At 31.0% G+C, this 57,671-nt stretch carries 49 protein-coding genes and 2 riboswitches (1 of these 51 running past the window's edge); of the genes, 25 read left to right on the top strand and 24 right to left on the bottom strand.

What is annotated here, in order from left to right; translation table 11 throughout:
- The 7 genes from B4J88_RS10900 to rpoN all read left to right on the top strand — a co-directional run.
- Positions 1–575, top strand: partial view of a TatD family hydrolase gene (locus tag B4J88_RS10900; RefSeq protein ID WP_038335906.1) — the 3' portion only. The gene continues 193 nt to the left of window position 1, outside the view; only the last 575 of its 768 coding nucleotides appear in the window; the start codon falls outside the window, past its left edge; the stop codon is at positions 573–575.
- Positions 576–625: 50 nt separating this feature from the next.
- The gene (gene pyrH, locus B4J88_RS10895; RefSeq protein WP_115000992.1) at positions 626–1,336 is read left to right on the top strand and encodes a UMP kinase; all 711 of its coding nucleotides are present in this window, start codon (positions 626–628) and stop codon (positions 1,334–1,336) included.
- Between the two features lie 8 nt (positions 1,337–1,344).
- A complete protein-coding gene (gene frr, locus B4J88_RS10890; protein WP_115000990.1) occupies positions 1,345–1,899 on the top strand; it encodes a ribosome recycling factor in 555 nt (184 codons plus the stop codon).
- Positions 1,900–1,975: 76 nt separating this feature from the next.
- A complete protein-coding gene (locus B4J88_RS10885; protein ID WP_291067662.1) occupies positions 1,976–4,387 on the top strand; it encodes a DUF5686 family protein in 2,412 nt (803 codons plus the stop codon).
- 58 nt (positions 4,388–4,445) lie between these two features.
- Positions 4,446–4,889 (top strand): hypothetical protein, encoded by a 444-nt coding sequence (locus B4J88_RS10880; RefSeq protein WP_038335898.1) that lies wholly within the window; start codon positions 4,446–4,448, stop codon positions 4,887–4,889.
- Between the two features lie 158 nt (positions 4,890–5,047).
- Positions 5,048–6,496 (top strand): asparagine--tRNA ligase, encoded by a 1,449-nt coding sequence (gene asnS / locus B4J88_RS10875; RefSeq protein WP_219034349.1) that lies wholly within the window; start codon positions 5,048–5,050, stop codon positions 6,494–6,496.
- An 82-nt stretch (positions 6,497–6,578) separates the two neighbouring features.
- Positions 6,579–8,051, top strand: a complete 1,473-nt coding sequence (rpoN, locus tag B4J88_RS10870; protein WP_135835164.1) for an RNA polymerase factor sigma-54 — start codon at positions 6,579–6,581, stop codon at positions 8,049–8,051.
- A 38-nt stretch (positions 8,052–8,089) separates the two neighbouring features.
- Here the strand turns inward: rpoN and B4J88_RS10865 are convergent, their stop codons facing one another.
- Positions 8,090–8,644 carry a DUF4303 domain-containing protein gene (locus tag B4J88_RS10865; RefSeq protein WP_084106915.1) on the bottom strand — a complete coding sequence of 185 codons (555 nt, stop codon included), beginning with the start codon at positions 8,642–8,644 and terminating at the stop codon, positions 8,090–8,092.
- Between the two features lie 165 nt (positions 8,645–8,809).
- On the opposite strand from B4J88_RS10865, the gene B4J88_RS10860 reads away from it, so the two are divergent.
- Positions 8,810–11,194 carry an outer membrane beta-barrel family protein gene (locus B4J88_RS10860; protein ID WP_291067658.1) on the top strand — a complete coding sequence of 795 codons (2,385 nt, stop codon included), beginning with the start codon at positions 8,810–8,812 and terminating at the stop codon, positions 11,192–11,194.
- Positions 11,195–11,315: 121 nt separating this feature from the next.
- The gene (dcm, locus tag B4J88_RS10855) at positions 11,316–12,554 is read left to right on the top strand and encodes a DNA (cytosine-5-)-methyltransferase (RefSeq protein ID WP_115002090.1); all 1,239 of its coding nucleotides are present in this window, start codon (positions 11,316–11,318) and stop codon (positions 12,552–12,554) included.
- Here dcm and B4J88_RS10850 read toward each other — a convergent pair.
- From B4J88_RS10850 to B4J88_RS10820, 7 genes are all read right to left on the bottom strand, one after another.
- Positions 12,530–13,294 carry an Eco47II family restriction endonuclease gene (locus B4J88_RS10850; RefSeq protein WP_280051168.1) on the bottom strand — a complete coding sequence of 255 codons (765 nt, stop codon included), beginning with the start codon at positions 13,292–13,294 and terminating at the stop codon, positions 12,530–12,532. The two genes, dcm and B4J88_RS10850, sit on opposite strands and share 25 nt — an antisense overlap.
- 66 nt (positions 13,295–13,360) lie before the next feature.
- Complete coding sequence (locus B4J88_RS10845) at positions 13,361–14,644, bottom strand: MFS transporter (RefSeq protein ID WP_291067656.1); 1,284 nt, start codon at positions 14,642–14,644, stop codon at positions 13,361–13,363.
- 81 nt (positions 14,645–14,725) lie between these two features.
- On the bottom strand, positions 14,726–15,763 hold the full coding sequence (locus tag B4J88_RS10840) for a sulfite exporter TauE/SafE family protein (RefSeq protein WP_291067654.1): 1,038 nt from the start codon (positions 15,761–15,763) through the stop codon (positions 14,726–14,728).
- A gap of 79 nt (positions 15,764–15,842) precedes the next feature.
- The gene (locus B4J88_RS10835; RefSeq protein ID WP_260392513.1) at positions 15,843–16,265 is read right to left on the bottom strand and encodes a GNAT family N-acetyltransferase; all 423 of its coding nucleotides are present in this window, start codon (positions 16,263–16,265) and stop codon (positions 15,843–15,845) included.
- A 74-nt stretch (positions 16,266–16,339) separates the two neighbouring features.
- Entirely contained in the window at positions 16,340–17,053 is a 714-nt protein-coding gene (locus B4J88_RS10830; RefSeq protein WP_115000956.1) for an AAA family ATPase, read from the bottom strand.
- Positions 17,054–17,146: 93 nt separating this feature from the next.
- Positions 17,147–17,581: a carboxymuconolactone decarboxylase family protein gene (locus B4J88_RS10825; RefSeq protein WP_291067652.1), complete on the bottom strand. Its 435-nt coding sequence runs from the start codon at positions 17,579–17,581 to the stop codon at positions 17,147–17,149.
- Between the two features lie 54 nt (positions 17,582–17,635).
- The gene (locus tag B4J88_RS10820) at positions 17,636–18,220 is read right to left on the bottom strand and encodes a Crp/Fnr family transcriptional regulator (protein WP_291067650.1); all 585 of its coding nucleotides are present in this window, start codon (positions 18,218–18,220) and stop codon (positions 17,636–17,638) included.
- 197 nt (positions 18,221–18,417) lie between these two features.
- Here B4J88_RS10820 and B4J88_RS10815 point away from each other — a divergent pair, with 197 nt between their 5' ends.
- Positions 18,418–19,293 carry a DUF808 family protein gene (locus B4J88_RS10815; RefSeq protein ID WP_291067648.1) on the top strand — a complete coding sequence of 292 codons (876 nt, stop codon included), beginning with the start codon at positions 18,418–18,420 and terminating at the stop codon, positions 19,291–19,293.
- 63 nt (positions 19,294–19,356) lie between these two features.
- Complete coding sequence (locus tag B4J88_RS10810) at positions 19,357–19,977, top strand: L-threonylcarbamoyladenylate synthase (RefSeq protein ID WP_219034359.1); 621 nt, start codon at positions 19,357–19,359, stop codon at positions 19,975–19,977.
- 76 nt (positions 19,978–20,053) lie between these two features.
- Here the strand turns inward: B4J88_RS10810 and B4J88_RS10805 are convergent, their stop codons facing one another.
- From B4J88_RS10805 to B4J88_RS10780, 6 genes are all read right to left on the bottom strand, one after another.
- Positions 20,054–20,305: a DUF6952 family protein gene (locus tag B4J88_RS10805; protein WP_038336694.1), complete on the bottom strand. Its 252-nt coding sequence runs from the start codon at positions 20,303–20,305 to the stop codon at positions 20,054–20,056.
- Positions 20,286–20,603, bottom strand: a complete 318-nt coding sequence (locus B4J88_RS10800; RefSeq protein ID WP_291067646.1) for a thioredoxin family protein — start codon at positions 20,601–20,603, stop codon at positions 20,286–20,288. The genes B4J88_RS10805 and B4J88_RS10800 overlap by 20 nt, the downstream gene beginning before the upstream one ends.
- A 159-nt stretch (positions 20,604–20,762) precedes the next feature.
- Positions 20,763–21,389 carry a peroxiredoxin gene (locus B4J88_RS10795; RefSeq protein ID WP_038336698.1) on the bottom strand — a complete coding sequence of 209 codons (627 nt, stop codon included), beginning with the start codon at positions 21,387–21,389 and terminating at the stop codon, positions 20,763–20,765.
- A gap of 417 nt (positions 21,390–21,806) precedes the next feature.
- On the bottom strand, positions 21,807–22,082 hold the full coding sequence (locus B4J88_RS10790; RefSeq protein ID WP_291061361.1) for a hypothetical protein: 276 nt from the start codon (positions 22,080–22,082) through the stop codon (positions 21,807–21,809).
- A 560-nt stretch (positions 22,083–22,642) separates the two neighbouring features.
- Positions 22,643–24,790 (bottom strand): endonuclease MutS2, encoded by a 2,148-nt coding sequence (locus tag B4J88_RS10785; protein WP_291067644.1) that lies wholly within the window; start codon positions 24,788–24,790, stop codon positions 22,643–22,645.
- A 69-nt stretch (positions 24,791–24,859) separates the two neighbouring features.
- Positions 24,860–25,243: a hypothetical protein gene (locus B4J88_RS10780; RefSeq protein WP_291061364.1), complete on the bottom strand. Its 384-nt coding sequence runs from the start codon at positions 25,241–25,243 to the stop codon at positions 24,860–24,862.
- A 46-nt stretch (positions 25,244–25,289) separates the two neighbouring features.
- Here B4J88_RS10780 and B4J88_RS10775 point away from each other — a divergent pair, with 46 nt between their 5' ends.
- From B4J88_RS10775 to B4J88_RS10760, 4 genes are all read left to right on the top strand, one after another.
- Positions 25,290–25,967: a uracil-DNA glycosylase gene (locus B4J88_RS10775; RefSeq protein WP_291067642.1), complete on the top strand. Its 678-nt coding sequence runs from the start codon at positions 25,290–25,292 to the stop codon at positions 25,965–25,967.
- 1,085 nt (positions 25,968–27,052) lie between these two features.
- Complete coding sequence (locus B4J88_RS10770; protein WP_291067640.1) at positions 27,053–30,514, top strand: methylmalonyl-CoA mutase family protein; 3,462 nt, start codon at positions 27,053–27,055, stop codon at positions 30,512–30,514.
- A 76-nt stretch (positions 30,515–30,590) separates the two neighbouring features.
- Positions 30,591–32,006, top strand: a complete 1,416-nt coding sequence (locus B4J88_RS10765; protein WP_125350330.1) for a DUF4932 domain-containing protein — start codon at positions 30,591–30,593, stop codon at positions 32,004–32,006.
- A 37-nt stretch (positions 32,007–32,043) separates the two neighbouring features.
- Positions 32,044–33,060, top strand: coding sequence for a PTS transporter subunit IIC (locus tag B4J88_RS10760; RefSeq protein WP_125350329.1), 1,017 nt, complete (start codon positions 32,044–32,046; stop codon positions 33,058–33,060).
- A gap of 57 nt (positions 33,061–33,117) precedes the next feature.
- Here the strand turns inward: B4J88_RS10760 and B4J88_RS10755 are convergent, their stop codons facing one another.
- A complete protein-coding gene (locus B4J88_RS10755) occupies positions 33,118–34,380 on the bottom strand; it encodes a DUF3472 domain-containing protein (protein WP_125350328.1) in 1,263 nt (420 codons plus the stop codon).
- A gap of 21 nt (positions 34,381–34,401) precedes the next feature.
- The gene (locus B4J88_RS10750) at positions 34,402–36,810 is read right to left on the bottom strand and encodes a tetratricopeptide repeat protein (protein ID WP_291067637.1); all 2,409 of its coding nucleotides are present in this window, start codon (positions 36,808–36,810) and stop codon (positions 34,402–34,404) included.
- A gap of 271 nt (positions 36,811–37,081) precedes the next feature.
- Between B4J88_RS10750 and B4J88_RS10745 the strand changes: the two genes are divergently transcribed.
- From B4J88_RS10745 to B4J88_RS10720, 6 genes are all read left to right on the top strand, one after another.
- Positions 37,082–38,584: a GH3 family domain-containing protein gene (locus tag B4J88_RS10745; protein WP_291067635.1), complete on the top strand. Its 1,503-nt coding sequence runs from the start codon at positions 37,082–37,084 to the stop codon at positions 38,582–38,584.
- 23 nt (positions 38,585–38,607) lie between these two features.
- Entirely contained in the window at positions 38,608–39,156 is a 549-nt protein-coding gene (locus B4J88_RS10740) for an acyl-CoA thioesterase (protein ID WP_181816338.1), read from the top strand.
- A gap of 237 nt (positions 39,157–39,393) precedes the next feature.
- Positions 39,394–39,600: a hypothetical protein gene (locus tag B4J88_RS10735; RefSeq protein ID WP_291067633.1), complete on the top strand. Its 207-nt coding sequence runs from the start codon at positions 39,394–39,396 to the stop codon at positions 39,598–39,600.
- A gap of 58 nt (positions 39,601–39,658) precedes the next feature.
- A complete protein-coding gene (locus tag B4J88_RS10730; protein ID WP_291067631.1) occupies positions 39,659–40,210 on the top strand; it encodes a hypothetical protein in 552 nt (183 codons plus the stop codon).
- A 56-nt stretch (positions 40,211–40,266) separates the two neighbouring features.
- Complete coding sequence (locus B4J88_RS10725) at positions 40,267–41,094, top strand: 5'-nucleotidase, lipoprotein e(P4) family (protein WP_125350322.1); 828 nt, start codon at positions 40,267–40,269, stop codon at positions 41,092–41,094.
- A 297-nt stretch (positions 41,095–41,391) separates the two neighbouring features.
- Entirely contained in the window at positions 41,392–42,831 is a 1,440-nt protein-coding gene (locus tag B4J88_RS10720; RefSeq protein WP_125350321.1) for an MFS transporter, read from the top strand.
- 297 nt (positions 42,832–43,128) lie between these two features.
- Here the strand turns inward: B4J88_RS10720 and B4J88_RS10715 are convergent, their stop codons facing one another.
- The gene (locus B4J88_RS10715; protein WP_291067629.1) at positions 43,129–44,403 is read right to left on the bottom strand and encodes a hemolysin family protein; all 1,275 of its coding nucleotides are present in this window, start codon (positions 44,401–44,403) and stop codon (positions 43,129–43,131) included.
- A gap of 69 nt (positions 44,404–44,472) precedes the next feature.
- On the opposite strand from B4J88_RS10715, the gene B4J88_RS10710 reads away from it, so the two are divergent.
- Both B4J88_RS10710 and B4J88_RS10705 read left to right on the top strand, forming a co-directional pair.
- Complete coding sequence (locus B4J88_RS10710; RefSeq protein ID WP_280037621.1) at positions 44,473–45,219, top strand: M15 family metallopeptidase; 747 nt, start codon at positions 44,473–44,475, stop codon at positions 45,217–45,219.
- A 103-nt stretch (positions 45,220–45,322) separates the two neighbouring features.
- Positions 45,323–45,859: a hypothetical protein gene (locus tag B4J88_RS10705; protein ID WP_219035070.1), complete on the top strand. Its 537-nt coding sequence runs from the start codon at positions 45,323–45,325 to the stop codon at positions 45,857–45,859.
- On the opposite strand, the gene B4J88_RS10700 is transcribed toward B4J88_RS10705, so the two are convergent.
- From B4J88_RS10700 to B4J88_RS10685, 4 genes are all read right to left on the bottom strand, one after another.
- On the bottom strand, positions 45,860–46,474 hold the full coding sequence (locus B4J88_RS10700) for an alpha-ketoglutarate-dependent dioxygenase AlkB family protein (protein WP_219035071.1): 615 nt from the start codon (positions 46,472–46,474) through the stop codon (positions 45,860–45,862). It abuts the gene before it with no gap.
- A 456-nt stretch (positions 46,475–46,930) separates the two neighbouring features.
- Entirely contained in the window at positions 46,931–47,887 is a 957-nt protein-coding gene (metF, locus tag B4J88_RS10695) for a methylenetetrahydrofolate reductase [NAD(P)H] (protein WP_125350316.1), read from the bottom strand.
- Between the two features lie 274 nt (positions 47,888–48,161).
- The gene (gene metH, locus B4J88_RS10690) at positions 48,162–50,825 is read right to left on the bottom strand and encodes a methionine synthase (protein ID WP_291067627.1); all 2,664 of its coding nucleotides are present in this window, start codon (positions 50,823–50,825) and stop codon (positions 48,162–48,164) included.
- Entirely contained in the window at positions 50,813–51,811 is a 999-nt protein-coding gene (locus B4J88_RS10685) for a homocysteine S-methyltransferase family protein (RefSeq protein WP_291067625.1), read from the bottom strand. Before B4J88_RS10685 ends, metH begins: the two co-directional genes overlap by 13 nt.
- 45 nt (positions 51,812–51,856) lie before the next feature.
- Positions 51,857–51,955: riboswitch (SAM riboswitch) on the bottom strand.
- A gap of 444 nt (positions 51,956–52,399) precedes the next feature.
- Positions 52,400–52,498, top strand: a riboswitch (SAM riboswitch).
- A gap of 124 nt (positions 52,499–52,622) precedes the next feature.
- Between B4J88_RS10685 and B4J88_RS10680 the strand changes: the two genes are divergently transcribed.
- The gene (locus tag B4J88_RS10680) at positions 52,623–53,804 is read left to right on the top strand and encodes a homoserine dehydrogenase (protein ID WP_291067624.1); all 1,182 of its coding nucleotides are present in this window, start codon (positions 52,623–52,625) and stop codon (positions 53,802–53,804) included.
- A 56-nt stretch (positions 53,805–53,860) separates the two neighbouring features.
- On the opposite strand, the gene B4J88_RS10675 is transcribed toward B4J88_RS10680, so the two are convergent.
- Both B4J88_RS10675 and B4J88_RS10670 read right to left on the bottom strand, forming a co-directional pair.
- Positions 53,861–54,307: a thioredoxin fold domain-containing protein gene (locus tag B4J88_RS10675; protein ID WP_084106839.1), complete on the bottom strand. Its 447-nt coding sequence runs from the start codon at positions 54,305–54,307 to the stop codon at positions 53,861–53,863.
- Positions 54,307–56,361: a TonB-dependent receptor plug domain-containing protein gene (locus B4J88_RS10670; RefSeq protein WP_291067622.1), complete on the bottom strand. Its 2,055-nt coding sequence runs from the start codon at positions 56,359–56,361 to the stop codon at positions 54,307–54,309. The genes B4J88_RS10675 and B4J88_RS10670 overlap by 1 nt, the downstream gene beginning before the upstream one ends.
- Before the next feature lie 106 nt (positions 56,362–56,467).
- Between B4J88_RS10670 and B4J88_RS10665 the strand changes: the two genes are divergently transcribed.
- Complete coding sequence (locus B4J88_RS10665) at positions 56,468–57,124, top strand: metal-dependent transcriptional regulator (RefSeq protein WP_286496173.1); 657 nt, start codon at positions 56,468–56,470, stop codon at positions 57,122–57,124.
- A gap of 74 nt (positions 57,125–57,198) precedes the next feature.
- Here the strand turns inward: B4J88_RS10665 and B4J88_RS10660 are convergent, their stop codons facing one another.
- Positions 57,199–57,564 (bottom strand): DUF1573 domain-containing protein, encoded by a 366-nt coding sequence (locus tag B4J88_RS10660; RefSeq protein ID WP_038334454.1) that lies wholly within the window; start codon positions 57,562–57,564, stop codon positions 57,199–57,201.
- Between the last annotated feature and the right edge of the window lie 107 nt (positions 57,565–57,671).

The following is a 57,671-nucleotide window of genomic DNA, read 5'->3' as shown; positions in this document are numbered from 1 at the left end:
CGTGTTCGGTTCATCCAGATACAATAGAAGACGAATTGACTCATGTGCGCGAATGGATTGATAAACGACCATTTAAAGCAATTGGCGAAATCGGAATTGATTTGTATTGGGAAAAAGAATTTTTACAAACGCAACAAGATGCTTTCAAAATGCAAATTGAATGGGCAAAAGAAAAGAATTTACCAATTGTCATTCATTGTCGAGATGCTTTCAACGAAGTTTTTGAAGTGTTAGAAGAAGTAAAAGATGAAAAATTATTCGGAATTTTTCATTGTTTTTCAGGAACAAAAGAAGATGCACAACGCGCAATTGATTTCAATCTGAAATTAGGAATTGGTGGAGTTGTAACCTTCAAAAATGGTAAAATAGATCAATTTTTAGGTGATTTTGATATCAAACATATCGTTCTCGAAACAGATTCACCTTATTTAGCTCCAGTTCCGTTTCGCGGAAAACGAAATGAAAGTAGTTATTTGACACATGTTTGCGATAAGTTGGTTGATATTTACCATCAAACACCAGCTGAAATTGCAGCAATTACAACAAAAAATGCGTTTGACATTTTCGAACGTTAGGATAAATCAGAATAGAAAAATTATATTTGCAAAAGAAAACCTTTGACAAGATGAAATACAAAAGAATATTACTTAAATTGAGTGGTGAAGCATTAATGGGAGATTTACAATATGGTATCGATCCAAATATGCTGAAACAATATGCGCAACAAATTAGAGAAGTTGCAGAACTTGGTTGCGAAGTGGCAATCGTAATCGGAGGTGGTAATATTTTTAGAGGTGTACAAGGTGTTGCTTCTGGTATGGATCGTGTACAAGGAGATTATATGGGAATGTTAGCAACTGTGATTAACAGTATGGCATTGCAAGGAGCTTTGGAAGATGCTGGCGTTAATACGCGTTTACAAACGGCTATCCGTATGGAGCAAATCGCAGAACCATTTATCAAAAGAAGAGCAACACGTCATTTAGAAAAAGGTCGTGTCGTAATTTTTGGTGCAGGAACAGGAAATCCATATTTTACAACAGATACAGCAGCGGTTTTGAGAGCAATTGAAACACAAGCTGATGTTATTTTGAAAGGAACTCGTGTTGATGGAATCTATACTGCAGATCCAGAAAAAGATCCAACAGCAGAGAAATTCGAAACAATTTCTTATCAAGAAGTTTACGATAAAAACTTAAAAGTAATGGATATGACAGCTTTTACTTTGAGTGAGGAAAATAATTTACCTATTATTGTATTTGATATGAATACAGATGGTAACTTGAAAAAATTAATTTTAGGAGATAACGTAGGTACTCTAGTAACAAATAAATAAATCCCGAAATGGAAGAATTAGATATTATTTTAGAAACGGCTAAGGAGCAAATGCAGGGAACTGTAAGTCACTTAGAGGTTGCATTCGACAAATTAAGAGCAGGTAAAGCTACTCCTGCAATGTTAAGTTCAGTTCGTGTTGATTACTACGGAAGTTTATCTCCGTTAACTCAAATTGCAAATGTAAATACACCAGATGCAATGACATTGAGCATTCAACCATACGAGAGAAATTTAATTCACGAAATCGAAAAAGCAATCATCAATGCTAATTTAGGTTTTGCACCTTCTAACAATGGAGATACAATTATTATCAGTATTCCTCCAGTAACAGAAGAACGTCGTAAAGAGTTAGTGAAAATGGCCAAATCGGACATGGAAACTGCTAAAATTTCACTTCGTAATGCACGCCAAGATGCCAATAAAGCATTGAAAGCTGTAAAAGAAGCTTCTGAAGACATGGTAAAAGATTACGAAACACGTGTACAAGGATTAACAGACAAGTTTTCTAAGAAATTAGAAGAAGCTTTAACGAAAAAAGAAGCTGAAATCATGAAAGTTTAATCTTTCTTGAAAAAAAAATATTTTAAGGCAGCGTTTCGCTGCTTTTTTTATTTATTTGCATAATCAATTTCAAACGATGAAGAATTATATATTCCTGCTAAATTTCTGTATCTCAATTGCCACATTTGCTCAAATTAAAGTAAGAGTATTCGATGCTCAAGACGAATTTCGTTTAACAGGTGCCAATGTTTACAGCGATACCAAACAATTCCTTGGTCAAACCGACGAATTAGGAGAATTGAATATCAATGATTCTGTTCATTTTATTGATGTAATCAAGAATGGATATTTCTCGGAAAGTATTCAGACTGATGGTAAAAAGTTGGTCGAAATTATGATGAAACCTTCTTTCATTAGTTTGGATGAGGTTAGTTTTACGACAAATGATTCTGTTGGTCGTAATTTGATTATCAAAGCAATTCGCAATCAATCCAAAAATACAATCAGAAATGGCGGAAATATTTTCCTAAAATCATACACAAAATTTTGGAGTACAGTAAATAACGATTCGATTCCGTTTATCATTCAACCTCAAAATCACAAAGATTCTGTCAATAATCAATGGAAAAAATTGTTAGACAATAGTCATTTATTTTTAGGAGAACGTGCAATGGATCATAAAGTTTCGAAGCGTTTTGGACTAAAAAATATTGTACAATCTTCTCGTATTTCTGGAATGCGTTCGCCTTTGTACGAATATTTAGCGATGCAACCAATTGCGTTCAATTTTGATCAAGATAAAATCAATTTTTTCTTCAAAGGAATTATCAATCCAGTAAGTCGCGAAGGTCTTTCGCATTACCGTTATGGTTTCAAAGAAGATATTTTTATTGATGGACGAAAAACGGCTGTTATTAGCTTTTTTCCATCGATTAAAACGGACAAAAGACAAATTAAAGGAACACTTTGGATTGATGATAGAACATATGCATTAATTAAAATTGAAGCAGAAAATACAATTTCAAATTATGTTGCAGAATTAGAAGCAGATTGGAAATTGAATAATGGAACTTGGATTCCAAATCAACAAAAATATCGCATGGAAGCTGGTAATTTCAAGATTACTGAGAAATTAGCCGACGATGATTTTATTGATAAAAAAGAAAAAATTTGGATTAATCTCGAAACTACTTTCAAGGATATTCAGAATCCAGCTCATTTCAAACGCAACGAATTTTTAGGTTACGAAGACGAAATTTCTTTTCAAAATATGAATGAAAAGAAATGGGACAATGTGATGGAAGATTATCGCGATTCATCATTATCGAACAAAGAGCGAAATACATACACGACAATCGATAGTATTGGCGATAAATATAAGTTAGAACGTCAAATGAAATTGACGCGAATCATCAATTCTGGTGGAAAATTATCGTTAGGAAAAGTTGATTTAGACTTGACGAAAATTTTAGCTTTCAATGATTACGAGGGTTTCAGACTTGGTGCTGCGTTTAATACAAATGAAAATTGGAGCGATAAATATTCATTGAATGCTTATTCAGCTTATGGTTTCAAAGATGAAACATTTAAGTTTGGATTTGGTGGAGATTATTATGTAAACAAACCTTATTCGGGTCGAATTTTTGCAAAATACTCGCAAGATGTTTCGGCTTCTGGGAAAACGCCAATTTTATTACAATCGAATTATACACGTCTAATTTCTGGAGCTTTTAGTAATATTTATAATCACGAATATTTTTCGTATAAACATTATTCTTTTGGATATGAGCAAGATATTTTTAAGAATGTAACCTTCAATATTTCGGCAAATTATGAAAAACAACAAGCAGAATTTGATTATTCTTTCCTGAATAATATAGGTTGGTACGATTTGTATAATACGCAATTAGCGATCCGTTTTGCACCAAAAGACAAGTTTATCCGCACGCCTTACGGAAAAGTGACGGTGAATAGCGGGAAATCTGTTTTCTATGCAATGTTGACGAAATATTGGGATATTTTCAATTCTGATTATGATCCACTTCGTTTCAATATTTCTTATTTTGATGTGTTCGATACGCGAGTTGGTAAAACAAATTTCAATGTAAATGCGGGTTGGGTTGAAGGAAAAATGCCGTTGATGAACTTGTTCGAAGGACAAGGAAACGCAAAACGCAATGATTTTGCAAACTTTGGAGTAGGAGGTTTAACAAATTTCGAAACAATGCGTCCTGGAGAATTTTATTCGGATCGATTTGTATCCTTTCAATTGAAACATATTTTTGCTGGCGTTAAAGTCGGAAACAAAATTATTTTCCCACAATTCGTTTACCGTGGAGTTTTAGGTGATATGAAAGATAAAACAGATCATCAAAATTTAGATTTCAAAACATTGAATCATTATTACCACGAAACAGGAGTTGAAGTAAATAATTTAATTTTCAAAACATTTGGATTGGGAGCATTTTACCGTTTAGGTGCTTATTCAGAAGAAAAATTCCAAGATAATTTCTATTTAAAATTAACTGTAAATTTGAATTTTTTGTAGGTATTTAGATTTTGTCATTCTGGACTCGTTTCAGAATCGTATATATTGATTTAAATTTATGAATAAAGAGTTTGAACTTAAAAAATATAGAGATTTAGTACTTGCGACTTTAGATTATTATATTGTTCATCTTGCGTTTAATAATGAAATGAAAGATGAATTTATTCGTTTAAAAATTCAAACAGAGGAGTATTATTCAAAAAGAAAATTAACTATTTTAAAAAACTGGTTTAAAGATTTAACGTCTGATTTTATAGAAGATAGAGATTTTGGTTTTAATAAATATTTAAAGCAAACAACACATTATGAAATTGATATTTTTGAATCATATTTCAAAAGAATTAAAAAATTAGTTGAAAAAGGTTTTATCAAAACAGAGAGTCAATTCCATGAATTAAAAAATTATGTAGATTATTTAGTTCAAGATAATAATTCTGATAAAGATCTTATTCAAAGAATAAATGAAATTCTTTTGCGTTTTGAATCTAGAAAAATAGAATAATTTTACTTCAAAAAATAAACTAAAATCAAAAATCCTTTACATTTTCATTGAAATTGTAAAGGATTTTTAGGTTGGTTGAAAAATATTCGCAAAAATTATGCCTATAATTTTTATAACTTTAAATAATAACTAAATTTGTAAGGATAAATTAAAAAATTATGCAATCGTACGGAATTAAAGCCTTATTAGAAAAAGGCAAGGATTTGTTGCTACAGGAAGTAGTTGTAAATGGATGGGTAAGATCGTTCAGAAGTAATCGTTTCATCGCGTTGAATGACGGTTCTACAATTAATAATATTCAAGTAGTAGTAGATTTCGAAAATTTTGACGAATCAATTATAAAACAAATTTCTACAGCAGCTTCTTTACAAGTAAAAGGAGAAGTGGTAGAAAGTGAAGGAGCTGGTCAAGAGATTGAAATTGTTGCGAAAGAAATCAAAATTTTAGGAACTGCGCCATCTGATGATTTAAAAGGAACAATTTTACAACCAAAACAACACAGTTTAGAGATTTTGCGTGAGCAAGCACATTTACGTTTCAGAACAAATGTTTTTGCTGCAACTATGCGTGTTCGTAACGCGTTAATGTTCGGGATTCACAAGTATTTCAACGAAAATGGATTCGTTTACATCAACACGCCAATTATTACAGGATCTGATGCTGAAGGAGCAGGAGAGATGTTTCATATCACAAACTTGGATATGGAAAACTTACCTAAAAATGAAGAAGGTAAAGTAGATTATACACAAGATTTCTTTGGTAAATCGACTAACTTAACGGTTTCTGGACAGTTAGAAGGAGAAACTGCAGCAATGGGATTAGGAAAAATTTATACATTTGGACCTACTTTCCGCGCAGAAAACTCGAATACTTCTCGTCACTTAGCTGAATTCTGGATGATTGAGCCAGAAGTTGCGTTTTTCCGTTTAGATCAAAATATGGATTTGGCTGAAGATTTCATGAAATCTGTTATCACTTATGCAATGGAAACTTGTAAAGATGATTTGAAATTCTTAGCTGAACGTTTTGACAAAGAACAAAAACAAAAACCAGAAGCTGAACGTTCTGAATTAGGATTAATAGAGCGTTTAGAATATGTTTTAAATAACAAATTCATTCGTTTAACTTATACAGAAGCAATTGATATTTTAAAAGAATCTAAACCAAATAAAAAAGGTAAATTCAAATATCCAATTGAAGGTTGGGGAGCAGATTTACAATCTGAACATGAACGTTATTTAGTTGAAAAACACTTCAAAACACCAGTTATTTTATTTGATTATCCAGCAGAAATCAAAGCATTCTACATGCGTATGAATGACGATGGAAAAACAGTTCGCGCAATGGACGTTTTATTCCCTGGAATCGGAGAAATTATCGGAGGCTCTGAGCGTGAAGAACGTTTAGAAGTTTTAGACGAAAAAATGGAAAAATTCGGAATCGATAAAGAAGAATTATGGTGGTACCGCGACACAAGACGTTTCGGTTCTGTGCCACATTCTGGTTTCGGTTTAGGTTTAGAGCGTTTGGTATTATTCGTTACTGGAATGGGTAACATTCGTGACGTGATTCCTTTCCCTAGAACACCGAATAACGCTGAATTTTAATCAAAATATTTTTACGGATTTATGCTTAAAAATTGTAACTTTAAGCTAAATCCGTTTTTTTATATAAGCCAAAACCCAAAATATGTTAAAGCAGGAATTAAATTTAAAATTACAACAAAAACTATCGCCACAACAAATCCAATTAATGAAGTTGGTTCAACTTCCTACGGTTGCTTTTGAACAACGCGTAAAGGAAGAGTTGGAAGAAAACCCTGCTTTGGATGATCAATCTTCTGAATATGACGAAGATTACGGAGGAGAGCAGGAAGAATGGGATAATCAGAGTGATGACTTTGGCGACGAACAAGTGATTGATACAAGTGATATCAATATTGATGATTATTTGAGCGATGACGACATCCCAAATTATAAAACATATACCAATAATTATAGCGATGATGACGAAGATAAATCTGTTCCTTACGCACAAGGAGAGAGTTTTATCGAGTTTTTGACATCGCAATTATACACGTATCGATTAACTTCGGAACAATTTCAAATTGCTGAATTTATTTTAGGAAATATTGATGATGACGGTTATATGCGTCGTGATATTAAATCGTTGGTTGACGATTTAGCATTCTCGCAAAATATTTACACTTCGCCAGAAGAGGTTGAAAATTTGTTGATTAATTATATTCAACGAATGGATCCAGTTGGAGTAGGTGCGCGTGATTTGCAAGAATGTTTATTGATTCAATTAGAAAATAAAAATCAAACTGAAGCAGTAGAATTAGCCGAAAAATTAATTTCAGAATCGTTTGATGCATTTACGAAAAAGCATTATTCTAAATTGATGGCAAAATATGATGCGGATGATGACGAGTTGCGTGATGCAATTTCGGAGATTGAACGTTTGAATCCAAAACCAGGAAAATCATTTTCGAGTAGTAGTAAAATTGTAGAGCAAATAACGCCAGATTTTACAATTCATATCAACGATGGCGATTTAGAATTGTCGTTAAATGGACGTAATGTACCAGAATTGAAAATTTCGAGTGCGTTTGCAGAAATGTTAGATACATACAAAAAAACCGAAAATAAATCGAATCAACAGAAAGAAGCTGTGATGTTTGTCAAACAAAAGTTAGATTCTGCGAAATGGTTTATTGATGCGGTTCAGCAACGTCGTAATACGCTTTTGTACACGATGGAAGCGATTATGAAATTTCAAAAAGAGTATTTTTTAACAGGAGACGAAACGAAAATCAAACCGATGATTTTGAAAGATATTTCAGACAGAATTGGAATGGATATTTCGACAGTTTCTCGTGTTGCGAATTCAAAATATGTCACAACGCCTTACGGAACATTTTTGATAAAAGATTTGTTCTCAGAATCGTTAACAAATGATGAAGGTGAAGAAGTTTCGACGCGCGAAATCAAACGAATTTTACAAGATGTAATTGCAGATGAAGACAAACGTAAACCTTTGACAGACGAAAAATTAACTGAAATTTTAAAAGAAAAAGGTTATCCAATTGCTCGTCGTACAATTGCAAAATATCGTGAACAACTAAATATTCCGGTTGCACGATTGAGAAAAGAAATCTAAAAATTTTTAGACATATTATCAAACAAAAAAAGAGCTTTTTATAAAGCTCTTTTTTTGTTTTTACCCCAAGTTGTCATCCATTCAAAATAATCTTCTTTGTATGAATTATCATTCAATTGCGTAATAATTTTTTGTTGTTTTTCTTTGTTCAAATCATCATCAATCACAGAAAAATTTAAGAAAATATCTTTACCGATTAATTTTGAAAAGAAATTTTCATTCTTTAATTCTTCTAAAACTTCAATACATTTTTCATTAATTTTATTCTGAAATTGATAAAACCAATCTTCGTCATCATCGTGTTCATCAACTATTTCTTTGCACATTTGATTGATTTCTTGGAAAGAATTTTCAGCTCCTAAATAATCATATTTCCATTCAGAAGGCTCGTATTTGTAGTAACAAAAATCGTCTTCATCCGAAACTTTTTCCAAATGTTCTACAGAATTTGCAGAAGGATGAATAGCTATTTTAGAGTCGTTATTGCACAAGGCAAAAGCGTAAAGGTCTTGTGAAGGATTTTCGTTATAAATTTTCAAAAAGGCTTGTTTGGTTGATTGCACTAATTTGTTTTTTAATTCGTTAAAATCCATTCATTTATATTTTTTTAATCAGTTGTAATTATTTTTTGAAATGTAGTAAAATTCTTTAAATATTAAATCATTGTTAATTTATTTTTTAAAGACAACTTCAATTATTATTCATTTTCTATGTAACTTTTCTACAATTCACACGTCATTATAGTAAACAAACCTAATATGTCTAAATTATATATACCAATTTTATTATTTGCCTCGACCTCGATTTTTGCGCAACAACAATATAAAGGAAGCTTGCAATATGCGAATCAAACGTCTGTTAGTTTGGCTGATGTGATTATTCTGAAAGATGATCAAATTATTGATGAAATTTCAACAGATGATAAAGGAAATTTTACAGTTGATTTAGCCGAAGGAAATTATACGTTTCGAATAGAAGAAGCTGGAGTTTTGCTTCATACACAAACGATTTTATGTGGACAAAATCAAGATTTAGGCGTAATAATTGTTCCAAAAACTGAAAACATTACATTAAATGAAACAGTTGTAAAAAGTCAGAAAAAATTAATTGAAAAGAAAGTTGATCGACTTGTTTTTAATGCAGATTTAGCGGAAGGAGCGAAAGGTGGAGATGCGTTAGATTTGCTAAAATTGGCGCCTCGTGTGAAGGTTGATAATGATGTAGTTTCGATAATTGGTAAAAGTACTTTGCGTGTGATGGTGGACGATCGTTTGTTGGAAATGTCTGGCGATCAATTGACAAATTATCTTAAAACACTTCGTGCAGATGATATCGAGAAAATAGAAGTAATTACAAATCCGCCAGCGAAATATCAAGCGATAGGAAATAGTGGAATTCTAAATATTGTATTAAAATCTGGTAAAAAAGACTCGTGGAATGGGAGTTTGTCGTCATCATTGCAACATTATAACAAACCATATTGGAACAATAGTGCATCGTTTAATTACCGAAAAAATAAATGGACATTAGTTTCGAATATTTTTGGTGGTTTTGGAGAATATGACGGAATTGGACAATCTGATATTTATTTCACAAAGACTAATGAAGTTTGGACAGAAAAGGAAAAAAATAGTGGTAAAAATAGAAATATTGGCGGAAAATTAGGTTTAGATTATAAAATTTCGGAGAAGTTGACGACTGGTTTTACAGTTGATTTATATGCCGGAAATAGAAAAGGAACTGGTGGTACGAAAACAACGATAAATAGTTTGGATAAAAATGAATTGTTGAGTTATATTTTGAATGATCGAAATGGGAGCAAAGGAAACACGAAATACAATACACTGAATTATCATGTCATTTATAAAATGGATACAATCGGAAAAAAATTAACCTTTGATTTTGATTGGGTTAATTTTAATAACAATAATACAAGTGTAGCTTCTAACCGATTTTTTGATTCAAATGATCTTGAAAATACAGCAGAATATCAAGGAAATAAAAGTTTGTCTGATCAAAAAGCAAATAATTATAGTTTGAATATTGATATGGAACACCCCGTTAATACTTGGAAACTAAATTATGGTGGACGTTATAGTTGGACGAAAAATAATAGCGATAATTTATTTTACAACACATCTTCTGGAACGCCTGTTTATGATAAAAAGTTGAGTAATGGTTTTTATTATGACGAAAATATTTTAGCTTTTTATGCGAGTATCGAAAAAGATATTTCAGAAAAATGGTCTGCAAAAATTGGTTTGAGATACGAAAATACTGATGCAAAAGGTTTTTCTCCGCAAGAAAATCAACATGATACCTATAAATATGATGGGCTATTCCCAACGGCTTATTTGATGTATAAACCAGCTGAAAATCATTCGTTAAGTATAAATGTGGGACGCCGTATTGAGCGACCTTATATGGGACAATTGAATCCGTTTCGTACCATTTATTCGCCTTATTCTTTTGCCGAAGGAAATCCGAAGTTAAAACCGTCTTATTCGTACAATTATGAGTTAGAATATGCATACAAAGATTTGGCAGTTACAACATTATATTACAGAAATTCTACGGATGAAATCAATCAAATTGTAGTTGTAAATCCGAGCGAAAATACGCAAAACTGGATTCCATACAATTATGCTGATTCGGAGAGTTTTGGGATTAGTGAAAATGTAAATTTTAAGCTTGTAAAATGGTGGAAAGTCAATGGAGCGATTGATTTGTATTACAAAAAAACGAAAGGAATTATTCCAGAATATAATTATGTATTGGATGGATTTAATGGAGAATTTCGTTTGACAAATAATTTGGAATTGAATAAATCGAAAACATTATTATTTAATCATACCACAAATTATACAACAAAAACGATTGATGCTATGTCAAGAAGTCGCGCTAATTGGAGTACAGCTTTTGGTTTGAGAGCGTTATTTTTGGATAAAAAATTCGAAGTTTCGTTTAATGTAAACAATGTATTTAAAGATAGAGCTTGGCAAGATCAAAGTTTTAGTAACGATACAAAATTTGTTTATACAGGACAATCCGCTCGTTATTATCGTGTTGGAATTCGATACAATTTCGGAAAATCATTCACAATAGAACAATCAAAAAGTAGTTCGGAAAAAGGAAGGTTATAATTTTTAAAACTAAACCCTAATATTCGATGATATTGGGGTTGTTTTTTTATAATTTTTTCTTTGAAATTCTATTTTTTTTCTTTTATTTTGTAACCAATGTCTAATGTTGTATAATTTGGTTATGAGTGAATATTTAACTATTTCAGAAACAGCGAAATTACTTAATAAAAGTACAAAAACACTTCGTCGTTGGGATGAAGAAGGGAAGTTATCGGCTGTTCGAGAACCTATAAGTAATTATAGAGTTTATAGGAGAAGAGATGTAGAGACGTTGTTTGCTGAATTTTTGCAGACAGATATTGAAGAAACTGTTTCAAATTTTGTAAAGCCAACGCAAGATTTTCATGTCTTAGAATTATTTGCTGGAGCTGGAGGTTTGGCAATTGGTATGGAAAAAGCAGGGTTGAAATGTGTTGCATTAAATGAAATTGATAAACACGCTTGTGAAACTTTAAGAAAAAATAGACCAAATTGGAATGTCTTAGAAGGTGATATTAAGAATTTTAATTTTTCTGAATATTATAATAAAGTTGATGTTGTAACAGGAGGATTTCCTTGTCAAGCTTTTAGTTACGCAGGAAAAAGACTTGGTTTAGAAGATGCAAGAGGAACTTTATTTTATGAATTTGCAAGAGCTGTAAAAGAAGTTAATCCACCTATTTGTATTGGAGAAAATGTAAAAGGTTTATTGAATCATGATAATGGTAATACTTTACGTGGAATGATTTCAATTTTAGATGAAATTGGGTATAAAGTAGTTCCAGTAGAGGTTTTGAAAGCAATTAATTATAATGTTCCACAAAAAAGAGAACGATTAATTTTAGTAGGAATTCGTAAAGATATTCCAATAGATTATCACTATCCAACGCCGTACAAAAAAATATATAATCTTTCTGATGCATTGAAAAAAGGAGAATTGTTCGATTGTAATGTTCCAAAATCTACTGGAGCTAAATATCCTGAAAGCAAGAAAAGTGTATTAGATTTAGTTCCTCCAAAAGGCTATTGGAGAGATTTACCTCTTGAAATTCAGAAAGAATTTATGGGAGCAAGTTTTTATTTAGGTGGAGGAAAAACAGGAATGGCAAGAAGAATAGGCTGGGACGAACCTTGTTTAACCTTAACATGTAGCCCTGCCCAAAAACAAACAGAGCGTTGTCATCCAGATGAAACTCGCCCTTTTACAGTAAGAGAATATGCTCGTATTCAGACTTTTCCTGATGAATGGGAATTTTCAGGGCCTATGGCACAACAATATAAGCAAATTGGTAATGCAGTTCCCGTTAATTTAGGAAAAGAGGTTGGTTATTCAATAATTAATTTTCTTAACCAATATTATAGTTTATTAAAACCTGAATAATAAGAATAATTATCAAAGGAAATTTGATCAAGAATAGAACGTTTTGAATTTTCGGTTTCTGAAGTAATTTCTTCTAAAGCCGAATTTTCATTTTCGTTTTGTTCTTTTTTTGTGGTTTCTAAAAAATCATTTATTGCAATAGGAAGCGCTTTATAAAGTTGATAGAAAGCATCTTCTTCTCCAGTTAGTAAAGCATAAAATTGATCTCCAGAGATTTTAAAAACTCTTGAATGACTATATTCTTTGCCATTAATTTCGCCTTTCCAATTTTCGTTAAAACTATTTTTCGCTAAAATCTGAACCCAATAACATTTAGCTTTCTTGTAATCATCTGCATATCGAGCCAATTTTTGAAAAAGAGCTTCCGAAGAACTGCTATTCATTGTATTATGTTTGTTTTTGATATCTGCAAATAACGTGTCATCATTTGCTTTTATATCAAATCCACTTAAATTTCCAATTTCATAACCTTTTATTCCACCTAAAATTTGTTCATGAAAAGTTCCGATAGAATTATTAATAGACTTATCTATTTGTCTAAGAATTTCTGATTGAATTAAATCTTCTTCATCAATGTTATTGAATTTAGAATCAAAGGTTAGTTTAATTGTATCAACTTTATTTGTATAAAAACTTTTTTTAGAAATTTTGCTTTTAGCCTTTTGATAAGATTTATATAAATTTTCAATGCAATTTAATAAATGCTCATCTGAAATAAAGTTTACATATTTATTTTTCATTACCAGTATTGTATAATATTGCTAAGTTAGAATAATTATTCGATTATATAAAAATGTAATTATGCTTTACTTCTTTTCCATTTTATAGAACAATAAAATCACAAAACTAATTGCAAACGAAACGCCCATTGCAAGCGCCGAAGCTTTCATTCCGCCAGAATATTCAATTAATAATCCATAAATAACTAAACCTAAAAATAAAGCAAATTTTTCGAAAACATCGTAAAAGCTAAAATAGGTTGTTGTGTCTTCTGTTTCTGGTAATAATTTGGCGTATGTAGAACGTGATAAAGCTTGCAAACCTCCCATTACAAGACCAACCATTGCAGCCATTACATAAAATTGAATTTTTACATTTGGATCATTTTTATTAATTAAATAACCAATAATACATGTAATAATCCAGATAAAAATACCGATTAGTAAAGTTTTCTTATTTCCTATTTTTCCTGATAGAAAAGAGAATAACCATGCACCTAAAACAGCTTCAATTTGAATTAATAAAATGGTCATAATCAATTCTGAAGATTCCATTCCTATTTCTGAACTTCCAAACATTGCTGCCATCAAAAAGATAGTTTGCATTGCTAAACTGTAGAAGAAAAATCCAGCCAAAAAAACACGAATATTTTTGTATTGATTCAGATCTTTGAAGGTATGTTTTAAATTTCTAAAACTCGATTTGATAATATCTTTCGGAATTTCGCGATCATATTTGTGATTTGGTAATTTACTTAATGCAATTTGTCCAAATCCTAACCACCAAATTCCTGTTAATAAGAAACTTATTCGAGTAAACATTGCTTGTTGTTCTTCTGGGGCGAATTGTATCATTGCCAAACAAATCGTCAATAAAATGACAGAACCAATATAACCAAACATATAACCTTGAGCGGAAACTTTGTCCATTTTTTCGTCTGAGACAATTTCTGGTAAATAGGCGTTGTAAAAAACTAAACTTCCCCAAAAACCTATGCTTGCGGTGATATTGAGTAATAAAGCTAACCAAACTAAATCGCTTGATGTAAAGAAAAACATTCCGATGCATGAGAAAGATCCTAAATAACAAAAAAAGCGAAGAAATTTGATTTTATTTCCGATTAAATCTGCAATTGAAGACAAAACTGGCGACAAAACAATCACAAAAAAGAAAGCAATTGCCAATGAAAAATTGAATGCGGACTCTGGTAATAATCCTAAAAATTTAATTGGGTGATCGTTCGCATCATAGGTCATTAAAGTATAATAAACCGGAAAAATAGCAGAGGCAATAACTAAAGAATGAACAGAATTTGCCCAGTCGTAAGAAATCCAAGCTCGTATTAGTTTGGGATTATCTTTTGTATTCATAAATTTTTTATAGTAATGTTGGCTAAACTTAAGAATAATTTATCAAAAATAATGTTTCGTAAAAATTAATTGTTCAATCTTCTATTCTTTCAGTTCAAATTTGGTTAGTTTATTGCCTTTGTAACAATAAAATTCATAACTATCTTCTCCAATTTTGAATACTTTTTCGAGATGGATTTTATCGTAATTAGGTAAAATTTCATTGTATTTTTTCAATAATTTTTCAGGTAATTCATTCGGTTGAATTGGACGTTCAATCTCAAATTCCCCATCTAATGAATATTCCATCACAAAATCACTGTTTCGCCATTTCAAAGTTGTTTCATTTTCGTCACCTTTACTTGTTGTTGTAAGTTGAACTTTATCTTCTTGAATGATTTTTTGAGAACTTGTATAAAAAAGTGTAATTCCAGAAATAACCATTGCCGCATAGCCAACTTTTCTGAAAATAAAATCGCTAAAATAAGGTAAAATATATTTGACTGTATAAGAAGAAATAATTGAAGCAACTGCAATCGTCAATCCAAGTAATAACGCGTTTTTTGAATATAAACCAAGAACAATATAAATGATTAATTTTATGATATGAAGTATAATTTCGTTGGCAGCTCGCGTTGCAATAATTTCTTCTTTTGTTAATCCATATTTTAAATAAAATCTATTGAATAATAAACCTATTGCTCCTGTTATTCCAGAAACTAATCCAGCTAAAAAACCAACAATGGCCAAAATATATTTTGATGAAGGTTTTTCTTCATTGTCTTGTTGTTTTTTGTTTAGAAATAATTGTGGAACATTTGAAATCAATAATACAGCTACAATAATTTGTAAATAAATTGGGTTGATAAATTTGATTAAATAAGCGCCCATTAAAACTGCTGGAATCGAAAATGGCACGAACCAAAAGAAGATTTTCCAATGTACAGATTTTCTGAAAGCCGCTATTCGAGAGGCAGAACTTGTAAATGTTCCGATTGTTAACGAAAAAGGGACTAACGAAGTTGGAATAATAAGATTGAGGATTGGAATTAAGATTAAACTTGCGCCACCGCCACAAATTGCACTTATCCAAAATGCTAAAATTGCTCCAATAAATAGGAGAAAAATAGTAAAAATCATGATCAGAAATTTTATTCTGTTACAAAATTAGGACGATGATTTTAGAAATAAATGTCTAAAGACTTATCTTAAGTAAAACTTAAGAATAAGTAAATCTTAATTGAAAAAGATGATTTTTCGGATAAATTGTTTGCGAAATTTGCTGAAAATTATTTTTTAATAAGGCTTTAGACGAGGCGATATTTTCTTTTTTCACCCAAGCTTCAATCAGCATATATTTTCTCAATTTCAACTCTTTCGAAATCAGATTGATGATTCGTGTTGCGTAACCTCTGTTCCAAAATTGTTCATCAATGGAATAGCCAATAATCGCTTTGTCATGAACAGGTTGAAACATTACAGTACCAATCAAGGTTTCAGAAGATTTTTCGATAACAGCAAAGCGAAATTCATATCCAGAATTCTTTTTTTCTTTATCTCTTTCTAGCATTTTGTACGAATCTTTGATCGTTTTCATTGATGCGGTTTCGCGGTATTTCATGGCTTTTGCATTCGAATAAATTTCGAAAAGCCGTGTGCTACATCAGTGTCCAAAAGTTCTCTGAAATAAATTAATTCGTCTTCCATATTTTGGTTTTAAGAATTTGCTTGACGTTCTAATTTTTCAATCAATAATGCTTTTGCATTTGTAAGCGCATAATCTTTAGCTTCTGCAAATGAAACGTTGTATTTTCGTTTAAGAGATTGAATATCTTTTGGTAAATCGTTTAAAAGTTTATCGTAATAAACATCTAACATTTCAGATGTTGGCATTTTGAAATCAATTTTTAACTGAAATCTTCTCAATAATGCAACATCAATAATATGTGGATGATTTGTTGCGGCTATCAACAACGAATTTTGTGGCAAATAATCAATTAATTGAATTACCGTGTTTACCAAACGACGCATTTCGCCAACATCTTTGTCGTCATTTCCACGCGCTTTTCCAATTTGGTCAAACTCATCCAAAAATAGAATCGCTTTTTCACGCGCAGCTTTATCAAAAAGCATTCGAATATTTTGTGAAGTTTCACCAATTCTTGATGAAACAATATTACTTAAATTCAAAATCAATATAGGTTTTCCGATTTCATTTGCAATTGCTTTTGCAGTTGTTGTTTTTCCACAACCCGAAAATCCATGCAACAAAATTTTATTATTGACAGGCAAATTATATTTGCTCAATTCCTCTATATATCGATGTTCTTTGATAAGTTGTTTTACTTGCGCAAGATTTTGATCATCTAAAAAAACATCATTCAAAGAAATTTCTTCCTTATCGTCAACAATTAAATCGTAAATATTCATATCAATTTTACTTCAAGACTCAAAATTAAACTATTTTAGTCCGAAAGCCGATTTTTAGTACAAAAAAAACTTCAAATATATGAAGCTAAAATTTTAAACCATCATATGAGAACTGATCGCAATTCTATTCCAAGCATTAATCGTGGTAATTGCAATAATGATAATCGCAATATAATTTTCAGAAAAAAGTGCCAAAGCTTTTTGATAATTTTCTTCTGATAAACCATGTTGACTAATATTTGTAATTTCTTCGGTCATCGCCAATATTACACGTTCTTCCTCTGTAAAAAGTGTAGTTTCTCGCCACGCATTCAACAAAAAAATACGTTGATTTGTTTCGCATAATTTCATCGCGTCTTTGGTGTGCATATTAATACAAAAAGCGCAACCATTGATTTGTGAAGTTCTGATTTTAATAAGCTCTAAATGCAATTTATCTAATTCAGAATTTGCTAAAAAATTCTCTAAACCATACATCGCTTCGTATGCTTTTGGTTCTAATTTTTGAATGTTTAATCGTGATTTCATTTCTTAATTTTTAACAGAGTTCGTCGATTATTTATTCAATAAAATTAAACTGGTTTAAGAAAACTCTTTCTTTCGGATTTCGCTTAAATATTCGGGTGTGAAACCTAAATAAGAAGCCAATAAATATTGCGGAACACGTTGTAAAAACTCAGGAAAATTTTTCTTGAAATGAAAATAAAACTCCTCTTTCGAAAACTCTTTCAAGTATTTGGAACGCATTTGAGCAGCAGCATTTACTTTTTGATAAATTTGTTTGAAATACGAATTGAAAATAGAATGTTTTTGGCATAAAATTTCTTCGTTTGTTTTACTCATTTTCATAATAATTGCATTTTCTAGAGCTTGAATATAAAACTCAGAAATTTGTTGATTAATGTAAGAAAACGAATCTGTCAACCACCAATTTTCGATAGCAAAATCAATGGTTTGTTCTACACCTTTTTCATTGATGAAAAATAATCGAATACATCCAGAAATAATAAAATAATTGTACGTACAAACTGTTCCAGCTTTATGAATCATTTCTTTTTTCTTCACCGAAAATTTTTCAAAATATTGGACTGAATCGTGAAATTCTTCTTCAGAAATTGAAGTGAAAATTTGAATATGTTTCTTTAACTGACCGAAAGAATTTTCCATTTTATAAGCTTAATATATTTCTCTTTAAAATTAATGATTAGTTTCCGAAAGGACTTAATTTAGTTTAAAATTAATCAGGTTTATAGTCAGAATTTGGAGTGCAATTTGCTTGAAATGAATCGTCGAAAGAACATAAAAATAATCTATAAAGATTTGACATTATTTTTTACTTTTACGAACCAAAAAATAACAATAATATGGCTTCAGGAATATTTGCAATTTTAGATGATATTGCAGCATTGATGGATGATGTAGCGGTTACAAGTAAAGTAGCAGCGAGTAAAACAGCAGGAATTTTAGGAGATGATTTGGCTGTAAATGCTGAGAAAGCGACGGGATTTTTGTCTTCGCGTGAAATACCTGTTTTATGGGCAATTACAAAAGGTTCTTTTATCAATAAATTGATTATTGTTCCAATTGTTTTGACACTAAATCATTATATGCCAGAAGTGATAAAATATGTTTTGATTTTGGGAGGTTTTTATTTAGCTTTTGAAGGTGTAGAGAAGATAATCGAGTTTATTTTTCACCGTCCAAAAAAAGGTTCAGAAGTTATTCATGAAGATAAAGTAGAAGATAAGAAACAAGTTTCGGAAAAATCAAAAGTGAAATCTGCGATTATTACAGACTTTATTCTTTCGATAGAAATTGTGATTATTGCATTGAGTACAGTTTTGGAACAACCAATGTTGACACAAGTTTTTACAGTTTCGTTTATTGCAATTTTAGCAACTATTGGCGTTTACGGGATTGTAACTTTAATTGTTCGTATGGATGATGCAGGTTTTAAACTGATAAAAGCATCGCATGACAAAGGAGCTGTTTCTAAATTAGGACACTTTTTAGTTGATGCATTGCCTTTTGTGATTAAAATTTTAGGATTTGTAGGGACTGTTGCGCTTTTATTGGTGTCAGGCGGAATATTTGTTCACAACATCGATTATATTCATCATCATTTACCTACAGCAATTCCAATGATGATTAACGAAGCTTTGATTTCATTAGTTGCAGGATTATTGGTTGTGGTACTTGTCACAATAGTTAAGAAAATAATAGGTTTAGCTAAAGGTTAGGAGATAGAATAGATTTCGAAAAGAATTGTTAACTATTTCGTATCTTTGAATAAAGATTTACAAATGGCAGATTATATCAGAATTCATCCAGAAAATCCACAAGAAAAAGCGATTGATCAAGTGGTTAAGATTTTACAAAATGGAGGTTTAATTATTTATCCTTCCGATACTGTGTATGGATTAGGATGTGATATTACGAATATTAAAGCAATGGAGAAACTTGCTCGATTGAAAGGTGTTAAACTTGAAAAATCTCATTTTTCTATTGTTTGTAATGATTTAAGCCATTTGTCACAATATACTTTACCAATTGATAACAGTACGTTCAAAATTTTGAAACGCGCTTTACCAGGTCCTTTTACATTTGTCATGAATGCATCGCGCAATTTACCTGTTGCTTACAAAGGTAAAAAAACGGTTGGTATTCGTGTTCCAGATCATGCTGTTCCGCAAATGATTGTCGAAAAATTAGGAAATCCTATTGCTTCAACTTCTATTTATGATGAAGATGAAATTGTAGAATATACAACAGATCCTGAATTGATTTTTGAAAAATGGGAGAAGCTTGTAGATGCTGTCATTGATAGTGGTTATGGAGATAATATTGCGTCTACTGTTGTTGATATGACGGATGGAGTAGAGGTTTTACGTGAAGGTAAGGGTGATATTGAAGATTATTTATAGGATTCAACATTAATTATATAAAACCAAAAAAGGATTTCAATTGAAATCCTTTTTCTATACTAACTAATTGATAAAATTATTTATCAATCGAACCCATTACGCGTTGCATAAAAGTATTGGCAGCAGTACGCTCGTCCAATCCTTCTTCTTCCATCATTTGCTTCATTTCCATAGCTCCACAAATGTTAGAAATCATTTCTCCAATTACTTCTTGTTCTGGCTCCTTTACAGCTGGAGAATCAGCATAAACTTCCAAAACTTCTAAAGCTGTTTCCATTGCTTCAATAGAAACGTTTTTTGCTAAATTCTTAAATACCGGCAACTTCATTGATCAATTCTTTTACAGCATCAATTTTAGACGCAGTTACTTGTCCTACATTTTCTCCTCCTTTGAAAACCGCGAAAGTTGGTAAATTTGGAACTTCAGCTAATTTTCTTGATTCTACTAATTTTTCAGCATCAACATATAAAAACTCAGCTTGACCTTCATATTCAGCCGCTAATTTTTTGAATTTTGGTTTTACTAAACGGCAGTTTCCACACCATCCAGCACCATATTGTACAATTACTATATTGTTATCAGCAACTACTTGTGATAAGTTATCTTGTTCTAATTCTGCAAACATTTTATTAATTTTTATAAGTTAAAAATTGGGTATAAAAAAGGCTGTCTAAGTGTTGAGCTTAGTGATTTTTATTGAAAATGAATTCGTTAAAATCTCCTGTCAAATTTTTTAGACAGCCTCTTCGTGAATTTTGAAAATCAAAAGATTTTCAAGTTATTTTTAGTGAGAAGCTAAGTAAGAAGCTACACCATCTTTAGTAGCGTTCATAGCATCTTTTCCTTCTTCCCAGTTTGCTGGACAAACTTCACCATATTTCTCAACGTGTAAAATTGCATCTAATAAACGTACATACTCATCGATGTTACGTCCTAATGGTAAATCGTTGATTGTTTCGTGACGAACAACACCATTTTTGTCGATGATGAAAGTACCACGGTAAGCAACTGGAGCTCCTTCAAATTTTAAAGAATCATTTTCTTCATTGTAAACATACTCACCAGCTAAAACTCCGTAATCCATAGCGATAGTTTTTGCTAAGTCAGCAACGATTGGGTAAGTAACACCTTCGATACCTCCGTTATCTTTTGCAGTGTTTAACCACGCTAAGTGAGTTTCTTCTGAATCACAAGAAGCAGCGATTACAACAGCATCTCTTTTTTCGAATTCAGCTAATTTAGCTTGGAATGCGTGTAATTCTGTTGGACAAACAAATGTAAAATCTTTTGGGTAGAAGAATAAAACGATGTTTTTCTCTCCGATTGGCATTGAAAAGTTTTCTACGATTTCGTCTCCATCAATTACTGCTGGCGCTGTGAATAAAGGCGCTTTTTTTCCTACTAATGACATAATTTTAATTTTTTATATTTTGTTTTTTACTTCTCGATGTGATAAAACTTGTAATAGTTTTTATCTCTTTTACTGATACAAATTTAGACTGATATTTTAAACTGTCCATATATTTTCAATTTCAAATATAGATTATACTATAAATTATATTTATGATATATGATTAATAATAATTATTGAGTTAATATTCTATTGAAATTCAATACAACAGCCTTTTTATCTTATTTATACGCTAATTTACGAAGATTATTTACCCTAAAGAATGATATTCATTATGTTGATGATTATTTAAAATGAATTAAATTTTATTTAAAAACGACTGTGATAATTATGATTTAATGATAAGTTCACAAGGCATAGAGAAAGATTAAGATATTAAAACGAAAAAGGTTAGTGAATTCACTAACCTTTTTCGTTTTATATTTTTTTAATTTTTCTTTCGATATAGGTATTAAAATTTTTTCCATCCATTGAAATTTCAAAAGCTGTGTTAACTTCATTATTTTCGAGTAGCGAGTAAATCAATCTAAATATGGGTTGATTGGGTTTTGTTTCACTCAGAAATGTAATCGTTTTTTCGGGATAAGTAATCGAATAATTGATAACATGACCTTCGTTATCAAAATAAATAGCTTTCGATAAATTTTTATTTTCATCTAAATAAACAACCAATAAATCATCATATACTGTCATTTTTTTAGAATCTCGCGAAGGATACCCGGAACGACTTTTTCTAAAAATTACATTTTGATCTATTGATATTCAAAAGAAAAAGTTCCTTTTCCTTCGCCAGGTTTTCCAATACCAATTCTTCCCCAATTTCCAATTAACCAACCCCAGTTATTATTCGTTTGTGCGAATGCACAATTAGTAATATTTAGAAATAAAGTTTGGGTAATTAATCTTTTATAAATAATTTATATATCGTGTGTTATTTGTATTGCATAAAACAAACTTCGATTATTTCATCTTCATAATTACAGTTGCTAATTTCAACCGGAATATTATTAACACCAGATTGAACAGTTTATATAGCTGAATTTTTTGTGTAAATTTTTGAAGAATTCTTAAATTTAAATTAAAAAATACCTTTTTCATTCATCATTCCTCGATTGTTGATAGTAACTATATATTTACAATCACTCAATGTGTTATTTCAATTTGTTACATCTATTATAAAAGAACAAGAATAGTGTTTAATGTCATCATCTTGCCACAAACAAGATTGAAAACTTTTTAATTAAACGAAAAAACTAAATTTTATATACCTCATTAACATTGATTTGAGTTGTAAATAAACCGTAATTTACAAAAACAATTTCTTTTTTTATCTTATCAATTGTTCCAACACTAGACGAACCATGAATTTTGACACGATCACCAACTTTCAACGCATCAATTTTTTTCTGAGTAGCTGCTTTTTCTTTCTTTTCGATTACTTCTTTTTGTTGAGAAATTGTTTCTGAATTTTCTTTTAATTCGCGTTTAACTTCTTTCTCTACAATTTTTTCAATTTTCTTTAATTGCTGAACTTCTTTCGTCTTTTTCGAATTTTCCATTTCAATTAATTTTAAGAAATTCGAAATCATTTGTTTTTTATTCTTAGTTTTTAGATAAGAATCTGCCATGTCCGAAATACGTTCTCCAAGCTTCAAACGTTTTTGCTCGCGATCATATAATTGCTGAAAATCATATAGTTTTTGCTGAATTTTTTCATTCGTTTGCTCTAATTTTTCGTTGTGCTCAAGATTTGTTTCGCGCAACTCTTCAACATGATCTTTTGTTTTCTGAATTTCAAATTTTTCTTGTTGAAGTTTTAAAATAGTTTTATCCAAACTCACTTTTTCACGTTCAACTTTTTTCTTCGCACGATTAATCAAACGAAACGGAATTTTATTTTTCTCAGCAACCTCAAATGTAAATGAACTTCCGGCTTGTCCAATTTCCAAACGATAAAGTGGTTCCAATGTTTTTTTATCAAACAACATACAAGCATTTATCGCTTCTGGCAAACTTTCTGCGCTCAATTTGATATTTGTATAATGCGTAGTAAACACACCGAAAGAATTACGTTCATAAAATTCTTCAAAGAAAACTTCGGCCAAAGCTCCACCCAATTCTGGATCAGAACCTGTCCCAAATTCATCAACTAACAATAATGTTTTATCGTCTGCATTCTTCAAGAAATAGGACATTTGTTTTAGACGATAACTGTATGTTGATAAATGATTTTCAATGGATTGATTATCTCCAATATCTGTGAAAATTTGATTAAAAAATCCAAATTGACTTTGATCTTTTACAGGAACTAAAACACCACTCTGAATCATAATTTGAAGTAAACCAATTGTTTTTAACGTAATTGATTTTCCTCCAGCATTTGGACCAGAAATAATGATAATTCGACAATCTTCGTTAGTTTCTAAACTCTGCGGAATCGTTTTTTGAGCTTTTCTTTTATTGTTTAAAAATAAAACAGGATGATAAGCATCGACTAATTTGATAATTCGATTCTCAGAAAGTTGAGGTAAAATTCCATTAATCAAAAAAGCATAATTTGCTTTCGCTTGTGTAAAATCGATGTACTCTAAAAACGTTTGATATTCTTCAAGATTTGGTTTGTATTCTGCAATTTGAGCAGTTAAATCTAACAAAATCTGAATCACCAAATATTTTTCTTCTTCTTTTAATTCTTCCCATTCGCGACGAGGATTTTGTACACTTTCTGGCTCAATAAAAGTAATCGAACCAGTTTTTGAAGTCCCTAAAAATTGCCCTTTCACACGTTTTCTCAAAGCCGATTTAACAGCCAAAACACGACGATTTCCAACAACGGATTCGCGAATGTCATCCAAATAATCGGAATGATAAGACATCGATTTATTGAACAATTCGGTAATTCGTCCATTCAAATGACGCAAACGATCGCGTACAATTTTCAGTTCTGGACTTGCATCGTCTTTGATTTCTCCAAATTTATTGAATACTTGATCGATTAATTTTACGATATTTTTTTCGTAAGTAATCGTTGACGCCTTCTCAAACAAAACAGGTGCATATTCGTTGAAAGCTGTCAAATATTTCAAGATTTCTTTCACTTGAAGCGTATTCGCCTTGATTTTGAAGAATTCTTCTGCAGGCAAATAATAGTTTTCGATTTCTAATCGGCTTAGATTTTCATCTAAAATATAATATTCTGAAAACGGAAAACGATTTCCCGTCTCGAAACTTGTTAAATATTCGTTTGTCGTTTGTAGATCTTGTACCAAAAGTTGGTGATCTTGGTAAGGTTTTAAGTTAAAAATAAACGCTTCAACCTTTTCTGTATAAGCAAATTCTGCGATTTCTTTTTGAACCGCATTAAATTCTAAATCTTTTAAAGTTTGTTCTGATATTTGCATTAACGCAAAATTACGGATAAAATTTCGACAAATTCAAAATCATGAAATACTTTGAAATCTGTGATTTTTTTATGATTGATCAAAATGGATGACATTAATTTTGACCTTATTGATATACGTCATTTGATCTGGATTTGTATTTGTTCTGCTACTTCTGAAAACTGATTTTTTCGTTTCATTTGGTTTTAAATCAATTGTTAAAGTTTCAGAATTGATTGTAGGATTTGGATTTTTAAATTCAAAAGTTAATTTAACTGTTAAGGCAAAATCCTTGTTTTTATTCTTCACCTCCGTATTTATTACATATGTTGTGTCAGAATTATATGTCAAATCTGTATTCAAAACATTTATATTATTTTCAATTTTTCGACCCAAATCATAACGATCATCATTAACAATATCAATACAAGAATTCAGTATAAAAAAGGGAATTAGGTAAAGAAACTTTTTCATAGAGGTTAAAAATTGGTTAATTTTGTTTCTGTATAAATATATAAAAATGGATGTGAAATTAGATGCTTCTTGGAAAGAAGTTTTAAAGAATGAATTTGAAAAGGATTACTTTAAAATATTGACAGATTTTGTACGAAATGAGTATAAAACAAAAACAATATATCCTCCCGCATCCAAAATATTTTCTGCATTAGATTATACGCCTTTTGATGATGTTAAAGTGGTTTTGATTGGTCAAGATCCTTATCATGGGATTGGACAAGCAAATGGTTTGTCTTTTTCGGTTGTCGATGGAATTAAATTACCTCCAAGTTTGCAAAATATTTATAAAGAGTTGAATGATGATTTAGGAATAAGAATTTCTACTTCTGGAAATTTGGAAACATGGGCTAAACAAGGTGTATTATTATTAAATGCAACTTTGACGGTTGAAGCTTCTAAGGCAGGTTCGCACCAGAAAAAAGGCTGGGAAATATTTACAGATGCTGTAATACAGAAGCTTTCTGATCAAAAAGAAAACCTTGTTTTTATACTTTGGGGAACTTACGCTCAAAAAAAGGGAGCAAAAATTGACCGAAATAAACACTTTGTTATAGAATCTGCTCATCCTTCTCCATTAGGAGCTTACAGAGGTTTTTGGGGGAGTAAACCTTTTTCGAAAACTAATGATTTTTTGAAAAGTAAGAATCTACAACCTATAAATTGGGAAATCAAAAGTAAATAATTTACATCGCCATAATTTTTTGTAAATAAGAATTAAAAGCTGTAGGGGTGTTTACGTTTATATACGGAACTTTTTCAGTTATTTTATCTTTTAGAACAGCATATGTTGTCACAAAAATGGTAATATTTGGTAGATTTTTCTTGATTGATTCGAGATAAATTGCAAGAGAAAAATAGTCATAATTTTTAGAGATATAAGTAAAAATATGTGTAATTTGATTATTTTCAATACATTCTAAAATATAATTTAAACTTTGATTTTCGCCTAAATAAATTCCTTTTTCGTTATTAATTTTTAAAAGAAGATAAGTATAAATTAATTCTAAATCATCATTTTCTTTTTCAGGTAAAAATAAAAGCCATTTACGAGAATTTTAATCTGAATATGGAATTGATTTAATCAAATAAAAAAGATGTTTTCTAATTAGATTTTTAGAAAAAGAAATAACCGATTCTTGAATTGTATACTTTTCTAGAATGATAGACATTTTACTTAAAAAAGGGAAAACTATGTCTATACAAAATTTTTCGATTCCAATTTTATTGAAACAAAGAGTAAGCATGGTTTCAAAAAAACGTGTATCATACGAAAAACAAGAACAGATTAATAACTCAAAAATTGGTTCATAACTTTTGTTTTTCTGGATATAATTTTGAATTTCAAATTCGGATAAAACTTGTATTTCTGAAAGTGATTTTATACTTAAATTTTCTACTGTATTTTTTTATTTGATTCAACTAAAAAAGATATAATAATTAATTTTTTTAAGTGATCATGATTAAATAGTGAATTTTTATCAATCTTATCTTCGTTAAACAATTTGAACTTTTTATCCCATAAAACAATCATTTGTTCATCTAGTCTTGACAGGTCTGAAAGGTTTTTTAGGGAATAAGTATTCATAATGAGAGTTCTAAATAGTCTCTTTAAAGTTAATGATATATTGTGAATAAATCAAAAGAAAGATTAGTGATTTATTAATAAATTAAAACTATTTTATTAAATATGATAATTTCATGCTTTTAATAACGTCTAAAATTATGTTATCTTAGCAAGAGTCATAAAAAAATCAAAATCACAAATAAATGTCACAAATTACTCAAGAAGAAAAGAAAGAAAAGTTTGTACATCCAATACAAGAAGTATACACTCCCAAAAATAAAGTGCGTATTGTAACAGCGGCGGCTTTGTTTGATGGGCACGATGCGTCGATCAATATTATGCGCCGTATCATTCAGGCAACGGGTTGCGAGGTGATCCATTTAGGTCACGATAAATCGGTTGAAGATGTTGTAAATACAGCGATTCAGGAAGATGCAAATGCAATTGCAATGACATCTTACCAAGGAGGGCACAACGAATATTTCAAATATATGTACGATTTGCTTCAAGAAAAAGGAGCAGGTCATATCCGTATCGTAGGTGGAGGTGGAGGTGTAATTTTGCCATCAGAGATTAAAGAATTGATGGAGTACGGAATTACACGTTTATACTCTCCTGATGATGGTCGCGAATTAGGTTTGCAAGGAATGATTAATGATATGGTAGAGAAGGCAGATTTTCCGACAGGGGCATTAGAATTACCAGAAGGAAAAGATGTGTATCAATCATTAGAAGATAAAGATATCACGACGATTGCGCGATTAATTTCGTTGGCAGAAAATCGTGAAGAAGACTTTTTAAAAGCATTTGATTTCGATAAAGTAGCTGATAAATCTGCACCAGTTTTAGGAATTACGGGAACAGGTGGAGCAGGAAAATCGTCTATGGTAGATGAATTAGTTCGTCGTTTCTTGATTGATTTTCCAGAAAAATCAATTGCTTTGGTTTCTGTCGATCCATCGAAAAAGAAAACGGGTGGTGCTTTGTTAGGCGATCGTATTCGTATGAATTCTATCAACAATCCTCGTGTTTATATGCGTTCGTTGGCAACTCGTCAATCAAATTTAGCGTTATCGAAATATGTAGAGGAAGCAATTCAAGTGTTGAAAGCAGCGAAATATGATTTGATTATTTTAGAAACTTCTGGAATTGGTCAGTCAGATACCGAAATTTTAGATCATTCTGATGCTTCTTTGTACATTATGACGCCAGAATTTGGTGCTGCAACGCAATTAGAGAAGATTGATATGTTAGATTTTGCTGACATTGTTGCGATTAACAAATTCGATAAACGTGGTGCTTTAGATGCGTTGCGCGATGTAAAAAAACAATATCAACGCAATCATAATTTGTGGGATGTAAATCCTGATGAAATGCCTGTTTTCGGAACAATTGCTTCTCAATTTAACGATCCAGGAACCAATCAATTATACAAATCAATCATTGATAAAGTGGTTGAAAAAACAGGTGCCGATTTGAAATCTTCTTTTCAAATTACAAAAGAAATGTCTGAAAAGATTTTTGTAATTCCACCTTCAAGAACACGTTATTTATCTGAGATTGCAGAGAATAATCGTGGATATGATGTGCGTGCAAATGCGCAGAGAGATGTTGCGCAAAAATTGTATGGTTTCTTTAAAACAATTGAAACACTTTCTGGAAAAACACCAACTATTTCTCAACACGGGATTGATATTTCTGGAACTGATAATGCTGATTTGGTTAAAGTGCTTTTAGCTGAATTTGATAAATTAAAAATGAATTTAGATCCTTTCAACTGGGAAGTTATCACGACTTGGGATGAAAAGGTAAATAAATATAAAAATCCGGTTTATACATTTAAAGTACGTGATAAAGAAATTAAAATTCAGACACATTCTGAGTCTTTATCGCACTTACAAATCCCTAAAATAGCGTTGCCAAAGTACGAAGCTTGGGGCGATATTTTACGTTGGGTTTTACAAGAAAATGTTCCGGGAGAGTTTCCTTTTACTTCAGGATTATATCCTTTCAAACGTGAAGGAGAAGATCCAACGCGTATGTTTGCGGGAGAAGGTGGGCCAGAGCGTACCAATCGTCGTTTCCATTATGTTTCGAAAGGAATGCCTGCAAAGCGTTTGTCTACAGCGTTTGATTCGGTAACATTATACGGAAATGATCCAGGTCATCGTCCTGATATTTATGGAAAAATTGGTAATGCCGGAGTTTCGATTTGTTGTTTAGATGATGCGAAGAAATTATATTCTGGTTTCGATTTATCGCATCCAGCAACTTCAGTTTCGATGACGATTAATGGACCAGCACCTATGTTGTTAGGTTTCTTTATGAATGCTGCAATCGATCAAAATTGTGAAAAATACATCAAAGAAAATGGTTTAGAAGCTGAAATTGAAGCAAAAATCAAAGCTATTTACGAAGATAAAGGTTTGGAAAGACCTCGTTATAATGGTGATTTACCAGAAGGAAATGATGGTTTGGGGTTAATGCTTTTGGGTGTAACTGGTGATCAGGTTTTACCTGCAGAAGTTTATGCTGAAATTAAGAAAAATACGTTAGCTCAGGTTCGTGGAACTGTTCAGGCAGATATTTTAAAAGAAGACCAAGCACAAAATACGTGTATTTTCTCAACAGAATTTGCGTTGCGTTTAATGGGCGATGTGCAAGAATATTTCATCAATCAAAATGTACGTAATTTCTATTCGGTTTCTATTTCGGGTTACCATATTGCTGAAGCAGGAGCGAATCCTATTACGCAGTTAGCGTTTACGTTAGCTAACGGATTTACGTATGTTGAGTATTATTTATCTCGCGGAATGGATATCAATGCGTTTGGGCCAAACTTATCGTTTTTCTTCTCCAATGGTATCGATCCAGAATATTCAGTAATTGGTCGTGTGGCGCGTAAAATTTGGGCAAAAGCCTTGAAAAATAAATACGGAGCTAACGAACGTGCACAAATGTTGAAATACCATATTCAAACTTCGGGTCGATCGTTACACGCGCAAGAAATTGATTTCAACGATATTCGTACGACGTTGCAAGCTTTATATGCGATTTACGACAACTGTAACTCGTTACACACTAATGCGTACGATGAAGCAATTACAACGCCAACAGAAGAATCGGTTCGCCGTGCAATGGCTATTCAGTTGATTATCAATAAAGAATTAGGTTTAGCGAAGAACGAAAATCCAATTCAAGGTTCATTTATAATTGAAGAATTAACGGATTTAGTAGAAGAAGCAGTTTTACAAGAATTTGATCGTATTACAGAACGTGGTGGCGTTTTAGGAGCGATGGAAACGATGTATCAACGTTCTAAAATTCAGGAAGAATCATTGTATTACGAAACATTGAAACACAACGGAACGTTCCCAATTATTGGTGTAAATACGTTCTTAAGTTCAAAAGGTTCGCCAACAGTGGTTCCTGCGGAGGTTATTCGTGCAACAGAAGAGGAAAAACAATTTCAAATTAAAACTAAAGAAAACTTGAATAAAATTAATGAACAACAAGCTGAAAGTGCATTAGAAACTGCACAACAAGCGGCTATTAACAATCAAAATATTTTTGAAGTGTTGATGGAAGCAACCAAAGTTTGTTCATTAGGACAAATCACTTCTGCCTTATTCGAAGTAGGCGGACAGTACCGTAGAAATATGTAATTTTTTTATTAATAATACTTTAACAGCCTCATCTTTTGATGGGGTTGTTTTCTTTTAAAAATACTTATAAACTAATATGAAAAAAAATGTAATTGTAGCTTTATTCACCTTGTTAGCAATGCCAAGTTTTGCACAAAAAGTTTTACATACCAATGAAAAAATGCTTGAAATAAAAGTAAATGGTAAAATATCAAGCAAATCTTGGGCTATTAATTCTAAAATTAAGCCAGATGTTTTTATGGCAGAAGTTTCAAATGAAAAGAGTGAAGTGATTTATTCTGATGGAAAGAATAATCTTTCTTTTGATTTAAAAAAAGGTGAAACGATTGATTTTTTAATCATTCAGAATAAGAAAGATACCGCTTATCAACGTATTATTGGAATTGCACCTAACGTAAATTTTACAAAAGATTATATCAATAAATATAAAGGAAAAACTGAAGTTGCGATTCCGGAAGTGAGTGAATTGGTCAATATTTTAATGGCTTTGCATCCCGATGCTGAGAAAGAAATTAATATGTTTGACACCAAAACAGAATATTATAAACAAGTAAAAGAGTACTTTAAGCCTTATTTGAATCATCCTGCGATAGATACGATTAAAAAATATATTACAGATTTACAGTATATTGAGGATTACAAAGGAAATATGTTTTCTAATACAAGTTATCGCTATTATTATGCCTTGAAAATGAATGCTTGTGCATATAATTTTGATAAAAACGGAGAGATTAAAAATAATGGAAACATAGGTCAAATGGCAAAAGGCTGGTATACGTTTGATCCGATGAAAGATGCAAAAGTGTTCCAAGATTTTGCAAAAGTGAGTAATTTTAGAGTATTCTATAAGAACAACCAACCGTATTATACAGAACTTTTGCAAAGGTATAATCAATTAAATCCAATTCAGAAAATGCAAAATTGGTTGGATAAAAAGTTCGGATTTGGTTATGGTTCATACGCAGTATATTTTTCGCCGTTAATTTATGGAGCGCATTCTACATCGCGTTTTGAGGATAACGGATTTACACAAACTATTATGTTCATTGCTCGTGCAGATTTTGATTCAAAATTGACTCCTACGCAAAATGAATTGTTAGAATCACGTGTTGTATTTACTGAAATCGATCATAATTATGTAAATCCTGTTTCTGATAAATATGTGAAACAAATCAATGAAGCATTGTCAAATCGTAAAAAGTGGGCGAAACCTACAATAACTGATATGTATGAATCACCTTACAAGGTTTTTAACGAATACATGACTTTTGCTGTTTATACATTATATGTTCATGATAATTATAGCAAAACAGATTTGGATAAATATTTGCCAGAATTGAATGGAATGATGAGTAATATGAGAGGTTTTGCGAAATTTACAGATTTTAATCAAGTAATGCTTGCAAAGTACAAAGAAAATCCATCAATTAATATGACTGATTTATATGAATATATGCTTGATTGGTGTAAAAAAGAGAATGAAATAGATTAGTTTTTTATACAAATAATAGATTTTTTTAATTTCAAACATGAAAAATTTCCTACTCAAAAAAGATATACAAATTTCTGCAAAACGATATTTTATCGATGCAATGGGCGCAATGGCTTATGGTTTATTTGCGACTTTATTGGTTGGTACAATTTTGAAAACTATTGGTGAAGAGTTAGATATTTCTTTTTTAACTGATATTGTTTGGCCAGTTGCGAATCAAGCGACAGGACCTGCGATAGCATTGGCTATTGCTTATAGTTTACGAGCACCTCAATTGGTGTTATTTTCGTCAGCAGTTATAGGAATTGCAGCATATCAATTAGGTGGACCTTTAGGTGTTTTTATAGCGACAATTGTAGCGGTTGAAGTGGGAAAAATGGTAGCAGGCGAAACACGTATAGATATTGTAATTACACCGATTATTACTGTTTTGGTTGGAGTAATCTTAGCACAAATCATTGGTCCTTCTGTTCAACAAATGATGAAATGGATTGGTGAAATAATTATATTTTCAACCGATTCTAATCCTTTGATAATGGGAGTTGTAATTGCTGTAATTGTCGGTATGGTTTTGACTTTACCAATTTCATCAGCTGCTTTGTGTCTAATGTTAGAATTAGACGGTTCAGCAGCTGGAGCTGCAACAATAGGTTGTTGTGCACAAATGATTGGATTTGCTACAATCAGTTTTAAGGATAATGGTTTGAAAGGTGTTTTAGCACAAGGATTAGGGACAAGTATGTTACAGGTTCCGAACATTTATAAAAATTGGAAAATTTGGATTCCACCAACTTTAGCTTCAGCGATTATAGGTCCAATTGCAATTATTTATTTCAATATGGAAAATACAGCTCTAGAATCGGGGATGGGTTCTTGTGGTTTGGTTGGACAAATAGGAACTTTCAATGCTATGAAATCTAAATATGATACTTCATATATTTTAACTTCAATATTAATTTTGCAAATCATTGCTCCAGCAATTATTTCATATTTAATTTACATTTTCATGAAAAAGAAAAACTGGATAAAAGATGGTGATATGAAGTTGAGGTAAATAAAAAATCGGTTGGATAATTCCAACCGATTTTTTATTTAGTTTATACAATATTGATTATTGTAATTTCGAAAAATCAATTTGTGGTGCAGTTTGTTTGTTATCAAACTTGAAAGCTGTTCCAGGTTGTTCAATTTCATTAAAAAAGCCTCCCATCTTCAAGAAATATCCAGTAGATGTTGTTCCTCCAGTTGCATCAATACGTTGATTTGCTTTATAAGTTGCATCAACAGTTAATTTTGCTCCATTTACTTTTTTCCATTCTCCATCATAAACCCATTGATTGTTGAAGTTTACTTTTCTAGTTAAGTAACCTTGTGTTGGCATAAAATTTTCTAGGAAAGAGTGAAATCTTTTTAGGTATGTATTTGTTTTAGGGCGTTTAAAGCTTGCGATGATTTGCCAATTATTCGTTTCTGGCATAAAAAACCAAGCTGTATAAGTTGTCGAATTATCACCATTTGGAACACCTTTCAATAAGAATTTATACGTTGTATCGGCTTTCCAATTGTATTTCATATAACTTTGTCCACCAGAACCTTCGTTACCGAATTCTCCTGTTTTCACATTGTCTCCTTTCTTTAACAAAACGATTTTTTCATCATCAGGAATACTTTTTGGGTCATCAGTTACGAAAGGACTCCAAACTGAAAACAAAATACGTCTTTCCGTTTGTGAATTAGCTTGAATTCCGAAATATCCTTCTCCAAAACCGTTTGCCATATAATAAGAACCAATTATATCAGCGTCTTTTGGTACAACGATTTCATTGTAGTAATATGAAACATTTTTCTCTGTAGGGATCTCGTAAGCCAAATGGCAAGAAGGTCCACGTCTCGCCCAATAATAGTACTGCGGATCGTTGCTATAAATAATTCCGTTGTCTACTGCAGTTCCACTAACTATCAAATCTGTAATAGGGATTTCGCCTTTCAATCCGCTTAAATCAACAGAAACATAACCCGGTTTTGAAATAGCGAATGTACCTACAGAAATAGTTTTATCAGTAGATTTCCAATTGTATTTTTTTGTTTTTTTATTGAAACCAACATTTAATTGAGCGTCATTTTTAGCTTCACCCTTTAATTGAATATTAACATTTCCAGTTCCTAAAACTTTGAAATACGTTTTTGTTACATTTTTAGTTTGTGGAGAAATTAAAGCATTCACTTTTGTAACTGTAGAAGATGATCCTTCTTTATGACCGACTTCAAAAGCATTTCCAACCAAAGGAATGTCATAAGTTTTTGTTTGTTGTGCGATTACATTTCCTCCAACCAAAACGGAAAGAGAGAATAAGATGTAATGAATTGTTTTCATGGTGTTAATTTAATTTATATTTTAATAATTCGTATCCCCTCCTTCAAGACTAACTGTATTTGATTCTTTTACAGTTTTTTTAAGAACATTTTTATCATCATTGTTATTCTTCGGTTGATTTATTTCTTTTTCAATGATTTGTGTAGGTGATCTATCTACAGCATTAATTTGTGGTTGGTTTTCTTCAATCTTTTGATTTTCAGTAGTTTTTCGGTTGGTGTTACGCAATTTATCCAACAAACGTTTTGCTTGCTTAGCTTCTTCGGTTCCGTCATAAGCCGTAATTACAATTTCTAAAGCTTGCTCAAAATCGCTATCTTTTCCAGTTTGTTTGATTACATAAGCATTTAATAAAGCAAATTTAGCAATGATAATTTCAGTAGGAAATTTTACAATTACTTCTTGTACTTTTTTCTTTACGTCATCATATTTTTTATCTTGATACAACGTGTATGCAACTTTGTAGGCTTCTAAAGCTTCTTTTGTTTCAGCAGTGATGTATTCAACTTCTGGATTAAGAATATAACCTGCATAAATCGTATTTGGATACTTTGTTAGAATCACATTTTTGTATTCATCTTCTAATTTTTGATCACGATTTTTATAAATACGATACAATTGATAAGTCGCTTTTAATAACACATCATCAGATTTTGGAGGCGAAGCAACCAAGGCTTTCAACTCTTTTCCAGCTAACTCAGCGTTATTGAAAATATCAAAATATCCAGTCCCTAAAGACAATTGCGTTGTATCTCTTACAACTTTCAAGTCATTCAGAGCTTTTTGAGAAGTTGGAATTTGATCTAAATAATAATCAAGTTCAAAACGTCTTGGATCACCAGCAGCAATTTGCCCTGTCAATTCATTCTGTTTATCCTCAATTGCAGTACTTATTGCATTCGAATTTCTCCAATTATCTTTTAAGGAAATTCCTCCCCAAATACGTTGGAATTCTTGCTGTCCAGTTGATTTTAAATTTTGATTATAGAAATAAAATTTTCCTTTATCAGCATTGTTAAAACTCGTCGTGAAACTTGCCGTTTTATTTTCTAACTGAAAAGTTTCCATTTCTTTTTGCTCTTCTATGGCTTGCTTTTCTTCTTTTTTCTTTAATTTTTCGATATAATCTGTAAAGAATTTTGATTGATCTTCTTTTGGAAGTGCAGCAAGTTTTAGAATTGAATCATTTTTCTGAACTAAATAATGTTTCTCCATCAATTTTTTCAAAACATCATTTCGTTTCTGAATACGCGTTTGATCTTCTGGTAAATTATAACTCGTTTGTGCCGAATCATAATAAGCCGAAGCATAAACATAATCGTTTTGCTTGAACTTTATATCACCATAATTTTCGAAAGCACGCCCACGAATATAAGGATCCGACATTGGTTCTTTCAAACTCAATTTTGCATATTCTACAGCATCATCCATTTTGTCAGCTCGAAAAGCCATTTCAGAAATTCCGTAGTATAACTCGTTTTTCTTCGATGCATAAATTCCTTTATTCGAGATGTCCAACAAGTTTTGCTTGTAATTTCCGTAATTATTAATTTTTGGATCAAAATTAGCAGCAATCGCCAACTGTGATTTGATTTCCATATCAAATCCAGGCTTCATTTTATAAACTTGCGTGAAAGCTTCACCAGCCTCTTGTTGTTTTCCTAATTTAGAAAAAACTTGTCCTAACGTATAAAATATACGAACGCGTTCATCTTTATTTGTAGAAAAATATTCGGCTTTTTGTAATGGATCAAGCGCTTCTTCGTACTTTTTTTGATCAATCAAAAATTGAGCATACGTTCGCGCAATCATTGTTTTTAATTCTTTACTTTTATATGGATCGTTTTCGTAAAGTTTTTGTAAAGTTTCGATTCCATCAAAGTAATTTCCACCTTTTATTTCGGCAACAGTTTTGTAAACATGCGCTTCTTGAGCATATTTAGAATCTTTGAAATTTTTGACAACATAGTTTAAAGCATCAAGTGCTTCAAAGTATTTTTTTTGATAAAATAATGATTTTCCAATCAATAAATAAGCGCGTCCCATCAAAGGATTATTTTCTTTTCCTTTGATTAACATTGAATGTTTTTCGATAGCTTTTGAAGCTTTTGCCTCTACAGCAGCAAATCCTACAGGTTTTTCTACTTTATCTTGATTATTTCGATTTCCACCTCCAATACCAAAATTGGATTTATTAAATCCACCTACATTGGTAGAATCTGAAACAGAAAAATATTCTATTCCAACAGGTAAAATCTTCGAGTAATTTTCTACATAATTCGTTTGCAGTTCTGTGTTCTTTTTTTCTAACTCATCCTCAGCATTGAATACTCCATTAAACCACGATGTCATCTTGTGATATTGTCGGTTTTTGAAACTATTTTTTTGCGTAGAACAGCCGATTAAAAAACTTGCGGCGAAGATACTCATTACAATCTTTTTCATGATAGCGAATAAAAACAAATCTACAATAAAACGTTCGATTAGAAAAAATCTTGTATCCCTCGAAAAAATAAGATAATTTTATGTGGAATAGAAATAATAGAGAAGCGACTTTTTACGGGATGATTATAAAATGATAGCTAACGTTTTAGCTTTAATGTAATTAGTGATTTGACTAAGAAAAATCATTGCAATTGTTGTTAAATTATTTAGAATATTCGTTTAAATTCGACCAATAATAATGTTTTAAAGGAACAGCATGAAAGCTTTTTTAGCGAAAATTTTTGCAAAATACATTGTCAACAAAGAACAAAAGTGGATAAATCATCCGCTAGAAACACAAGACAAAATTCTAAATGAATTGATTATTGCTGCAAAAAATACAAAGTTTGGAGTTGATCATCATTTTGAATCAATCAAAAATTATGAAGATTTCAAATCGCAAGTTCCAATCAACGATTACGAAGGGTTGAAACATTATTTTGATGAGGTAATTGAAGGGAAACTTAATATTCTATGGCCTGGAAAACCTCTTTATTTAGCTAAAACTTCTGGAACTACTTCTGGTGCAAAATATATTCCGCTTACAAAAGAATCCGTTCCTTCGCATATAAATTCTGCTCGAAATGCTTTATTGTTTTATATTAATGAAACAAAGAATTCTAATTTTGTTGACGGAAAAATGATTTTCTTACAAGGAAGTCCAATTCTCGAAGATATAAACGGATTGAAAGTTGGTCGACTTTCTGGAATTAGTGCGCATTTTGTTCCAAATTATTTACAAAAAAATCGTTTGCCGTCTTATGAAACAAATGTGATTGAAGATTGGGAAACGAAAGTGGATAGAGTAGTGGATGAAACGGTGAAAGCTGATATGACGCTGATTTCTGGGATTCCGCCTTGGTTGATTATGTATTTTGAACGATTGATTAAAGTTTCTGGAAAAGAAAACGTTCAGTCGATTTTTAAGAATTTACAATTAATGGTAACAGGAGGTGTAAATTATGAACCTTATCGTGATAAAGTGAATCAATTAATTGGTCGAAAAATAGATTGTATTCAGACTTATCCTGCTTCAGAAGGGTTTATTGCATATCAAGATTCACAAAAAAGTGATGATTTATTGCTTTTACTGAACAACGGAATTTTTTATGAATTTGTTCCAGTTGATGAATTTTTTGATGAAAATCCAACCCGAATTTCCTTGAAAGATGTTGAAATTGGAAAAGACTATGTTCTAATTCTCAATACAAATGCAGGTTTGTGGGGATATAATATTGGTGATACAGTTCGTTTTACGTCGATAAAACCTTATAGAATTGTTGTTTCTGGTCGAATCAAACATTATACATCTGCTTTTGGAGAACATGTAATTGGTCACGAAGTGGAGCAGGCGTTACAAAAAACTTTAGAAAAACATCCAGCGAGTGTAAATGAGTTTACAGTTGCGCCTCAAGTTAATCCAGCAGAAGGTTTGCCTCATCATGAATGGTTAATCGAGTTTGATAAAAAACCTGAGAATTTAACAATTTTTAATCAAGAATTGGATGCACAAATGCGTCGTCAAAATACATATTATGATGATTTGATTACGGGAAATATTTTGCGTCCACTTGTTGTTTCTGAGGTTAAAACAGAAGGTTTTCAGCATTATATGAAATCGATAGGGAAATTGGGTGGACAAAATAAAGTTCCTCGTTTGTCTAATAACCGCGAAATTGCAGATGAATTTTACAGTCTAAACTTAATTACTACAAATTGAACACACACAGAACAATAGATAAAATGATTTACAAAACGGTAAAAAGTTCATTGGTAACTTTTTCGCAATTAATGCTTCCATCACATTCCAATTTTAGTGGAAAAATTCATGGTGGATTCATTCTTTCTCTACTCGATCAAATTGCATTTGCATGTGCTTCCAAATACTCTGGAAAGTACTGTGTAACAGCATCTGTGGATAGAGTAGATTTCTTAACGCCAGTAGAAGTAGGAGAATTATTAACCCTAAAAGCATCGGTTAACTATGTAGGAAGAACGTCAATCGTTGTAGGAATTCGAGTAGAAAGTCAAAACATCCAAACGGGCGAAATTAAACATTGTAATTCGTCTTATTTTACGATGATTTGCAAAGAAGAAAATGGAGAAAAAGCTGAAGCTCCAAAATTAATTTTGAAGAATTTGAATGAAGTTCGACGCTTTTATAAAGCTTTGCATCGAATTGAAGAACATACAAAAGCAAAAGAGCAAGTTAAAAATTCGATTGATTATAAATCGCAAGATTTAATTGATCATTTATTGGACAATCATTTCGTGAAAATAGAACTAGATTAAAGTTTTTACATCATTAATAAATAACTCAATTCTGAAAATGAATTGAGTTATTTTGTTTATAGGGTTTTGATAAATAGTTTATATTTTATCTCCTAATTGTTATGCTCCAAAAAATTGATTATTGAATTTGAGTGGCATTACTAAATTGCAAATTATTTAATTTTAAGAAAATTAGGCATTGTATTTGTTTTATCGATTCTTAATATCAAAACCAAACTTTTTATTTAATTCATTATTATGAAAACTCTCTTCAAATTTTTATTACTATTCATTGCAAGTACAACTATTTCATTTGCTCAATCTTCTGGTTTAAATAGTCAATTAATACAAACAAATTTTAGTAAAAATATCTCTAAATCTTCAAATCCTATTAGTTTTGCTGTAGCAGGAAGTGTATTTGTTTTAGCTTTTTGTGCTTTTCGTTTCAGAAAAAAAATTGTCTAAAACGAAACAAATCATTTTTTAGAAATCAGAAAAACGATTTAATTTCTAAATTTGTAAAATGAAATATTTATTCATTTTACTTGTATTGTTAGTGCTGTTTGTTATTTACAAAAAATTAAAAACAGTTCAAATTGAAAAACCACTTCCGAAAGAAGAAGAACCAAAAATATCGTTTTTAAAAATTGAAAAAAATGATGATTTGATTGATGATTCTAATCAACAAATTTCAGAATTTCAAGTAAAAATAGATTCGGTAACAAAGAAAAAAAATACATTAGAATTCTTAATTTCTATTCAAAATAATACCGAAAAAACAGTTCGTATAAATATCGTTGAAGCTGATTTTTATTCAAATTCTTCTCAAAAAAAGATCAAAGCTGATGTTACATTTTATGGAGAATTGGCAATGGGAACAAATGATATTTTATTGAAAAATACCATTTTACCCGATTCTCATCTTATCCGAAATATTTATTTTTTCGAAACAGATTTAATTCATTTTAACCAAAATGATTATCTGGAAATTGATATAGAGATTAATGGAGAACATCATCAGTTCAAAAATTATTTTCATCAAACAACTTTCGAATCGATTAAATACATTCAGTAATCCGATTTTTTGATTTGAATTGTAAGGCTTAATTTTGCATTTCAGAATTTAGAGATATGAAACATATACAATTGATGCTTGGAAGCTTGATGCTTTTTGGATTAACAGCTTGTCAAACACCAAAAATAGTTACTGAACAACAACCAGTTCAGCAAAAAAGTTTACAAGTTGATGGTAAAATTTATGCTGCATTTTTTCAACAACGTGCTGCTGAATATCAAGCCTTAAGCCAGCAAGCTTATAATGTTGCTAAAATGAGATTGGATGAAGCAATTGCGACAAAAGGCGCAAAACCTTTAGCGATTGTAACGGATATTGACGAAACTTTTTTGGATAATTCGTACTATGCAGTAGAAATGGCGCGTCAAGGAAAAACGTGGTCGCAAGAAACTTGGGCAAATTGGACGTCGAAAGGAATTGCAACTCCTTTGGCTGGTTCTCAAGAGTTTTTTCAGTATGCAGCGAGTAAAGGTGTTCAGATTTTTTACGTTACAAATCGATACGAAGTAGAGCGTCCTGGAACTTTGGCAAATTTAGAAAAATACAATTATCCAATTCAAAGTGCTCAGAATTTGATTTTGAGAAGTAAAGAAAGTAGCAAAGAAGCACGTCGTCAAAATATTTCGAAAGATTATGACATTGTTTTATTGTTAGGAGATAGTTTAACAGATTTTTCTTCTTTATTTGATAATCATAAATCTGAAAAAGAAAGAGCGGCAGCTGTAGAAACTTTAAAATCTGAATTTGGAAAACGATTTATTGTATTGCCGAATGTTGGATATGGAGATTGGGAATCTGCAATATTTGATTACAAATATGACTTGACGCAAGAGCAAAGAGATTCGATTATATACGAAGCTGCGAGAGAAACTCCTGTGAAATAAAGAATAAATACACAATGAAAACTGTCTTAATCGGACAGTTTTTTTTTGATTTATAAAAAAGTGAGAAATTAAATTTTAAATACATTTAACATGTTTTTGTTAAAAATAATCTATTAATTATTATTTGATCTGTAAAAAAATAATATTTATTTATTGAATATATAGTTTTTTTCTTTGTGCTGTATAATATTTAAGCATTCACCTATTTGTAAATTAAACTATAAATAACCTATATTTATAAGCTGGTTGTTTAGGCAATCATCAACCAATATTTAAAAAAAAATTATATCAAAACACATGAGTCAATCACAAAAAACTAATTGGGGTCAATTTATCCCACTGGTTACAGTATTCTTCTTTTGGGGATTCGTAGCGGCAAGTAATGAAATTTTAATTCCAGTTTTTAAAAAATCATTTGATTTATCCCAAGCCGAAAGTCAATTAGTCGCAGTAGCTTATTATATCGCTTATACGGTTGGAGCTTTAATTTATATGGGCGTTTCATTATTAGCTAAACAAGATTTAATCAATAAATTTGGGTATAAGAATTCATTATCTTTTGGACTTCTTTTATCAGCTATTGGAACGCTTTTTTTTATTCCAGCAGCCAATACAGGATCATTTCCTTTAATGTTAACAGGTTTGTTTACTGTAGGTCTAGGTTTTTCGTTGCAACAAACTGTTGCTAATCCGCTTGCAATTGCTTTAGGAGATGCAAGTACTGGATCTCAACGTTTAACATTAGCTGGAGGTATTAATAACTTAGGAACTACAATTGGACCTTTAATTGTTGCTTATGCAATTTTTGGTGCAGGAGGAGAAGGAGAAACAACTTTGAGTATAGAAGCAGTTAAAATTCCATATTTGTGTTTGGGTGTTGCTTTTTTAGCTGTTGCTATTTTCTTGAAATTTTCGTCTTTACCAAATCATCCAGAACAAGAAGAGGATAGTGCGATTGCAACTTCAAAAAATGATAAATCATCAGCCTTAAAATATCCTCAATTATTATTAGGAATGCTTGCGATCTTCTTATATGTAGGTGTAGAAGTTTCTACTGTAAGTAATTTACCAGCATATATGCACAATGAATTAGGGTTCGATATACAAGGAGTAACACCATATGTTTCGTTATATTGGGCAAGTATGATGATTGGTCGTTGGGGTGGTGCAGCAGAAGCATTTGGTTTAGATAAGACAAAAACATTGGCTCTTAAATTTATAGCACCTTATTTAGCTTTTGGGATTTTCTTATTAGTTAATTACATTGCAGGGCATGATTTGAAACCATTTTATCTATATAGTGTAATTATTTTAATAATGATTTTAGCTTCTTTATGGACAAATGGAAACCCTGCTAAAATGTTATTAACTTTCTCAATTATTGGAATTGTAGCATTATTAATCGGAATGAATACAACTGGTTTAGTCTCTATTTATTCTATTACAAGTGTTGGTTTGTTCTGTAGTACATTATGGCCTTGTATTTTTGCATTAGCAATTAATGGTTTAGGAAAAAACACTTCGCAAGGAAGTAACTTCTTAATTATGATGATTATGGGAGGAGGATTAGTAAGTATATTCCAAGGGTATATTGCAGATTTATCAACTGTTCATTCTAGTTATATTGTTTGTATTTTATGTTTTGTGTATCTTGTATTTTATGCAATTGCAACGCCTAAAATTCTTAAAAAACAAGGAATAAATCTTGGTGAAGTTAAATCTGAAGGAGGACATTAGGAAGATTTAATATTTAGTAATTTAATAAAAGGCTGTTTTATAATTTATTATAAAACAGCCTTTTCAGTTATTGAATTAATATAATAGGTGAAGGGACAAGAGAAACAACAAATTACAACATTTTGACAAGGTTCTAGAAAATATTCTAATTAGAATAATTCAAATACCACTACCCAGACAGCATCGCTATAAATCTATTTACTGGTCTAGGGATTAGTGCTAATGGAGAAAATTATATTACTGCTCAAAAAATAAATTAGTGAGTTAATAAAAAACTCAACCATTTGGTTGAGTTTTTTATTTCTTACGATATGCCAATATTTTATCAATACGATTACCGTCTTTGTCTACAATTTCTAGTGTCAAATCTTCTACTTCTACCTTATCACCAACATTTGGAATGGTTTCGTATTTATCTAAGAAAATTCCAGCAACGGTAACATATCTATTTTCGATGTCTTCGTCGATATCAATCTCAAAAAACTTCTCGAATTCATAGATCGAAAATTGCCCATCGATCAACCATGTACCATCTTCACGTTCTACGATTTCGTAATCTTCGTCTTGGTTCTCTGGTGTATCACCAACCAATTCGTCCAAAATATCGTTTATTGTTACAATTCCAGCCGTCGTACCATATTCGTCTAAAATAATGGCAAAATGTGCTTGTGAATTCTGTAACATTTCCAACAAAGGATAACTAAACGAATTTTCATTGACAAAAATAGGTTTGTGTATAAATTTTTTCAGGCTAAAATCTTCCTTACTTACACCAAACATATCTTTTAGTTTCAAGATACCAACGATTTCGTCCAGATTATTGTTCTTCGTAACAGGGTAGGCTGAATATTTATTTTTCTTAACTTTTGCATGCGCTTTCTCATAATCATCCGAAATATCTAATGAAGCAATTTCCGAACGATGCGTTGCTAACGTGTTCACACGACGATCTCCAAGCTCGAAAACACGTTCTAAGATTTCGTGTTCTTTTTCCTGAATTTCACCACCTTCTGTACTTTCTTTGATGATATTTTTAATTTCTTCTTCCGAAACAACTTCGCTGCTATCGTCTTTAATACCAAACAATTTTAAGAAAAAATTATTGGTAACTGTTAACAACCAAACGAATGGAGAAGTGATGATAGATAACCATTTCATCGGTTTCGAAACAATAGTAGAAACCATTTCAGGAAATTTCATTCCCAAACGTTTTGGTAATAATTCGCCAAATACAATCGAAAAATAAGTGATGATTACTACCATAATAATTGGAGAAAGTGTTTTGGCGTAAGGTGCAATGAAAGAAATAGATGTTAAAAATTCTGTTAAATTTGCAGTTAGTTTATCACCCGAGAAAACCCCTAATAAGATACCAATAAGGGTAATTCCGATTTGTACGGTTGATAAAAATTTGTTCGGATTCTCAGCAAGTTCTAAAGCCGTTTTAGCACCAGAACTTCCTTTCTTCATTTGATTTTCTAATTTGAATTTTCTTGACGAAACAAGTGCCATTTCTGACATGGAAAAAATTCCGTTCAATAAAATCAATACGATTATTATAACAATCTCCACTTTTATTCTTTAATTTTGATAAAAATAAACCAAAATCTAATACTTACCATAATGTCTCAATTTAATATTATGAAATTTTCTTATTTAATTTTACTTGCTTTTATGCTAAATGCTGGTTGTGCTTTCGGTAACAGCGATCAAACTCCAGAAGAAACAGATACTATTTTACCTACTTTTACAACGGCTGAATTGATTGGTAAAGGCAACCCTACGATGGTTGGAAATGGGTATAAATTGTTGCCAGAAGTTGCAAAACAATTTGAATTAATGAAAGCTGATGCACAAAAAGCAGGTTTTAAAATACAAGTGATTTCGAGCTATAGAAATTATACGTATCAAAACGGAATTTGGGAGCGCAAGTATAAAGCAAATCAAGCGAAGAAAATTGCAGCGAAAGAAAACATCGAAAAGATTATTGAATATTCTACCATTCCAGGAACTTCTCGTCACCATTGGGGAACTGATTTGGATATTATAGACGGAACGCGCGGAATACCAGCAGATCCGTTGAATGAGAAACATTTTAACGAAGGAGGATCAATGCATAAATTTAAACTTTGGTTAGATGAAAATGCATCTAAATATGGTTTTTATTTGGTGTACACGGATAATTCAGCGAGAAAAGGATTCAAATATGAACCGTGGCATTTTACGTATAAAGCGATTTCTGAACCGATGTTACAAGCTTATAAAAAGCTTGATATTAAAAAGGTTTTACAAGAAAATAAATTGTTAGGAAGCGAAAATTTTACAGATGATTTTATCGAAAAATATCGAAAAGAAAATATTTTGGATATAAATCCTGTTATTAAATAGTTAAAGCTCCTTTTTGGAGCTTTTTTTGTGGTATCTTTAAATAAAATTTAAGAGATTATACTTTCTGATGAGATTAACATTTTTCATATCGTTATTTTTGAGCATGAGTTTACTAACTTTTGCCAAACAATCGATTGTGAAAGATTTGGATGGCGATGGAAAGTTTGACAAGGTTTCAATTAATTTTGAAACGAATAAAATAGAGTTTTTACTTTCTGATACTGAATATAAAAAGCAGAGTAGTTTAGCTTTTAATGAATTGGATCGTAATACGAAGATTGAGGAAACAAAGAAAGGTTTCAAGATTATCAATAAAATAGGAGATGTTTTGTTTACATCTTATTTTCGATACAATCGTCAGACAAAAAAGATTGAATTATCTGCCATAAAACGTTCAATAGTTTCGGATGATTATTCGAAAGAAAATGGCGAATCAACTTTTATTACAGCTACAAAAGAGTTTATTGCGAAATGGAATAGTTTGGATAAATCATCAAATAAAGTGATTGCTTTACCAACGCTAAAAACTAAAATTGATTTGGATGTTATTTCTTTGAATGATTTTAATGATGCATTTCTGAATAAATTTAATCAACAAAGTTTGACTTTTTATAAAGCTGAAATCTCCAAGCAAAAATAATTATTGCTCCAAATCTATTGTTCTGAATGTTAGATTAATTCGTGGCGAATTTACTTTTTTAGTAGGAGGTAAGCGATGCAGCCAATAATCTTGTGTTTCATTTTTCATAACTAATAAACTACCACTTGCAAGATTTAAAGCAATTACTTCTTTAGTTTCTTTATGTTTAAAACCAAATTTACGTTCAGCGCCGAAACTTAGCGAGGCAATTGCGCCATGACGTTTCAATTGTTTTTCACCATCACTATGCCAAGCCATCCCTTCGGAACCATCGTGATATAAATTTACCAAACAAGAATTATAAGTTTCGCCAGTTTTTTCCTCAGCTAATTTTTTTAATTCAAGTAAAGTATCAGTCCAAGGCAAAGCTGTTTTCATGATTTTGGAATAGGTATAAGCAAATGGAAAATCTCCATACCAAGCAATTTTTCGTTTAGTTTCTATCAATTTTCCAAATATTATTGCTTGATCGTTTTTCCATTCAATTTCATTTAATAATATAGAATAATAATGATGCGCTTTTTCATCGGTCATAATTTGTCCAAAATAATTTACAGTTCCATCTTTTGGAAGTAGATTTTGTTGTCCGTCAAATAAATCGTTAAAAAGATCCATTTATAGTTTTATATGATCAAAAATAAGGAATTTAGATTTAATTCAGTTAATGTAATGTGCAGATAAATAAAGTTTTACTAACGTTTGTTATTTAAAATTTAATATTGAATAAGTCAAAAAAAAATTGGATTATATAATTTTTTATTTATTTTTATTTAACCAAAATTTAACACAATATGAATAAATTGATTTTTAAGAACACAATTAAGTTCTTCCTTGTAAGTAGTATTTTACTTCTTGTTTCTGTCTTTTTAAAAATGTTAAATGTAGATCATGCGGATTTTATCTTGAACATCAGTTTCTCGGTTACAATTATTTCGCTTATCGCTGTAATGATGAGTTATAAGACTATAAGGGGGAAAAACAATTTTTCTATGGATTAATTTTTACGTATTAATTTAATTAATAATTTTGGTTGTTTATTTGTGAAAAGATAAACAACCAACTATTGTTATTTTAATAAACTGCCTCAGCGATTCTTTTTGTATTTATAGAATTACTCATTGTATAAAAATGTAATCCAGGAACACCAAAATCGATCAACTCTTTACATTGTTGAATACACCATTCAATTCCGATTTCCTTGATTCGTTCCTTATCTTTCGACTTCAAAACTTCCATTGCCAAAGCTTCTGGTAAGTCCAAATAGAAATTTTGTGGAATCGACGTTAGTTGATTGAAAGTTGTCAAAGGTTTTATACCCGGAATAATCGGAATATTAATATCCATTTCGCGACATTTTTTAACGAAATCAAAATATTTCTGATTATCAAAAAACATTTGCGTCACGATATAATCAGCTCCCAATTCCACTTTCTTTTTCAAATAATACAAATCCATTGCAAGATTTGGTGATTCGAAATGCTTCTCAGGATAACCCGCTACACCAATACAAAAATCCATTGCATGCGATTCTTGTAGTTCGTCGTCTAGATAATTTCCTGTATTCAAAGCAGTAATTTGCTCAATCAATTCCGAAGCATTTGCATGTCCACCAACTTCAGGAACAAAAGATTTTTCCGATTTTATAGGATCTCCACGTAAAACCAAAAGATTGTCAATTCCCAAGAAATTCAAATCGATTAACGCATCTTCTGTATCTTCTTTTGTAAATCCACCACAAATCAAATGCGGAATTGCGTCTATCTTATAATGATTCTGTATTGCAGCACAAATTGCAACTGTACCAGGACGTTTTCGTACCTGATAACGTTTCAATAACCCATTTTCTTTCTGTTTGTAAATATACTCTTGACGATGATAAGTTACATCGATAAAAGCTGGATTTAACTCAACTAACGGGTCTAAAGTTTTGAACGTCGCATTGACATCTTGTCCTTTCAAAGGCGGTAAAATCTCTACAGAAAATAATGGTTTTCCGTTTGCGCGTTCTATATGTTCGGTAACTTTCATTCTTTATTTTATCGTTTAGCGAAGTTCGAATCTCGAATTTCGATTATATATTTTCTTTTATATGGGCGTTTCCTTCGGGCGGGCTTTTCGTTACAATCTTTTTTGTTAATTTCGACTTCGTCCAATCAACAAAAAAGGATTTTCACTACAATCCCTAACGCATTTTTTTATTTTGTTCTACGTTCGTTGTCATTCCGAGCTTGTCGAGGAATCTGAGATTCTTTATTTCGAAATGCTCATTTTGAATGATAAATTTTATTTTTACTTAATGCTTTTACGCCAAATTAGGACTCAACCAACGTTCAGCTTTATCAAGTTCTATATTTTTACGTTTCGCAAAATCTTCAACCTGATCCATTTTTATTTTACCAACTCCGAAATATTTTGCTTCTGGATTTCCAAAATAATAACCCGAAACAGATGAAACTGGATACATCGCCAACGAACTTGTTAACTCAATCCCTGCATTTTTCTCTACATCCAAAATTTTGAAAATTGTTTCTTTTTCTAAATGGTCAGGACATGCAGGATAACCAGGAGCAGGACGAATGCCTTTATATTTTTCTGAAATTAATTCGTCATTTGATAAAGTTTCATCTTTCGCATAACCCCAAACTTCTGTACGAACATATTTGTGCAAATATTCTGCATAAGCTTCAGCTAGACGATCGGCAATTGCTTTCACCATAATCGAATTGTAATCATCTAAATTTGTTTCGTAAGCATTAGCAACTTCTTCAATTTCATGACCAGCTGTGACAGCAAATGCACCGATATAATCTTGAATTGCTGAATCTTTCGGCGCAATAAAATCAGCAATCGAAATATTTGGTTGTTTTTTCGATTTTTTCGCTTGTTGACGAAGTGTATAAAACTCCTCTATTTTATTATTATTTTCATCAAACAATTCAATCGTATCATCGTTTACTGTATTCGCTTTAAAAAGTCCAAAAACAGCTTTCGGTTTAGCTAAATTTTCAGCTTCAATTTTATTTAACATTGACAAAGCATCTACATATAATTCTTTGGCATTTGTTCCGACAATTTCATCATCTAAAATCGCAGGAAATTTACCATGTAAATCCCATGTTTTGAAAAATGGCGTCCAATCGATAAAATCTCTTAATTCAGAAACTGTTGTTTGATGTGTAAAAACACCTAATTTATTTGGTTTAAAAGGTTTATTTTCTTCAAAATCAACTTTTAGTTTATTTTTTCGAGCATCTTCAATCGATAAGTATTCCTTTGATACAGCACGATTTAAGAAACCTTCTCTAATTTTTATGTAATCAGTAGTAGTTTCTGTTAGCAATTCCTCCTGTTGATTTCCAATCAATTTTTGACAAATCGTAACCGAACGAGAAGCATCTAAAACATGAATTGCTTTGTCATATTCTGGTGCAATTTTTACAGCTGTATGTGCCTTAGAAGTTGTTGCGCCACCAATCATCAGTGGAATATCAAGATTAAGACGTTTCATTTCTCTGGCAACATGCACCATTTCATCTAAGGATGGAGTAATCAATCCAGAAAGACCAATCACATCGACATTATTTTTTTGCGCTTCGTCTAAAATTGTTTCAGAAGAAACCATTACGCCTAAATCGATAATCTCGAAACCATTACAGCTTAAAACGACTGAAACAATATTTTTTCCGATATCGTGAACATCACCTTTTACAGTTGCCATTAAGATTTTAGAAGGCTCTTTGTCTGTTTTATTTCTAAGTTTTTCTTCCTCTAAAAATGGCGTTAAATAAGCAACAGATTTTTTCATTACGCGAGCCGATTTAACTACTTGAGGCAAGAACATTTTTCCGCTTCCGAAAAGATCTCCAACAACGTTCATTCCGTCCATCAAAGGACCTTCAATAACACGTAATGGCGAACCAATTTTTTTCAAAGCTTCTGCAGTATCTTCGTCAATAAATTCTGTAATTCCTTTTACTAAAGAAATTTCAATACGCTTTTCTAAAGGTAATTCGCGCCAAGCATCATCTTTCTTTTTCTCTTTTGTAACACCTTTTAGATGTTCGGCAAAATCAATCAAACGCTCTGTTGCATCGTCACGTCGATCCAATAAAACATCTTCAACGTGTTCTAATAAATCTTTTGGAATATCATCGTAAATCTCAATCATTTCTGGATTGACGATTCCCATGTCCATTCCGTGTTTAATGGCGTGATATAAAAACGCCGTGTGCATCGCTTCACGAACCGCATTGTTTCCACGGAAGGAAAATGAAACATTCGAAACTCCACCCGAAACTAACGCATGCGGAAGATTTTCTTTGATCCATTTTGTTGCATCAAAAAAATCGATGGCATTACGGCGATGTTCTTCCATTCCTGTTGCAACTGGGAAAATATTCACATCAAAAATGATATCTCTTGGATTGAAATTTACTTGATTTACCAAAATATCATACGAACGTTTTACGATTTCGATTCGACGTTCATAATTATCCGCTTGACCTTTCTCATCAAACGCCATAACCACTGTTGCAGCACCGTAACGTTTAATTTTCTTCGCATGTTCGATAAATAATTCTTCTCCCTCTTTTAAAGAAATTGAGTTGACAATCGCTTTACCTTGAACATTTTTTAGACCAGCTTCAATAATTTCCCATTTCGAAGAATCAATCATAATTGGAACTTTCGAAATATCAGGTTCAGAAGCAATCAAACGCAAATATTTTACCATAGAAGCTACACCATCAAGCATACCTTCATCCATATTGATATCGATAATTTGCGCGCCACCATCCACTTGGTCACGTGCAACCTGAAGTGCTTCTTCAAATTTTTCTTCTTTGATTAATCGCAAGAATTTTTTAGAACCAGTTACATTTGTACGTTCGCCAACGTTTACAAAGTTTGAATTTTCTCGTACAATTAAAGGTTCTAATCCAGAAAGTTGAATTTTTACGCCTGACATTGTTCACTAATTTTTCGAGGTTCGTATTCTTTTGCTAAATCTGCCATCAATTTGATATGATCTGGTGTAGTTCCACAACATCCACCCAAAATATTAACCAATTTTTTATCTAAGAAAGGTTTGATAAAATCTCGCATCATTTCAGGAGTTTCATCGTATCCACCGAAAGCATTTGGTAAACCGGCATTTGGATATGCGCTCACATAAAATGGCGCTTTTTCGGCTAAAACTTCCAAATATGGAATTAAATCTGTTGCACCTAAAGCACAATTTAATCCAACTGAAATTAAATCAATATGTTCTAACGAAATCAAGAAAGCTTCGGTTGTTTGTCCAGAAAGGGTGCGTCCAGATTTATCTGTAATTGTACCAGAAGCCATTAATGGAACATTAAATCCAGTTTTTTCTATCGCATCTTGAATGCCATAAAATGCTGCTTTTGCATTTAAAGTATCAAAAATAGTTTCAACAAGTAAAATATCGGCACCAGCTTCTAACATTGTTTTTGCTTGACGATAATAAACATTTGCCAATAAATCAAAATCCACATCGCGATAACTCGGATCATTTACTTGTGGCGAAATAGAGGCTGTCTTGTTCGTAGGGCCTAAAGAACCAACAACAAAACGAGGTTTATCTGACGTAGAAAACTCTTCACACGCTTCTTTCGCTAAACGAACGGCTTCGTAATTTAATTCATCAACCAAATCAACCATATCATAATCAACCATAGAAATAATATTGGCATTGAACGTATTTGTTTCAATCAAATCTGCTCCAGCAGCCAAATATTCTCGGTGAATATCTTTTATGATTTGAGGTTGGGTTAAAACCAATAAATCGTTATTTCCTTTTAAAGAAGTATGAAAATCTTTGAATCGTTCTCCACGATAATCTTCTTCTTGTAAATTGTGCTTTTGGATCATCGTTCCCATTGCACCATCTAAAATAACAATACGCTCTTTTAGTATATCGTCTAATTTCATTCTAAATATTTTAAAAGCCTTATGGGAAGAAGTGTGAGGTGAGTGTCCTTATCTTTCTCTATTTGAGTAGGATTTAGCACCCAACTATACTTTGGGTTGCTAAGATTTCAACGGGCCTATTCCCTCCATCTTTCTTTATAAAGCTATGTGCAAAATTATTTAAAGTATTGAGAATAAAAAAATCAAGATTGAAAAAAACGAGTTCGAAACTTGGTTCATAGAAATAATTTTTGTTTGAAATAGTTTAAAATCTCTAATAGGTCATTTTTGAAATTTATTTTAGAAAATATTTCTTTAAAATTACTATTTTAAAGAAATAATATTTTAATTAGTTATTGAAAATTGCAGTTTTTAGAATATTTTTAATAAAAATAGGGTTTTATTAAAAATTATTAAGATTTGTTTTTTCTTTTAATTGTATTTTTTAGAAAATTATTTTTATATATTAATATTTATAGAATAAAATTCATTATTTATATATTTTTGTTACTGATTACGGAAAATATTAAATAATTACAATGAAATTAATTTGGAAATATAGAATTCTTTCACCTAAATTTGTCCTCAGAATAGTTCATTAAAATTTACATTTTATCAAGAAAAGTGGAGGGAAATGGCCCAAAGAAACTTTAGCAACCTGATTAATGAATCAAGGTGCTAAATCCATCCTTATAGGAAAGATGAATAAAAACTACTGTAAACCAATCTTCAATAATATTCTTTATTCAAAATGGTTCAATTGTTTTTATGCGATTGAACCATTTTTTTTCTTCACTTTTCTTTGGTAAATAATTAAAAACAAAACAAATAAATGAAAAAAATAAATATCGGATTGTTCGGATTTGGAGTTGTAGGAGAAGGAATTTACAAGGTATTGGAAGAAAAACCACAATTGAATGCTGCAATTAAAAAAATTGTAATTAAAGATAATTCTAAATCTAGAAATGCTCCGTCTGAATTATTTTCGACTAATGCGGATGATATTTTAAATGACGATGAAATAAATGTTGTTGTTGAGTTAATTTCGGATGCTGATGCGGCGCATGAAATCATTATAAAAGCGTTCAATAAAGGTAAACATGTGGTAAGTGCAAATAAAAAATTGATTGCAGATCATCACAAAGAATTATTGGATTTGCAAGCACAAAACAATGTTTCTTTTCTTTATGAAGCCTCTGTTTGCGGGTCAGTTCCGATTATTAGAAATCTAGAAGAATATTTTGATAACGATTTATTGAATTATGTATCTGGAATTGTAAATGGGACAACAAATTACATTTTGACGAAAATGGCGAATGAAAATGAGTCGTATCAAGATGCCTTAAAAGCAGCGCAAGAAAGTGGTTTTGCAGAAGCTGATCCAACGGCTGATGTAGAAGGTTTTGATGCGTCGAGTAAATTAGCAATTATTACGTTGCATGCTTTCGGTAAAAAGATTGATGTTGATCAAGTTATTCGAAAAGGAATTACTTCATTGAAAGTTGAAGATTTTAAATACGCAAAAGAAAAAAATTATACAATAAAGTTGATTGCGAATTCTAAAATTAATCATCAAACGGGTGAAATTACATCAACAGTTTTGCCAACTTTTGTTGAATTAAATAAAACAATTGCGCTTGTGAATAACGAATATAATGGAGTTTTGATTGGAAGTTCGCTTTCAGATGAGCAATTTTTATATGGAAAAGGAGCAGGGCGTTTCCCAACTTCTTCGGCTGTTTTGAGTGATATTTCTGCGTTGAAATATGATTATCAATATTCGATTCGAAAATATGAAAACAAAGAAGAAGGAGTTTTTAATCAAACAGGAAAGAAGCGAATTTATATCGGTTTTGAGAATCAAGCAGATGATGTTTCAAATATTTTTGATGAAATAGAAGAACGTTATCAGAGTAAAAATTACAATCATATTGTTGGTGTGATTGATATAGAAAAGCTCAAACAAAAAGAGACTATTGAAAATCCAAAACTTTCGATAATTGCGTTTGAGTAAATTTTTGTGATTAAAAAGCCTCAATATTAATTGAGGCTTTTTTGTAAATCTAAAAATTAAGGTTTTTGTAAATACTTTTTCAATAAAAGTTTTAGTGGTTTATTTTTAATTAATCCAGCATAAGTCATTTCAATTTTAAAATCTTTTGAGATTAAAACCCAATATGGATAACTAATTTGTTCGTTTTTATCAATAAATTCTTCCAAAAATGGATGAGTTTTTTTATTCGATTTAGGTTCATATTTTTTGTTTAAAAAAATAATAGATTCATTTGTTTCTGCATCAAATTCAATAAAATAAATGTCATTATTTAGAATTTGAAGTAATTCATCATCTTTTTCTAATTGTTTCTTTTGAATCATACAGTAACTACACCAATTGGTTGAAAAATAAAGCAGAATTGGTTTAGGATTTTCATTAAAAATTGAATTAAATTTTTCTAATGAAATCTGTGCTTGGAGATTCAATGATGATAAAATGAATATGAAGTACCAGATTTTCATTAACGTAAATTGTATCGGACACCTATAAAACCTCTTGTTCCCTGCATAGGTGTATAGCTGTAATCATTTGGCTCAAAAATAACATCGTTTCTTCCTTTAGGAGGAGTAATGCCATTTCCTGGTTCTCCGAATGGATCCCACCAACGAGCAATAACATCGCCTTTTGGTAAAACATTAAAAATATTTTTTACTCCACCATAGATTTCAATATTATTTTTGAATGATTTACTCAATTGAATATTGGCAATAAAAGTTGGCTTTGAATATTCAGGTCGATAATCATTTTCTACGCGAGGTAATTTCATTTTGTCATTATAATTGGCGGTTAAATCAATAGTAAAACCTTTTTTGAATGCATAACTTGCTAAGAAATTTCCAGACCATTTCGGTGCGTGATATTGAACTTCTTTTTCGCCATTTTCTTTTTTGTAAACATCCATATAGGTTGCGCCAAGCATTATTTTTAGAGGAAAGTCAAATGTTGCATCTATATTTAAAGAAACTCCTTGAGATATTGCGTGTCCATCTAAATTGTCATAGATAATCTTTGTTTCGTCAGTATCTGTATCAGCAATAATTTTGTTTGTGAAATAAGAATAGAATGTTGTGAAATCAAAATTTAGAGCTGCAAAAGAAGTTGGTAGTTTGAATACATAATTAATATTTCCATTATATGATTTTTCAGGTTTTAATTCATTTTCAAAAACTACTTGTCTAGCTCCAGTTAATGCACGATGATCTTCTGTGAAGACATTCACAACACGAAATCCCGTACCAAAACTTGCTCTTAAAGTATGATGAGATGAAGGTGAAAATTTGTATGCAATTCTTGGAGAATGTATTCCTTTATGTGTTTTATCATAATCAAATCGATAACCAAGTAATAATTTGTTTTCAGAATTTAATGTCCATTCGTCTTGTACAAAAATACCAGGAATCTGTGTATTCATTGGGTTATTCTTGATTAGATTATTATCCTCATCATATTCTCCAGTACCTCTTGTGTTATCATCATAATAAGTATATTTAAATGAAGATCCTAAAAGTAAGCTATGTTGTCCAATTATCTTATCCCAATAAGCTTGAGCAAAAATAACTTGTTGTTTTCCTTGATAAGATTCTGGACCATAAAATGAATTCTGTTGATGAAAATTATAAGAAAATTGAGTCATTATTTTTTCTTTTATAGGTAATTGATACATTCCTATCGCTTCAAAACGATTTGTCATAATACTTTCGGCATAAACTTCGTCACTTCCTCTGTGTAGTTTTCTTTTCCAATTCATTTGACCTCCCCATCTATCTTCGTATAAATAACGTAAAGCAACTGATGCTGTTCTATTTTTTTGACGTTCAAAATCAAATTTATTGAATAACGTGATGCGATCTTGTAACGTTACATCCGTAAAACCGTCGTTATTTTTATCTTTCTTATTACCATATTTAAAGTAATTAAAACCAAATAAACTATTTACCTTTTCTCCTAAATTGTATTTGTATCCACCATCAAGATTGGTTTCCAACCAAGAAGTTGTAAAAGCATCCAAAGATAATTTTGGAGCAGATTTAGGAGATTTCGTAATTACATTAATTATACCACCCATGGCTTCTGTTCCATAAAGGGAAGATGCTGGTCCTTTTACAACTTCTATTCGTTCTACCAAAGAGTTCGGAATTCCGCTCAAACCATAAACAGTAGATAAAGAAGAAACAATTGGCATTCCGTCAATTAAAATCATGGTATATGGACCTTCCATTCCGTTAATATGAATATCACCTGTGTTACAAACATTACAGTTTAGTTGTGGTTGAACACCATTTATTAATTGTACAGCGTCAAATAATGAAGGTGTTGGATTTTTTTGAAAAAACTTTGGTGTATAGATTTCAATTGGAACTGGACTATCAGATTTTCTTACAGCTTTCATTGTTCCTGTAATTACAATCTCATCTAAATTTTCTGAAGAATCTTCCATATAAATAGAATCTTTTTGTTCCTGAGCATTTGATAGAATGGAGGTTAAGGTGATGAATAAATAAAATGTTGTTTTCATGTTAAGTAAAATTTATAATCAAATTAAAAAGTTAGACAAATCTAACAAAAATATTATTAAAAATGAATTTTTAAATTTTACTTAATTTTCAACTATATTTGTTTCCATGAATTCATTGGTCGAAGAAAATTACCTAAAAGCATTATTTCATCTTTCTGAAAATGGGAAAGGAGAAGTGAATGTGAAGGATTTGAGTAAGCATTTGGAAATAAAAATGCCTACTGTAAACAGTATGATGAAAAAATTAGCTGAAAAAGAATTGGTGATTTATGAATCGTATAAACCACTTCGGTTATCTGATAAAGGAATTCTGAAAGCTTCTTTGATTGTAAGAAAACACCGATTAACAGAGATGTTTTTGGTAGATAAAATGGGATTTGGTTGGGAACAAGTTCATGAAATTGCTGAGCAAATAGAACATATTCAAAGTCCAATTTTTTTCGATAAAATGGACGAATTATTGAATTTTCCTAAATTAGATCCGCATGGTTCTCCAATTCCAGATAAAAATGGAAAAATAGAAATTATCAATTACAAAAAATTGGCCGAATTTAAAGAAGGTGATAAAGTAGAAATATGCGCTGTTATTGGTTCTTCTGATGAATTTTTGAAGTATTTGAATTCAAAAAATATTCATTTGAATGATGAAATTGAAATCATTTCTGTTGAAGATTTTGATGGAACAATGAAGGTTAAGTTCCTAAAATCAAATGAAATTGAAATATTTAGTAATCATGTGACTTCAAGATTATTAGGTAGATAATGGTTTTTAATTTATAAAAAGAAAAAAGCAAGTTATTTAACTTAAAAAAGCAAGTTATTTAACTTGCTTTACAATTATTCCGCTTTTCCTTTTATTCTGAAAATTTTTCGAGAAGAAACTGGATCGTTAGATGTGATTGTTACAGATTTATTGAAATCTCCAGTCACAGAACCACTTGAATATTTAACGGTAATATCCGCAGATTTTCCTGGTTCGATAGGTGTTGTAGGATATTCAGGAACTGTACATCCACAAGAACCAACAACGCTTTTAAGAATTAAAGGTTTATCACCTGAGTTGGTTACTTTCATCTTAGCTGTTACTTCGGTATTCAACTTTATATTTCCAAATTGAATTTCTTCTTTTTCTAAACTAAGTGTTTGAGCAAATAAACTTGTAACGCCTAAAGCAAAAGCACCTAAAAACATTAATTTTTTCATGACGATAATTAATTTGTAACCAAAGTTAAAATAAATAATACAAAAAGTCTACCTTTTTTTGTATTTTAGTACTAAAATAATTAATATATACCCGTTGTGCATTTTGA

Origin of the sequence: Empedobacter sp. UBA5036 (genome assembly GCF_002415215.1) — a bacterium.
GTDB lineage: Bacteria > Bacteroidota > Bacteroidia > Flavobacteriales > Weeksellaceae > Empedobacter > Empedobacter falsenii_B.
This window is presented reverse-complemented; position numbering and strand designations above follow the sequence as displayed.

Coding starts and splice junctions, on each gene's coding strand:
- pyrH (WP_115000992.1), top strand. CDS start 626: ATGAAATACAAAAGAATATTACTTAAATTGAGTGGTGAAGCATTAATG.
- frr (WP_115000990.1), top strand. CDS start 1,345: ATGGAAGAATTAGATATTATTTTAGAAACGGCTAAGGAGCAAATGCAG.
- B4J88_RS10885 (WP_291067662.1), top strand. CDS start 1,976: ATGAAGAATTATATATTCCTGCTAAATTTCTGTATCTCAATTGCCACA.
- B4J88_RS10880 (WP_038335898.1), top strand. CDS start 4,446: ATGAATAAAGAGTTTGAACTTAAAAAATATAGAGATTTAGTACTTGCG.
- asnS (WP_219034349.1), top strand. CDS start 5,048: ATGCAATCGTACGGAATTAAAGCCTTATTAGAAAAAGGCAAGGATTTG.
- rpoN (WP_135835164.1), top strand. CDS start 6,579: ATGTTAAAGCAGGAATTAAATTTAAAATTACAACAAAAACTATCGCCA.
- B4J88_RS10865 (WP_084106915.1), bottom strand. CDS start 8,644: ATGGATTTTAACGAATTAAAAAACAAATTAGTGCAATCAACCAAACAA.
- B4J88_RS10860 (WP_291067658.1), top strand. CDS start 8,810: ATGTCTAAATTATATATACCAATTTTATTATTTGCCTCGACCTCGATT.
- dcm (WP_115002090.1), top strand. CDS start 11,316: ATGAGTGAATATTTAACTATTTCAGAAACAGCGAAATTACTTAATAAA.
- B4J88_RS10850 (WP_280051168.1), bottom strand. CDS start 13,294: ATGAAAAATAAATATGTAAACTTTATTTCAGATGAGCATTTATTAAAT.
- B4J88_RS10845 (WP_291067656.1), bottom strand. CDS start 14,644: ATGAATACAAAAGATAATCCCAAACTAATACGAGCTTGGATTTCTTAC.
- B4J88_RS10840 (WP_291067654.1), bottom strand. CDS start 15,763: ATGATTTTTACTATTTTTCTCCTATTTATTGGAGCAATTTTAGCATTT.
- B4J88_RS10830 (WP_115000956.1), bottom strand. CDS start 17,053: ATGAATATTTACGATTTAATTGTTGACGATAAGGAAGAAATTTCTTTG.
- B4J88_RS10825 (WP_291067652.1), bottom strand. CDS start 17,581: ATGAAATCACGATTAAACATTCAAAAATTAGAACCAAAAGCATACGAA.
- B4J88_RS10820 (WP_291067650.1), bottom strand. CDS start 18,220: ATGGAAAATTCTTTCGGTCAGTTAAAGAAACATATTCAAATTTTCACT.
- B4J88_RS10815 (WP_291067648.1), top strand. CDS start 18,418: ATGGCTTCAGGAATATTTGCAATTTTAGATGATATTGCAGCATTGATG.
- B4J88_RS10810 (WP_219034359.1), top strand. CDS start 19,357: ATGGCAGATTATATCAGAATTCATCCAGAAAATCCACAAGAAAAAGCG.
- B4J88_RS10805 (WP_038336694.1), bottom strand. CDS start 20,305: ATGAAGTTGCCGGTATTTAAGAATTTAGCAAAAAACGTTTCTATTGAA.
- B4J88_RS10800 (WP_291067646.1), bottom strand. CDS start 20,603: ATGTTTGCAGAATTAGAACAAGATAACTTATCACAAGTAGTTGCTGAT.
- B4J88_RS10795 (WP_038336698.1), bottom strand. CDS start 21,389: ATGTCATTAGTAGGAAAAAAAGCGCCTTTATTCACAGCGCCAGCAGTA.
- B4J88_RS10790 (WP_291061361.1), bottom strand. CDS start 22,082: ATGACAGTATATGATGATTTATTGGTTGTTTATTTAGATGAAAATAAA.
- B4J88_RS10785 (WP_291067644.1), bottom strand. CDS start 24,790: ATGCAAATATCAGAACAAACTTTAAAAGATTTAGAATTTAATGCGGTT.
- B4J88_RS10780 (WP_291061364.1), bottom strand. CDS start 25,243: ATGAAAAAGTTTCTTTACCTAATTCCCTTTTTTATACTGAATTCTTGT.
- B4J88_RS10775 (WP_291067642.1), top strand. CDS start 25,290: ATGGATGTGAAATTAGATGCTTCTTGGAAAGAAGTTTTAAAGAATGAA.
- B4J88_RS10770 (WP_291067640.1), top strand. CDS start 27,053: ATGTCACAAATTACTCAAGAAGAAAAGAAAGAAAAGTTTGTACATCCA.
- B4J88_RS10765 (WP_125350330.1), top strand. CDS start 30,591: ATGAAAAAAAATGTAATTGTAGCTTTATTCACCTTGTTAGCAATGCCA.
- B4J88_RS10760 (WP_125350329.1), top strand. CDS start 32,044: ATGAAAAATTTCCTACTCAAAAAAGATATACAAATTTCTGCAAAACGA.
- B4J88_RS10755 (WP_125350328.1), bottom strand. CDS start 34,380: ATGAAAACAATTCATTACATCTTATTCTCTCTTTCCGTTTTGGTTGGA.
- B4J88_RS10750 (WP_291067637.1), bottom strand. CDS start 36,810: ATGAGTATCTTCGCCGCAAGTTTTTTAATCGGCTGTTCTACGCAAAAA.
- B4J88_RS10745 (WP_291067635.1), top strand. CDS start 37,082: ATGAAAGCTTTTTTAGCGAAAATTTTTGCAAAATACATTGTCAACAAA.
- B4J88_RS10740 (WP_181816338.1), top strand. CDS start 38,608: ATGATTTACAAAACGGTAAAAAGTTCATTGGTAACTTTTTCGCAATTA.
- B4J88_RS10735 (WP_291067633.1), top strand. CDS start 39,394: ATGAAAACTCTCTTCAAATTTTTATTACTATTCATTGCAAGTACAACT.
- B4J88_RS10730 (WP_291067631.1), top strand. CDS start 39,659: ATGAAATATTTATTCATTTTACTTGTATTGTTAGTGCTGTTTGTTATT.
- B4J88_RS10725 (WP_125350322.1), top strand. CDS start 40,267: ATGAAACATATACAATTGATGCTTGGAAGCTTGATGCTTTTTGGATTA.
- B4J88_RS10720 (WP_125350321.1), top strand. CDS start 41,392: ATGAGTCAATCACAAAAAACTAATTGGGGTCAATTTATCCCACTGGTT.
- B4J88_RS10710 (WP_280037621.1), top strand. CDS start 44,473: ATGAAATTTTCTTATTTAATTTTACTTGCTTTTATGCTAAATGCTGGT.
- B4J88_RS10705 (WP_219035070.1), top strand. CDS start 45,323: ATGAGTTTACTAACTTTTGCCAAACAATCGATTGTGAAAGATTTGGAT.
- B4J88_RS10700 (WP_219035071.1), bottom strand. CDS start 46,474: ATGGATCTTTTTAACGATTTATTTGACGGACAACAAAATCTACTTCCA.
- metF (WP_125350316.1), bottom strand. CDS start 47,887: ATGAAAGTTACCGAACATATAGAACGCGCAAACGGAAAACCATTATTT.
- metH (WP_291067627.1), bottom strand. CDS start 50,825: ATGTCAGGCGTAAAAATTCAACTTTCTGGATTAGAACCTTTAATTGTA.
- B4J88_RS10685 (WP_291067625.1), bottom strand. CDS start 51,811: ATGAAATTAGACGATATACTAAAAGAGCGTATTGTTATTTTAGATGGT.
- B4J88_RS10680 (WP_291067624.1), top strand. CDS start 52,623: ATGAAAAAAATAAATATCGGATTGTTCGGATTTGGAGTTGTAGGAGAA.
- B4J88_RS10675 (WP_084106839.1), bottom strand. CDS start 54,307: ATGAAAATCTGGTACTTCATATTCATTTTATCATCATTGAATCTCCAA.
- B4J88_RS10670 (WP_291067622.1), bottom strand. CDS start 56,361: ATGAAAACAACATTTTATTTATTCATCACCTTAACCTCCATTCTATCA.
- B4J88_RS10665 (WP_286496173.1), top strand. CDS start 56,468: ATGAATTCATTGGTCGAAGAAAATTACCTAAAAGCATTATTTCATCTT.
- B4J88_RS10660 (WP_038334454.1), bottom strand. CDS start 57,564: ATGAAAAAATTAATGTTTTTAGGTGCTTTTGCTTTAGGCGTTACAAGT.